A 55,503-nucleotide genomic window follows, 5' to 3' on the forward strand; every position below is an offset into this window, starting at 1 on the left:
ACGGCCTGCAGTGCGGTTACTGCACGCCGGGCATGATCATGCGCTCGCATCGCTTGCTGCAGGAAAATCCCAATCCGACTGAAGAGGAAATCCGGTTTGGTATCGCAGGGAATCTCTGCCGCTGCACCGGCTACCAGAACATCGTGAAGGCAATTCAATACGCGGCAGCCAAGATCAATGGCGTGCCTTTCCAGGAGGCCGCAGAATGAACGTCCAGGCTCCAATCGAACTCACCAGCGCCGAGCGCGCCGAAAAACTCCAGGGCATGGGGTGCAAGCGCAAGCGCGTCGAAGACATCCGCTTCACGCAAGGCAAGGGCAACTATGTCGACGACGTGAAACTGCCGGGCATGCTGTTCGGGGATTTCGTGCGCTCGTCCCACGCCCATGCCCGCATCAAGAGCATCGACACCTCGAAAGCCAAGGCGCTGCCGGGCGTGCTTGCGGTCCTGACCGCCGCCGACCTCAAGCCGCTCAATCTTCACTACATGCCGACGCTGGCCGGCGATGTGCAAGCCGTGCTCGCCGACGAGAAGGTGCTGTTCCAGAATCAGGAAGTCGCGTTCGTGGTGGCGAAGGACCGTTACATCGCCGCCGACGCGATCGAACTCGTCGAGGTCGAATACGAGCCGCTGCCGGTTCTGGTCGATCCGTTTAAGGCACTAGAGCCTGATGCGCCGCTGCTGCGCGAGGATATCAAGGACAAGATGACCGGCGCGCATGGACCGCGCAAGCATCACAACCACATCTTCTTCTGGGATATCGGCGACAAGGACGGTACCGACGAAGCCTTTGCCAAGGCCGACGTCGTCTCCAAGGATATGTTTACCTATCACCGGGTCCATCCGTCGCCGCTGGAGACCTGCCAGTGCGTCGCCTCGATGGACAAGATCAAGGGCGAATTGACGCTGTGGGGCACCTTCCAGGCGCCGCACGTGATTCGCACAGTGGTGTCGCTGATCTCGGGGTTGCCCGAGCACAAGATCCACGTGATCGCGCCGGATATCGGCGGCGGTTTCGGCAACAAGGTTGGCGCCTATTCCGGCTATGTCTGCGCGGTGGTCGCGTCCATCGTGCTGGGCGTGCCGGTGAAGTGGGTCGAGGACCGGATGGAGAATCTCTCCACCACCTCGTTTGCGCGTGATTACCACATGACGACTGAACTCGCCGCCACCAAGGACGGCAAGATCCTCGCCATGCGCTGCCATGTGCTCGCCGATCACGGCGCATTCGACGCTTGCGCCGATCCGTCGAAATGGCCGGCAGGTTTCATGAACATCTGCACCGGCTCCTATGACATGCCGGTGGCGTATCTCTCGGTAGACGGCGTTTACACCAACAAGGCATCGGGTGGCGTCGCCTATCGTTGCTCATTCCGGGTGACGGAAGCGGTCTATGCCATCGAACGCGCCATCGAGACGCTGGCGCAGCGGCTCGGCATGGATTCGGCGGACCTGCGCATCAAGAACTTCATCCAGCCGGAGCAGTTTCCGTATCATGCTCCGCTCGGATGGGAATACGACAGCGGCAACTATCCGCTCGCCATGAAAAAGGCGATGGATGCTGTCGGCTATCGTGCGCTGCGCGCCGAGCAGAAGCAAAAGCAGGAAGCCTTCAAGCGTGGCGAAACCCGCGAGTTGATGGGCATCGGCATCTCCTTCTTCACTGAGATCGTCGGCGCCGGTCCATCCAAGAATTGCGACATTCTCGGCGTCGCCATGTTCGACTCCGCCGAAATCCGCATCCATCCGACCGGCTCGATCATCGCCCGCATGGGCACCAAGAGCCAGGGGCAGGGCCACGAGACGACCTACGCCCAGATCATTGCCACCGAACTCGGCATTCCCGCCGACGATATCATGATCGAGGAAGGCAACACTGACACTGCGCCTTACGGTCTTGGTACATATGGCTCGCGTTCAACGCCGACCGCCGGCGCGGCCACGGCCGTGGCCGCGCGCAAGATCAAGGCCAAGGCGCAGATGATCGCGGCTCACCTTCTCGAAGTGCATGAAGGCGATCTTGAATGGGACGTTGATCGCTTCCGGGTGAAGGGTCTGCCTGAAAAATTCAAGACCATGAAGGAAATCGCCTGGGCGTCGTACAACAGTCCGCCGCCCAATCTGGAACCGGGTCTTGAGGCGGTGAATTATTACGATCCGCCGAACATGACCTATCCGTTCGGCGCGTATTTCTGCGTCATGGACATCGATGTCGATACCGGCGTCGCCAAGACCCGGCGCTTCTATGCACTCGACGATTGCGGCACGCGCATCAATCCCATGATTATCGAAGGACAGGTCCACGGTGGTCTCACTGAGGCCTTCGCCGTCGCGATGGGTCAGGAGATCCGTTACGACGAACAGGGCAACGTGATGGGCGCGTCATTCATGGATTTCTTCCTGCCGACTGCGGTGGAGACGCCGAAGTGGGAAACGGACTACACCGTCACGCCGTCGCCGCATCACCCGATCGGCGCCAAGGGCGTGGGCGAAAGCCCCCATGTCGGCGGCGTGCCATGTTTCTCTAACGCAGTGAACGATGCCTTTGCGTTTCTGAATGCAGGCCACATCCAGATGCCGCACGATGCCTGGCGGCTCTGGAAGGTCGGCGAAAGACTGGGCCTGCATGTTTAAGACAGGTCCGGGCGAAGCAAACTCTGCTCCGCCCGGCATGTCCGGAACGTGTGGTGAGATTTCGGGTGCCGGCTGCTCGTCGGCTCTCTGATCGCACCGGACTTGAAGCAGGGACTGCACCGGCAATGGGCCGGGCGAGTTGGAAATGCTTATGCGTCATCATATTCCACGCGATCGAATCGCAGATCGGCTGGCCGCCGCAGGCTATATTCCGGATCGTGATCTTGCGACGGCCGTCTGGCTGATGGAGCACCTGTCGCGCCCGCTATTGCTGGAAGGCGAGGCGGGCGTCGGGAAGACCGAGGTTGCGCTGGCTTTGGCTCGGGCGAATGACGCGCGCCTCATTCGCCTGCAATGCTATGAAGGACTTGATCAGAACGCGGCGCTCTACGAGTGGAACTATCAGCGCCAGTTGCTGGCGATCAAGGCGCGCGAAACCCATGCTGACGCTGCCGATGTCGTCGAAGATCATATCTTCTCGGAAAAATTCCTGCTTGAACGTCCGCTGCTGTCGTCCATCCGTCAGCCGAAATCGCCTGTGCTGCTGATCGATGAGGTCGATCGCGCTGACGAGGAATTCGAGGCGTTCCTGCTGGAATTGCTGTCGGATTTCCAGGTGTCCATCCCCGAGCTTGGAACCATCCGCGCCACCACGATCCCGCATGTCGTGCTGACGTCCAACGGAACGCGCGAACTCTCCGACGCGCTGCGCCGCCGCTGTCTCTATCATTACGTCGATTTTCCCGACGTCGAACGCGAGGCGCGTATCATCACCGCGCGCATGCCCGACATCGACGTGGATCTGGCGTTGCAGATCGCGCGCATGGTCGAGGCCATCCGCAAGGAGGATTTGCGAAAGAGCCCCGGCGTTGCCGAAACACTCGACTGGGCAGCCGCTCTGGCCGGGCTTGGCATCGACGATCTGCGCGCGGAACCGGAAGTCGTGTTCGAAACCATGATGTGCCTGATCAAGACGGCAGAGGACAAGTCGCGCATGACGCGTGAGGTGTCCGACCGGCTGCTGGGCAAGGTGGCCTGATATGGCAGGAAGTGCGGCCATTCGCGAGACGATTGCTGCTCCGGCGGGCGCAGGCGCGCGCCGCAAGCTCGGCGATTTCGTCCGCGTGCTGCGCGACAACGCTTTTATTGTCGGGCTCGCCGAGACAAGTGACGCGCTCACGGTGCTTGCCGGTCCGGATTCGTCATCGCCATCGCGGTTGCGTCCAGCGCTGCGCGCGCTGTTGTGCAGCAACAAGGCGGACTGGGAGAAATTCGACGAGATATTTGATGCGTTCTGGCTGGGGCGCGGCATGAAATCCGCCACGCGCATGTCCGGCGTGCTGCAGAAGACCCCGCCGGGTTTCGACAGCACGAAGAGCGGCGATCGGCCGGGCAATCCGGACGGCGCACCGGATAGCGTGCAAAGGCGTCCCGGTGGTGATGACGAGACCAACGAGAACAGCCCCGGTCTACGCGAAGGAGCCTCGCGGTCTGATTCGCTTGCCAAAGCCGATTTCCGTCATCTCGCCAATCCATCCGATCTTGCGGAGGCTCATGCCGTTGCGGCCAGGTTGGCAAAGGCGATGCGCGTGCGGCTGACCCGGCGCGAGCAGGCACGCCGCGCGGGCCGGCGCATCGACCTGCGGCGCACGATCCACAAGAGCATCGCGCATGGCGGCACGCCGATGGAACTGGTCTGGCGCCAGCGCAAGAACAAGCCGCTGCGCCTCGTCGTGCTCCTCGACGCCTCGGGTTCCATGAGCATGTATTCGGCGGTGTTCCTGCGCTTCATGCACGGCATTCTTGACACGTTCCGCGAAGCGGAAGCCTTCGTATTTCATACGCGGCTGATTCACATCTCACCGGCGCTGCGCGAGCGCGATGCGACGCGGGCGGTGGAGCGCATGTCGATCCTGGCCCAGGGCGTCGGCGGCGGGACACGGATCGGCGAGTCGCTTGGCACATTCAACCGCTGGCACGCGAAGCGTGCGATTCATGCGCGCACCTGCGTCATGATCGTGTCCGACGGTTATGACACCGGACCGGCCGAGCAACTGGGCCGTGAGATGGCGGCGCTGCGCCGACGCTGCCGCCGCATCGCCTGGCTCAATCCGATGATCGGCTGGCGCGATTATGCGCCGGAGGCGGCCGGCATGAAGGCGGCGCTGCCCCATGTCGATCTGTTCGCTCCGGCGCACAATCTCGAAAGTCTGCAGGCGCTCGAACCTTATCTGGCAAGGATATGAGATCATGACGCTCGCACCCGATGTCCTCGACATCGTCAACGACATGAAAGCCCGCGGCGAGCCGTTCGCGCTGGCCACTGTGGTGCGCACGGTATCGCTGACCGCAGCGAAGGCGGGCGCGAAGGCCGTCATCCTCAGAGACGGCACCATGACCGCCGGATGGATCGGTGGGGGTTGCGCACGTGCCAATGTGCTGAAGGCGGCGCGGCAGTCGCTCTCGGACGGCCAGCCGCGCCTCATCAGCGTGCAGCCGAAGGATGTGCTGGAAGAACACGGACTGAAAGCCGGTGAATCACACGACGGCGTCCTCTACGCCAACAACATGTGTCCGAGCCACGGCACCATGGATATTTTTGTCGAACCGATCCTGCCGCGTCCGCAGCTTTATGTCTGCGGCGCATCGCCTGTGGCGGTGGCGATCGCGGCCATCGCCCAGCGCATGGGATTCTTCGTATCAGTGTGCGCCCCAGCCGCGGATCATGCGCTGTTCGGCGATACCGATCGGCTTGTGGATGGTTATGAGATCCCTGCGGACAGCGGCGGCAACCGATATGTCGTTGTGTCGACTCAGGGGCGTGGTGATACGGCAGCGTTGAAATCGGCTTTGGCCGCTCAGTCAACCTATGTCGCCTTCGTCGGATCGCGCAAGAAGGCGGCCGTGCTGAAGGACGAACTGGCTGCCGCGGGCGTGCCGCCCTTGCAACTGGAGACTCTGCGGGCCCCGGCCGGACTCGATCTCGGCGCGATCACGCCGGATGAAATTGCATTGTCGATCGTTGCGGAGATGGTCGAGGTGCGCCGCCGTGGACAACGGCGGGCGGAACAACAGGAAGAAGGACATGTCTGATGGATATGAACGGTTCGCAACGCATCGAAGCTTCACGCGAGTTAGTCTATGCCGCGCTCAACGACGTCGATGTGCTCAAGCAGTGCATCCCCGGATGCGAGTCCATCGAGAAGACATCCGACAATGAAATGAACGCCAAGGTCACGCTGCGCGTCGGTCCCGTGAAGGCTTCGTTCACCGGCAAGGTGACCTTGTCCGACTTCGATCCGCCGAACGGTTACACTATCACCGGTGAAGGCTCCGGAGGCATGGCCGGCTTTGCCAAAGGCAGCGCCGCGGTCAAGCTGGAGGCCGATGGTGACGCAACCATCCTTCATTACACCGTGAAGGCCGAGATCGGCGGCAAGCTCGCGCAACTCGGCGGGCGATTGATCGATGCGACGGCCACGAAGCTTGCAGGGGAGTTCTTCGAGAAGTTCAGCGGCATCGTCGGCGGTCCGGTCGAAACCGCGGATGAGGCTTCCGCGGAAAAGAAGAAAGTCGGCTGGCTGAAGAAGATGGTGGGTGCGACAGGCGCCGTGATGCTGGGCGTGATCATTGCAACGCATTGGTGTTGTATCAACGGTCATGCCCATGCCCAGAACGAGCCGCTGATGATGTTCATCTGTTCATCCACATCGGGAGTATGAGCGAGGGTAGGGGAGGGGCTTGTTTAAGTAGACATTCCACCGAACCCGAAACAAAACCCAGCATCAACGTTCTCGCCTGCTGTCGCCTGAAGGGCGCGACGATTCGCATGAGTCTTCCAGTCAACCCCGGCCCTTGCGTTTGAGATGTGGACTTTAAGCGACGTAAAACAACCCGCAAAGAGGTTGCCGGAATAGGACACTTACCGAGGAGTCGCCAGCGTGATGACTGATTCACAAAGCCATGACTGCAACCGAGCGAATCCAACGGCGAACGGTATCGCTGCGCCGATTGGTCTAGATAAGTCTGAGCGGCAGGCGACGGCCGTGAGAGGCGCGTTTGCTGTCGGCGCAATGACCACTCAGCATCAGTTTATCGCTTTGACGCTGCTCGCCGAAGCACTTTCGCATGCAGTCTCGCGAGGCCGAAAAGCGCGTGCAAGCGGCCAATTGAATTCTCCTTAAGGGTCCATCGGAGTTGTGCCGCGGGAGCGCTTGTGCCCGTGCAGTCCCGCGCCTGAGAGATGTCGGCGCATGATTCGTCATGGATATGCAACGGCTCCTCCTGGCGGTTTTCGCCTCAAGCGAATCTCCGCTTCTGAAACGGCTTCCAAGGGGGCGGAAAAATGCTCGTGATCACGCAGCAGATAAAGGCAGCAAGGTCGCTGCTGGGATGGGAGCAATTCGAACTTGCCCTGCAAAGCCGGATTCGCAAAATCCCGGCGTTCGGGCTGAAAACAGACGTTGCGTAAAGCGGCGAGCCTTACTCGGCAATCATTCACAAAGCATATCTGCGATGAGAGGCTGACTGAAAAAGGGTTGAGTGATTTCAGTGGCTTATGATTCCTTCGGATTTGCGAAGATTCGAGGGAGAGCACGATGGCCTGGACTGAAATCACCCGGCGACAATATCGCCGTGAGGGACTGCATTATGCAAGCGATCTGACGGATGCGGAGTGGGGATTGCTGAAGCCTTTGATACCTTCCCCATCCCGCATTGGGAGGCCGCGTGAGACGGACTTGCGAGCCGTGGTGAATGCGATCCTGTACATGGTCTCGACAGGGTGCCAATGGCGTCAGTTGCCCAAGGACTTCCCACCGTACTCGACCGTTCAGGGCTATTTCTATGGATGGTCGCGCGAGGGCAGGTTCAGCTCGATCAACTACACGCTAGTGATGGCGGCACGCGAGCATGCTGGACGTGAGGCGAGCCCGACGGCGGGCGTCATCGACAGCCAATCGGTGAAAACCACGGAAAGCGGCGGCCCGCGCGGCTACGACGCCGGCAAAAAGATCAAGGGGCGCAAACGCCACATTGTAACCGACACGCAAGGCAATCTGGTTGGTCTCCTCGTGCATCCAGCCGATGTCCAGGACCGTGATGGTGGCCCCCGCGTACTGGCTTCGATCCGCCGGCTCTATCCGTGGCTGCGGCACGTCTTCGCCGATGGTGGTTATGCGGGGGACAAGATGCGGAATGCTCTCGCAAAGATCGGAAAATTGACGCTCGCGATCATCAAGCGATCCGACCATGCTGAGGGCTTCGAGGTTCTACCGCGCAGGTGGGTCGTCGAGCGTACATTCGCGTGGCTTGGTCGATGCCGCAGGCTCGCCAAGGATTTTGAGGCGACCATCGCAAGCGCAACCGCGTGGGTGCTCGTCGCCCACATCCGAACCATCACACGGCGGCTGGCAAGACCTTGATCTCGTTCACGTCGTTTCGAGTCCGACTCTAAGGTCGTCAACGGTGTAACATTCCGCGACGGAATCGAAGTCGCGTCCGAAAAGAAATCCGCCGCTTGATTCACCCCGTCACCGAAAATCCCGCATAGCTCTCAAACATGAGACGAAACCACAGCGAAAACTACGCAGGCAGGGCCTCTACGCCCCATCGATTGGCTCACCTCGCCGCGCGCATCAGGAAAATCGCCCTTCAAGACCCATTTTTCAGCAGCCAGAACGCACAGCGCGAGGGGCGCAAGGCGTTCGTCCGCAAGTGGAGGTTCCGGCACAGGGCCGTCGCCGATAGCCTTGAGGCCGGCGACCGCCTCTTCAGCTTCACCCGTCTGCCGCTGAGCCAGTGGAAAAGCGCCCGGACAACGCGATCGAGCGTCTGCACGAAGAGTTCAAAAGGCGGATCAAGACGCAGAACCGTGCTGCCTTCGGCCGAAATCGCCGCCATGCTGTTCTGGCCCCTGATGGCGTCCGGCCAAATCTCAATGCGGAAGATCGACGGGTGGCGGACGCTTGCTACCAAGCAACTCGCTAAGAAGATTTACCTCGCCGCATGAAACGATAATCTCATTCCGCCGGGGGCCGCTCCGCCAAATTCCAACACGATCCGCGGAGGCACCACAGCCTCCGGTGTGCAGCCGGTCATTTCAGAATACGAAGATTCTGATGAGATGGCCCCATGGCTGCCGCACTGTCTCGTCACCGGCCTTACCAGCTTTTACGCCACGCTCGGCGCAGGTTAGGATGCGACGGTTGAGGCAGATCTTGCGAGCGTGCTCCATGCATCGAGGACCGTTCGCACGATTGCGGTTGCATCCGGCACGAGCTCGAAATCGGTTTGTCCGCGAGCCCATTCGTTGATCAGCCCGTTCAACATCGCGCTGAACGCTATGGCAGCAGATTTCGGCGTCCAGGGAGCGGGCAGAGCTTCATTTCTCTCCGCGGCTTCGAATATCTTGATGAGCGAACCCCGAAACTGATGCTGAAAAGTCTTTCCGCTATCGGGATCATCCTCTGAAGAGGCCCAATCGACCTGCAAAAGCACCTTGAGAATCCGCCTTTGTCGCGGGTCCGCCTGCAAGTAAGAAAATGTACTCGATATCACATCGCCAAGCGCTGTCAGCGGCGCGAGGGTGGTGTCCGCCGCTAACCGCTCCGCTAGATCCTGCATGGGGAGGCGCATCTCGTCGCGGATCGCAAACAACAATCCCTGCTTGTTTCGGAAGTGCCAGTGGACGGCGCCGCGCGTGACGGCCGCCGCGCCGGCGATCTCGTCGAGCGACACGTTCTCGTAGCCTTTTTCCAGAAAAAGCTCCTCCGCCACTTTCAGGATCGTCTGCCGGGTTTCGGCCGCTTGCTCCTTGGTTCGACGCATCTATTCGGTCTCCTTATCATTTTAATTTACAAACATACGGTTCGTATGTATATAGGTCTGCCTAGAATCTCGTAATTCATGCTGGATCATGCCTGATGTCGCCCATCCTTCGTCTAATCGCCATCGCCAGCACATTTCTGGCCGTGCCAGTGTCGGCGCAAACAGGTGCGGGAGGACCGCCCATGGTTGGCGTTGTGACGGTGGAATCAAAAGCGATTACTGAAGCGACAGAGATCAATGGCCGGATCCAGGCCATAGGCCGAGTCGATCTTTCGGCCCGTGTGACCGCCTTCCTCGACGAGAAGCTTTTTGTCGAGGGTGCTGAAGTCAGCAAGGGCGATCTTCTCTTTCGTCTTGAACGCGCGCCCTTTGAAGCGGATGTCGAAGGAAAGCGCGCCGCAGTAGCTCAGGCGCAAGCCCAGTTGGAAAACGCGAATCTCGCGCTCGATCGAGCAGAGCAGTTGCTCAAGAGTTCGTCTGGAAGTCAGAGTTCGGCAGACAATGCGCGGGCGGCTCAAAAAACAGCCGCCGCACAGTTAAGATCGGCGCAAGCGCAGTTGCGTCAGTCCGAGATCAGTCTTGGTTATACTGAAATTCGTTCCCCGATCGATGGTCGCGTCGGACGTACCGCCTTCACCATTGGTAACGTCGTGGGGCCCGCGTCGGGTGCCCTCGCGACCATCGTAAGCCAGGATCCGATCTACGTCAGTTTTCCGATCTCGGTAGCGCGGTTTCTCGAACTGCGTGAGCGATTTGCCACGGACGGCGGTTCCAACGCTGTTCGTATCCGCTTGCGGCTTCCTGACGGACGTCTTTACGGTCAGGTCGGCAAGCTCAACTTCATCGATATCAACGTGGCCCGCGACACCGACACGATCGTCCTGCGCGCCATTGTACCGAACCCCGCCTTGCCCGGTAGGGGGGGACGCGAACTGGTGAACGACGAACTGGTGCGTGTCGTACTGGAGTCGGTAAAGCCCCGCGACGTAGTCGCTATCCCGCGCGCCGCCGTGCTGACCGATCAGCAGGGCGATTTTGTTTATGTCGTCGGCGAAAAAGACATCGCACAACAGCGCCGGATCAAACTGGGTCAATCAACGGCAACGACGGCTGCGATCATCGAAGGGCTACAGGTTGGCGAGCGGGTTATTGCTGAAGGAATTCAGCGCGTGAGACCGAATACACCGGTTGCGCCCGCTCCGGTAGAGGCTTTGTCCCCGCCATCGAAACCAGCCCAGCGGGGATAAGGCATGATCTCCAATCTTTTCATCGACAGGCCGCGTCTTGCCATTGTGATCGCCATCGTGATGACGCTGGCAGGCGGGCTCGCGATGATGCGCATCCCAGTCGCCCAACTTCCCGATATTGTGCCGCCTCAGGTCCGGGTGACCGGCATCTATCCCGGCGCGTCTGCCGAGGTTGTGGAAGCGACTGTGGGACAGCCGATCGAGTCGAAGGTGATCGGTGTCGATAAGATGCTCTACATGAAGAGCACCAGCGGCAATGATGGCTCCTACACCCTAACCGTCAGCTTTGCCCTCGGAACGAACGCCGACATCAATACAGTCAATGTCAATAATAGGGTTCAGACCGCCCTTGCCCAGCTTCCGCCCGAGGTGCGGGCGCTCGGCCTCACGGTTCAAAAGCAATCTTCGTCCATTCTGCAGTTCATCTCCGTCTATAGTCCTGCGCAGAAGCACGACACATTGTTCATGACGAACTACGCTACGATCAACGTGCTGGACGAGTTGTCCCGAACCCCAGGCGTCGGCTCGGCGCAATTGTTCAGTCGCATGAACTATTCGATGCGCATCTGGTTCGATGTGGAAAGGTTGTCGAGTCTTGGGTTGGCACCATCGGATGTGATCCGTGCGATCCAATCCCAGAGCGTGCAGGCGCCGGTAGGTCGGATCGGCGCGCGTCCCGTCCCCGACGACCAGCGCTTTCAGCTCAACGTGCAGACGCAAGGGCGGCTGACCACAGCGAAAGAATTTGGCGAGATCCTATTGCGCGCCAATGCCGATGGATCGGTGCTACGCATCAGCGATGTCGCCCGCGTTGAATTGGGGGCGCAAAACGAAGATGCCGAAGCCCGGGTCAATGGCAACCCGGCGATAGGAATCGCTATTTTCCTGTCACCGGGGGCCAACGCGCTGGCGACGTCCACTGCGATCAACAAGAAACTCGAAGTGCTGCAGCGCCGATTCCCGGACGGCTTGAAGATTCGCGTTATGTACGACTCCACGGAGTTCGTGAACGACACGATCAGGGCAGTCGTTCACACGCTCGTCGAAGCGTTCGTCCTTGTCGCGATCGTCGTTTTCATTTTTCTTGGCAATCTTCGGGCAACCATCGTTCCCATCATCGCGGTCCCGGTCAGTCTCGTCGGCACTTTTGCCGTGATGCTGGCGCTGGGATACTCCGCTAACACCGTTTCGCTTCTCGCGCTGGTTCTTGCCATCGGCATCGTCGTCGACGACGCTATTGTCGTAGTCGAGAATGTCGAGCGCGTCATGGAAGAGGAGCCGGAGCTTTCACCCGTCGCGGCGACCAAGAAGGCCATGGCGCAGGTGACCGCGCCCATCATCGCGATCACGCTGGTGCTTCTTTCCGTTTTCGTGCCGATCGGCTTTATCCCCGGCATTTCCGGTGAATTGTTCAGGCAATTCGCTGTTACCATCAGCGTTTCGATGTTGATCTCCGCGATCAATGCGTTGACGCTTTCTCCCGCGCTTTGCGCCGTGTTTGTGCGGCATGGTGGCCCCAAGCGCGGTGTGATGGGCTGGATCGGTCGTCGGATCGACGGTTTGCGTGACGGCTATGCACGCATTGTCAGAAAGTCGTTGAGGCTCTCAGCTTTCTCCATCGTTGTCGTGCTGGTAAGCGGCGCAGGCATTGTCAGCCTCGGTTCGATAACGCCGACTGGACTTTTGCCGGAAGAGGATCAGGGCGCATTTTTCGTCAACATACAATTGCCGGATGGCGCATCGGTCGCGCGCACGAGCGAATCCGTTCGCGACGTCGAAAAGATTCTGGCGGGTATACCGCAGGTCCAGGATGTTGTCGCTGTCATTGGCTATTCGTTGCTGGACAGCTTTGCCGCCAGCAACAACGCTTTCGTCATCGCCAAACTCAAGCCGTTCGAACAGCGCACTGCCGCGGCGGATAAGGCACAAGTCCTGATTGGACAGATGTTCGTCGCAGGCCAGCAGGTTCGAACGGCGACCGTGCTTCCTTTCAATCTGCCGCCGGTCGTGGGGCTTTCGACCAGCGGCGGCTTCGAGTTTATGCTCGAATCGCTGGAAGGCGCAGAGCCAGCGACGCTCGGCAACCTGGCAAACGGAGTGGTCGCTGCAGCCAACCAGGATCCGAAACTGAGGCGGGTGTTCACGACCTACGGGGCGAACGCGCCCTCGCTCTTCCTCGATATCGATCGCGAAAAAGCGCAGGCGCTTGGTGTCGCGATCGGAGACATTTTCGCTGCGCTGCAGACCACGCTGGGAGGTTCCTATGTCAATGACTTCAATCTCTTCGGCCGCACCTGGCAGGTCAATCTTCAGGGTGACGTAACGAACCGCAGGGACATTCCGGCACTATGGGACATCTATGTCCGCAGTGCCGGCGGCGCCATGGTACCGCTCCAGTCGATTGCGGAGCTTCGGACAGTCACCGGACCGGCTGTCATCACACGTTACAACAACTATCGGTCCGTGACCGTGAACGGCTCGCCGGCCCCCGGTGTCTCCTCCGGTGAAGCCATGAAAGCGATGGCGATGGTCTCGGCAAAGGCATTGCCGCCAGCCTATGCCTTCGAATGGACGGGGACCGCCTATCAGGAACAGCAGGCCGAGGGACAGACGACAATTATTCTTGGGCTTGCGTTGCTCTTCGCTTATCTCTTCCTTGTCGCGCTCTACGAAAGCTGGACCATTCCGGTACCCGTACTCTTGTCGGTGGCGATAGGTGTTCTCGGCGCTTTCCTAGGATTCCTGTTTGCGAGACTGACCCTCGATCTTTATGCGCAGATCGGCTTGGTCGTGCTGATCGCCTTGGCCGCCAAAAACGGCATCCTGATCGTCGAGTTCGCCAAGGAACAGCGCGAGCTCGGTCTCAGCATCAAGGAAGCTGCCGAGCTCGGAGCAAAACTTCGCTTCCGCGCGGTGATGATGACGTCGATCGCATTCATCCTCGGCTTGGTCCCGCTCGTCTGGGCGGATGGAGCCTCGATGATCGCTCGCCGTAACGTCAGTACGCCCGTCTTCGTCGGTATGACGGTTGCCAGCACGCTCGGGATTTTCCTGATCCCCATGCTGTACGTCACATTCCAGACTCTGCGCGAAAAGCTCAAAGCGAAGTTCAGAAAGTCCAAGACTGCGCATAGCGCCGATGTCGTCGTCGGTTCGTGAAGCGAGGATGTTCATCATGGCCCCGAATGGTCTGATCAAGCTCAGGCGATTTGTTCGGTCTTGGACGATATCGCACGAACGCGACGTATCAGATACATTTGAGCACTATCGTCGGATGTTTCGAGCCAGATTCCGTCGCGAGATGGATTGGCTGAGGCTGATGGTTCTCGGCGGCATCCTTACTACATTCAGCGCTCTTGCCCTTGCCGACGCCCTCGCGGTTCAACCGGGCCAAGAGCATTTTAGCGGCGGTTCAGCCATATTCAGTGGCATAATCATGATTTTAGTTGTTCTAAAGATCGCAAGAGGCGACATCTACATCGACTGGCTGATGAATGGGATACCTTGCATCCTTGCAGGAGTGGCGCTTTCGTCGGACGAGAACCTCACAAGTATTTCGACGTTGATTTTTTTAAGCACTTTCTTGGTGGCATCCGGAATAGCTCGAATCTGGATAGGCCTGACAGCTTCGCCGGAGGACGGCGCAACATGGATTCTGTCTTCCGGGTGCGTCGCCATACTCAGCGCGTTCTGGATCTTCTGTGCATGGTTTCTTGCCATGCCGACGACGGCCGCACTCATTCTAGCTTTCGATACGCTGTTTCAGGGCATCTCAATGACCGGATACGGCCTCTCCCTGAAGGAAGAGCGATGAGCATCACCGCATCGGTCTGTCTTGAAATAGTATTCTTAGCCGTGTCCGCGAATTAGAGGTGCACTAGCCAATGGCTCTCAAGAACATCGTTGTCTTCCTGGATCCGTCGCGGACTGGCGCAACTCGCGCTCGCTACGCCGTGGAGCTGGCTCTTCGTCACGGTTCGCATCTCATCGGTATCTTCGCTGTCCCGTCGGGCTGGCAGATAGATCCTGCAGATTCTTATGTCAGGGGGAGGGAAGCTATACGGCGGCTTATCGAACGTCACAAAGCGAAAGAGATCGCCATGTCCGAGGCCGCAAGCAAAAACTTTAGTATAGCCACGAAGCGGGCGGATATCAGCTTTGAGTTCCGTATCGTCCGTGAAATTGATGCCGATGATGCCAAACTACACTCTCTGCATGCTGATCTGGTGATCACGGGTCATCCGCCGCCGGGTGGGTTGCCTAGTGGCTGGTCGGCTGAGACGCTGTTGCTTGCTACCGGTGTTCCAATTCTCATCCTGCCTGATGGATGGAAGGCCGGGACCATCGCAGAGCGCGTGCTTCTGGCTTGGAACGCCAGCCGTCAAGCCCGGCGCGCGATTTCGGATTCGTTGCCGCTGCTGACGGCAGCCCAATTAATCTCCGTCGTTGTGGTCGATTCAGCGAAAAATCCGTTGCACGGTGAAGAGCCTGGTGCAGATGTTGCGGTCTATCTTAGCAGACATGGAGCCAATGTTACGGTCGAGCAGATTGATTCTAACGGATCGTCCATTGCTGATGTTATCTCGAATTATGCCGATCGCAATAATATGGACCTCATTGTGCTTGGCGCATACAGCCACGCGCGATCGCGCGAGATTGTCTTCGGGGGCGTGACGCGATCTCTGCTCAAGTCGGTGACCATCCCAATATTAATCTCTCACTGAATATGCTGATTGCGTTGCCCGCCAATCCTATCCTCAGTATTAAAAACAACGGTGTTAGATGCCGTAATGGGCCGGCCTTCGCGAGCCTAGCCAGCATGGGTGGCTGTCCCTCAGAATGATGGTGTTGGAACGGAGTCCGAGCGATCGGCTCCAAGCATCAAGAGAGGAACAGCCATGGAGCATTATGTGGGAATCGATGTCTCACTGAAAGAGAGCAGCGTGTGCGTTGTGGATACGAGCGGAACGATCGTCCGCGAGGTCAAGATCGCCAGCGAGCCAGAGGCGCTTGTCCGCTATTTTGACGAGCTGGGATTGGCTGTCAGCCGCATTGGGCTCGAAGCCGGGCCGTTATCGCAATGGCTGCATGCGGGGCTTGTCGCCGTCGGACGCGATGCCGTGTTGCTGGAGACGCGGCACGTGAAGGCGGCGCTGTCGGCCATGACGGTGAAGACCGACCGGAAAGATGCGCGCGGGATCGCCCAGTTGCTGCGGATGGGGTGGTACCGCCCGGTTCACGCGAAATCGGTGCCTTGCAAGGATACCCGGGCTATTCTTATTGGACGCAAGCTTTTGCAGGGCAAGCTTCTCGACGTCGAACTCAGCATCCGCGGCATTCTGCGTGGCTACGGGCTGAAGGTCGGCGAAGTGAGCCGTGGAAGGTTTGAGGCCCGTATCCGGGAATTGATAGTGATCTGCCCCCTTTGAAGTGGTCCTCCCTGAAGTATGGTTTTGCGGTGGAGGATAGGATCGATGGCAAGGAAGAGGCATACAGCTGAAGAGATCGTTGCGAAGCTTCGACAGGTTGATGTGCTGATGGCACAGGGTCGGCAGGTGGCAGACGCAGTCCGAGCGATAGGCGTGACGGAAGTCACCTATTATCGATGGCGCAATGAGTATGGCGGCCTGAAGGGCGATCAGGTGAAGCGGCTGAAGGAACTGGAGACCGAGAACAATCGTCTCCGGCGAGCGGTGTCGGATCTGACGCTGGACAAGCTGATCCTGGCTGAGGCCGCAAAGGGAAACTTCTAAGCCCCTCCCGACGCCGAGCGTGCGTCGATCATGTAACAGCTGAGCTTGACATCTCCGAGAGACGGGCGTGCCAGGTTCTGGGTCAACATCGATCGACGCAGCGCAAGATCCCAACGACACCCGATGATGAGGCGACTTTGACTGCCGACATCATCGAGCTTGCTCGTCAATATGGTCGCTACGGATATCGCCGGATTACGGCGTTGCTTCGCAGGGCCGGCTGGACGGTGAACAAGAAGCGTGTCGAGCGGATCTGGCGACGTGAGGGGCTGAAGGTCCCTGCCAAACAGCCTAAACGTGGGCGTCTGTGGCTAAATGACGGATCGTGCATCCGTCTGCGGCCGGAGCGGCCCAACCATGTCTGGTCTTATGACTTCGTCGCCGACCGCACCCACGATGGCAAGGCGTTCCGGATGCTGTGCGTCATCGACGAGTTCAGCCGTGAGAGCCTGGCCATCCGTGTCGCACGCAGGCTGAGAGCGACTGACGTGATTGAGGCCCTTTGCGAGCTGTTCGTCTCGCGGGGCATTCCAACACACATCAGATCGGACAACGGACCTGAGTTTGTCGCCGAAGCACTTCGGGACTGGATCGCGGCTGTCGGAGCAAAGACTGCATATATCGAACCGGGCAGCCCCTGGGAGAACGGCTATTGCGAGAGCTTCAACGGTAAGCTGCGAGACGAACTGCTGAACGGCGAGATCTTCTACACATTGAAGGAAGCGCAGATCGTCATTGAAAACTGGCGACACCACTACAACACGGTGCGTCCGCACTCATCGCTGGGATATCGACCACCGGCACCCGAGGCTCTCGTTTGGCCAGCACCAAAGGAGGTAGTCAAAATGCAATCTCTAAACTAACATTCCAATCGGACCACTCAGTGGGGGCCGGTCACCCTTGGACGCGCTCGAAGGAGCCACGTGGAGCGAATCATGAGAATGGTGGCCAACAAACCTGACTCGATTGAACTCAATATCCGACAGGCCGCGGACTTGATGCGAAGTCTGAGCAATCCCAATCGGTTAATGATTGCCTGCGCGCTGGTCGAGGGCGAACAATCTGTCTCGGAGCTCGAAGACAAGCTAGGCATCAAACAGCCGATTCTGTCGCAACAACTTGCTGACCTCAGAGAAGCGGGAGTCGTTCAGGCGCGGCGGGTCCTCCAAGTCCGTATTTATAGCGTCGCAGATGCCAAAGCTGGGCATTTGATTGCGGCTTTGCATCAGATTTTTTGCGAGGACTCGCATTTGTCAGTGCCCTTCAAGATTCCCGTCCGGACGAAAGCTTCGGTACAGGCCGCCGTTTTCGCGCAGGTCGCACGGCGTTCCGGAAAATGACTAGGAATTAAGATGCAGCAGACTTATTTGCAGTCGTTGATCGGGGGAGAGCTGATCGGCTTATCCGCCGCGATCCTCTTGGTTCTTAACGGTCGCATCGCCGGCGTCAGCGGCATGGTCTCCGGTGCTATCCAGCATGTCAGTGCTGAAAGCATATCTCGCATCCTGTTTCTGGCGGGCCTGCTGTTTGGACCGCTGGTCTACCGGCAGTGGTTCGGCGTCTGGCCACAGATCGAAGTGACAACAACATTGGGTTTAATGGTCGTCGGCGGCTTGCTTGTCGGCTTTGGAACCCGCCTCGGATCGGGCTGCACCAGCGGACACGGCGTATGCGGCCTTGCACGCCTTTCGCCGCGGTCTTTCACGGCAGTCGTCGTGTTTCTGTGCACCGGGATCGCGACGGTATTCGTCATGAGAAAGTTCGGAATCACATGAACCTTCTTGCGCGAAATTTGGTTTCTTTGGCGTCCGGTGTGATCTTCGGGTTCGGCTTGGCATTATCCGGTATGCTCGACCCCGCGCGCGTTCGCGGATTTCTCGATATCTTTGGCGCATGGGATCCCAGCCTTGCTTTTGTGCTTGGCGGTGCGGTCGCCGTTTCATCCATCGGCTATATCATTTCACGAACTATGACGGCGCCTGCATTGGATGTCGCGTTTCATTTGCCGACCACGACTTCAATCGATTCACCTCTCCTCATTGGTGCCGGATTGTTTGGGATTGGCTGGGGAATTTCCGGTCTATGTCCCGGCCCTGCGATCGCATCGCTGAGCTTGGGCATCCCGGCGACCATTGTCTTCACGATTGCAATGATCGCCGGTGTGGCCGCGCATGACCACCTGTTCAAGGCGCGTCAGAACCGGCAAGCAGCACAGTGACGATGTGGTCAGGCGGTCTTGCGATTGGCTCCGGTAGCCTCGTTGGATTTTCATTGGGCCTCCGGCGGCGGTGGCTCTATCCTTGCTACGCCCCTGCTGCTTTATGTGGTCGGCTTGTCTCCGCCTCATCTGGCCATTGGCACCGGTGCCCTTGCTGTGGCGGCGAACGCGTTTCTGAATTTCACCAACTATGCGCGTAAAGGCACCGTTCGCTGGCGCAATGCGCTGATATTCGCCGTCGTCGGCAGCATCGGCGCATTCGCGGGGTCGAGTGTAGGCAAGGCTATCAACGGTGACCGGCTGCTGTTTCTCTTCGGTCTGTTGATGCTCGTGGTCGGTGGCCTCATGTTACGGACGAAGCGATCCAATACGGTGTCAAATGCCAACGACAATGGCCGGCCGTGGTTGGCAGGCGCCACCGCCCTCGTCGTCGGCCTCGCCGCCGGGTTTTTCGGAATCGGCGGGGGATTTCTGATCGTGCCCGGGCTAATCTTCGCTACCGGTATGCCGATGATCAACGCGATAGGGACGTCGTTGCTGGCGGTTGGTGCTTTCGGGCTGACAACAGCGATCAACTATGCTTGGTCCGGCCTCATTGATTGGACAGTCGCGGCTGAGTTCACATGTGGCGGGTTTGTCGGAGGGTTGATCGGAATGCGACTTGCCGGCCATCTCTCGCAATTCAAGAGCGCCCTGAATATCGTATTTGCGTCTCTGATTTTTGTTGTGGCGGTCTACGTACTCTACAAAAGCGGGCAGTCGCTATTTTCATAGCGAAGTCCGTTCCGAATGGCGACGACATCTTGCTTTCTATAAAGTTGACAATGAAAGAGTGACGCGAAGGCCGTTTTCATCACTCCGATTTTTCAGCGCGAGCTTCGCCCCAAGTTTGTCAGCCGCGAGTTGAACGATCGAAAGCCCCAAGCCGCTGCCATAAGGACTTTTGTGACGACCGCGAAAAAATCGCGATGTCACAAGTGGCAGTTCGGAATCTGGGATACCGGGGCCATCATCATCGACGGAAATCGTGATGGAGGATCCGACGCGGACAGCGTCCCACTTCACGGTGCCGTTGTGCTTGATATGCTGAATTGCATTTTCATGAAGGTTTCGCAACGCCAACGACAGAAGATCTCGATTTGTCGCGAAACCGAGATCGTAGAGCGCGAGACTTAAGACGACGTTGGCTGACCCTGAGGGCGGGTCGGTCGATATAATTTCGTCAAGAATTTGACCGAGGTTGACGTCGTCGGTCCGTCGGACGCCATCCTGTGCGTCGATTCGCGCAATTGCCAGCAATTGGCGCACCAGCCTGGAAGTTCGATCAACTGAAATCACAATGAGGCGCAACGCTCTTGTTCGCACCTCAGCATCTTGCGATGCAATGGCGACTTGCGCTTGCGTCTTCAGTCCGGCAAGCGGCGTGCGCAATTCATGAGCGGCGAATGCCGTAATCTCGCGTTCGTGGCGTCGAGCGGTTTCCAGCTTTGAAAACAAAAAGTTCAGGGAGTTTACGAGCGGAGCCAGCTCCGGAGGCGTTCGGGTTACATCAAGGGGGTCATGTCATCGACGCTTCGATTTTTCAAATCCGCAGCCATGAGTTGAAGCGGTCGCAATCCCCGTCCCAAAACCATCCAGATCAGAAGCCCGAGCAACGGAACGATCAACATCGCAGGCCAGAGCAAGCCTTTGATGAGGTCGGTGACAAGCCGTTCACGTAGCCCGAGGCGATCTCCGACGAGCACGCGAATGCCTTTGGCCGAATCGGAAATGGCATAGACGCGCCACGTTTCGCGACCGACTTGCTGGTCGGAGAAGCCATCAGCCTCATTACCCAAACTTTCGTTCGGTGCGCCGCTTGACCGTGCAACTAGCCGACCATCCAGCGACCAGATCTGGCACGATAATTGACGTTCATAGCTTGCGGTCTCAGGTAACGTTTGCACGTCGGATCGCGAGGTACGCGACGGAACCGCGTCACCGTTGATGGCCAGCGAGCTAACCATGCGGGCCGCTTCCTGGAGCCGAGTGTCAAGCACATGTTCAACCTCGCTGCGGGTCTGGAAAAATATCCATGCGCTTGCGAATAGCCAGATTATACCCGTTGCGACCGCGAGCACGATGAAAAGGCGACCTTTCATGGAACGGGTAATCATGATTTGGCGTCTCGCATTCGATACCCTATGCCACGCACCGTCTCGATGATGTCGCGCCCGAGTTTGCTGCGAAGGTTGTGAATATGTACCTCGACGGCATTGCTTCCGATCTCGTCCTGCCAGCCGTATAGACGATCCTCAAGGTCGCTCTTGGAGCGGATCGCTCCGGGTCGCTCCATCAACGCGGAGAGAAGCGCAAATTCGCGACGTGACAGGCTTACGGTGCTTCCGGCCGCGGTCGCGGCAAGTGTCGCCGGATCAAGCGTGATCCCGTTGTATGCGAGATGCGGCGCGGCACGGCCTGCTTTTCTCCGCACGATGGCGCGTACTCTGGCGGCGAGTTCGTCCAGATCGAACGGTTTCCCCAAATAATCGTCTGCGCCTGCGTCCAGCCCTCTGATCCGGTCAACGACTTCGTCAAGGGCGGTCAGGAGAAGAACGGGCGTTGCGTTTCCTGCCGCGCGAATGCCAGACAGAAAATCAAGTCCGGAACCGTCCGGCAGCATCAGGTCCAATACCACGGCATCAAATGATGCCGTCGCCAAGGCCTCCAAGCCGTCAGCACAAGAGGTCACCGCATCAACGGTGGCGCCCGCCAGGCTCAGGCCAGCTTTCAAGCCGTCCAGTAGGACGGGATCATCCTCGACAACCAGAATTCGCATCACGTCCTCGCTTCACCAAATCGGTACGTCACAGGCGAGCCTTAAGGCTGCCTTAAGGTAGGGCGGCGAAGCCAGACTCCACCTTTTTATGTGGAATGTCATGCCAAACGCCTGCCTGAAAACGTTCTTCGGCTTTCTTCTGTTTACGGTCATGGCTGCCTCCGCGCAGGCGCAAAGCCCGCCGGCTGTTAACAAGGCTTTCCAGCTAAACGTTGCGCGCGGAGTGCAAGATACCTTGGTTCTTAATTGGGTGATCGCGCCAGGCAATTACCTCTATCGTGACAGAATCACTGTCACGAGCCAGCAAGGTGTTCCGATTAAGGTGAGTACTCCTGCCGGCGACATGAAAGACGACCCGTCTTTTGGTAGGACGGAAATATATCACCGGCAGGCGCGCGCTACCGTATCTGCGGAATCGGCAAGCGGTCTGAACACGCTTGTGGTCTCCTTTCAGGGGTGTGCAGAGCAAGGAATTTGCTATCCGCCGGTCACCAAGACTGTCGATTTGAAAACGCTGTCGGTTGCCGAACCGGCCGCTCGGACGTCGGCGCCAGCACAGTTGAACAGCAATTGGATTTCCGATCCGGCTTTGGAACGTCCAAGCGTATCTCATGCGAATGCCATCGATGCGGAGCCGGAACAGCCAGAGCTCGGCGGAAGTTTTATCTCCATGCTCGCCGCCTTTGTGGGGTTTGGTTTGCTGTTGGCCTTCACGCCGTGTGTGTTTCCGATGATACCGATCCTGTCGGGGATGCTGGCGCAGTCTGGCGAGAAGCTGACGGCCCGACGCGGCTTTATGCTGTCAGCCGCCTATGTCATGGCGATGGCGCTTGCCTACGCATCTCTGGGAGTGGTGGTCGCTTGGTCCGGACAGAACCTGCAGGCTGCGCTTCAAACGCCGCTCGCGCTTGGTGTAATGAGCGCAATTTTCGTCGTGCTCGCGCTGTCGATGTTCGGCCTCTTTGACCTGCAGCTTCCGCAGGCCTGGCAGAGCCGCATCGTCGGCGCCGGTAGCCGCCGCGCCGGATCACTTGGCGGGGCTGCGATCATGGGCTTCGGCTCTGCATTGATTGTCGGCCCGTGCGTAACGCCGCCCCTGGCCGCGGCCCTCGTCTATGTCGCTCAGACCGGAAACGCGTGGCGTGGAGCGTCAGCACTGTTCGCCCTGGGCATCGGGATGGGTTTGCCGTTGATGGCATTCGGGACGTTTGGCGCAAGCATTTTGCCCAGATCTGGCCCGTGGCTGGCACGTGTGAAGCACGTGTTTGGCTTCGTTTTCCTCGGAGTGGCGATCTGGGTGATCTCGCGCGTTCTTCCAACGTGGCTCATGCTAGCCCTGTGGGGCGTGGGCCTCGCCGGAACTGGCATCTACCTGGCGGCGCCACAGCTACGGGCCCGAACCCGAGGACAAGCATGGCGCAAATGGACTGCCTTTGCGGGCGCGGCTTCAGTCGGCGTTGGTGCGTTTCTGATGGTTTCCCCCGGTCTAGGCTCGTTCGGTTTGCTGGGACAGCTCACCAGAATTCCCGCCTTCGCAACAATCACCGCCGCGCACGCGGCTAAATTCGAGACCGTCGCGACGTCGCAGGCGCTCGATGCGGCGATTGCAAGCGCGGGTCAGAGTGGCAAGCCCGTTGTGCTCGATTTCTCAGCCGAGTGGTGCGTCGAGTGCAAGGTCATGGATCGCACCGTCTTCTCAGACGCAGCCGTATTGGCGCGTTTGAACGACTTCACGCTGATCCGTGCGGACGCCACCAACTACAACGAAGATACACGATCATTGATGAAAAGGTTCGGCGTTGTCGGACCACCCACGGTTGTTTTCCTTGGCGCGCGAGACAGCAAGGAAATTGCCGGGGCGAGAATCGTCGGCCCCGTCGATTCAGCCACGTTCCTGAAGCGGCTCAATCAGCTTCAACCGTCCTGAAACAGTCCATTTTATCCGAGGAGAGACATCATGTCCGCCACACGCCCGAACAATTTTGCAGCTCGTTTGATCCTCTCATTGGCTCTCTTGATGCCGATGGCCGTTTCTCACGCATTCGCGCAGGATGCCGACACGTCCGCCGAGGCCATCCAAAACGATCCGGCCACTCCCACCGCGGGAAATCCGAAAGGCGATCTGACGATCGTGACCTTCTTCGATTACAACTGCCCGTTCTGCAAGAAAGCCGAGCCGGCGTTGGAGCAGGTTGTGGAGGAAGATGGCCATATTCGCCTTGTTTATAAGGACTGGCCGATCCTTACCAAAGCATCCGTTTATGGCGCGCAGCTCGCGCTGGCCGCCAAATATCAAGGCAAATACGCCGCCGTCCACGCCGCGCTGATGTCGATTCCCGGTCCGAAGATTCCCGAAGATCAGATGCTTGCGGCGATTCGCAAATCCGGCGTCGACATGGACAAGCTTGACGCTGATCTCAAAGCGCATGGCGATGAGATCACCGCGTTGCTTCGGCGTAACCTCGCCCAGGCCGATTCGTTGGGATTGCAGGGAACGCCAGCTTATCTTGTCGGTCACTACAGGGTGACGTCTGCCCTGACCTATGACGGTTTCAAGCGTGCGGTGGCGGACGCTCGTGCCCAGGCAAAAAAATAAATGTCACGACTTGTGACGAACTCGCTCGCCCGCATCCGATGGGCCGGCAACGCCGCAATGGTTTTTGCCGGAATAGCATTATTGGCTGGATGTACCACAACGTCGTCTACGCCGGCGCCGGTGGCGTTTTCACCGCGGGCAAATCCGGCTGCTGCCCAGGCTTACGCCGCAACCACCAATGAACCGTACAAAGTGGATGCCATCGACGTCGCTGACATCGATCCCAAATACCTTCGGCAGGTGGTCGATTTTCCGACCCGTGAGCAGGTCGGAACAATCGTCGTCGATCCGCACGAGCGCTTTGTTTACCTGGTGCGAGAACATGGAAAAGCGTTGCGCTACGGTGTCGGCGTCGGGAAAGCGGGTCTCGAATTCACGGGGACTGCGACGATCGAATACAAGAAGAAGTGGCCGCACTGGACACCGACCAGCGACATGATCAAACGCGAACCTGCCCGCTACAAACCCTGGCAGAAAGGCATGGATGGGGGTGCCCGAAATCCGTTAGGCGCGCGCGCATTGTATCTTTTCAAGAATGGCAAGGATACGCTGTTTCGCATTCACGGCACGACCGAGCCTTGGAGCATCGGAAAAGCAGTTTCTTCCGGCTGCATTCGAATGGTCAATCAGGATATTATTGATCTTTACAGCCGGGTGCCTGACGGTTCGAAGGTCGTGGTTCGGTGATGCGCCTCGGCCTTGGCGCCGGTTCGTTAGCAGGCATGGAAGCCCAGATGATCGTGGATGAAAGTCAAAGTCCAAATTCTGTGCCGTGGCCGCCTCTCATTTTGGCGATAGCCATGGTTGCGAGTCTCGGACTTGGTCTATTGTCCCTTTACCTGTCCGGAGCGATCTCTGGATACGGATTACAGGGTTCGTCGTTGCGTCCGTTGGCATCGCACTCGATCTATGCGCCATTTTGACAATGAGACGGCGTCAAACCAACATTCTTCCTCATCGCGCCGCAGGCCGGCTTGTGACCACGGGGCCGTTCAGTTTCACCCGCAATCCTATTTACGTCGGTAACGCGACTTTGATGGCGGGTGTCGGGGTCGCTTTCGGGAATCTCTGGTTTGTTCTTTTGGGCGTTGTTTCTGCGCTCGCCGTGGATCGACTGGCCATTCGCCGTGAAGAGCGTCATCTCGCGGCGCGTTTTGGTCAGGAGTGGATCGACTATGCATCTCGGGTCCCGAGATGGCTCATCTGAACGCCGTGTGGGGCTACTGGAGAATTAGAATGACCATGATTGGACGACGAACCGCGATGCAAGCGTTGGGGCTGGGAACTATTGCCGGTGCCATGAGCCTCTCTGCAATAGATCAAGCGTCGGCGAAGGAGGCTGACGGGTCCGTTCTCGTTCCATCGGACGGGCATCATCTAAAAAAGTTATCGGATCAACTCGACAAGCTGACGAGGCGAAGGGATTTCAAGACCGTTCCCATGATTCTGACGGAGACCGATCAGTGGGATGCCGAGGCCCTTAACGCCGTTATTTCGTACAAGGCGCCGTACAAGCAGGTCTGGGACAACACGGAGATTGGCAGCCCCTGGCTCAACCTGATGCGCAATTCGATCAATGCGCAGGTGTGGTCCTTCAAGCATCCCGACTTCCTGGCGGTGTCGGCGACCCATGGAACGGCGCATTTAGCATTGTTTGACGACGCGACCTGGGAAAAATATCAACTGACGAAGCTTGCGGGACAGAAGTTCAAATCAAACACCCTGATCAAGGAATCGTCTGCTGCCAAAGCGGATGCGAAGAATTTTGAGGACGCCAACGGCGTATTCTCACCGGCTGACAATTCAATTCCGATATTGATGAGACGGGGCGTCGTGTTTCTGTCCTGCCACAATGCAATATGGGAGGAGGCAGCCGCACTCCTCAAGGCCGAGAGTAACCCCGACAAGCTGAATCACGAGCAACTCGCGGCGGAGCTAACGAATCATCTTCTACCCGGGGTGGTGCTCACGCCGGGCGCCGTTGGGACGCTACCCGAGTTGCAACGAGCCGGCTTCCACTACGCCAAATAAGGAGCGACCATGATTTTAAAAGCAATCGTTGCAAGCTTGGTTGCACTGGGCGCAGCAACACCAGTCATTTCGTTGGCCAGCGAGGGTTGGAGAGGGCAGGCCGAAACTCCGCACTACAAGGGAGATGTTTTCCCTCCGTGGCAAAAGGGCGAGAATAACGATGCCGTTAACCGGGGTTTCGAGTTCACCATTCCGGAGGTTAACAGTCTGGCGGATTTTCACGGCGACATAACGGATCCCAAGCTGGTTCTGTATGTTGGCGGCAATTACTTTTTCGCGATGGCGCCACTTGTGAAGGCGTTTGAGGAGAAGCATCAGGAATACAAAGGCAAGATCTACTGGGAGACGATTCCACCGGGCTTACTCGTCAAGCAAATGAAGGCCGGCGGAACGATCACTTCGGGTAATATGACGTGGACCGCCAAGCCGGATGCCTATTTTGCCGGCCTTGTGAAGGTCAAGCAGTTAATCGATGACGGATTATTGGTCCCGCCTGCGGTGCCTTACGTGACCAACACGTTGACGATCATGGTGCCGAAAGACAACCCCGCTCAGGTGAAGAGTCTGGCTGATCTCGGGCAGCCCAAGGTCCGGCTGGCAATGCCCAATCCGGAGTTCGAGGGGATTGCCCGCCAGATCAAAGCGTCGTTGCAAAAGGCGGGTGGAGAAAAGCTGGTCAAATCCGTGTACGAGGACAAGGTGAAGGACGGCAGTACCGTGCTGACCCATATCCATCACCGGCAGACGCCGCTATTTCTGATCCAAGGCGTAGCTGACGCGGGCGTGACCTGGCAATCCGAGGCCGTTTTTCAGGAGCAAGTCGGCCACCCGATCTCACACGTCGAAATTCCGGCGGAGCAGAACACAACGGCCATTTATGCTGGGGCGGAAGTTCACGGCGCGGCGCATCCTGACGCTGCCAAAGCATGGCTAGAGTTTATCAAATCGCCTGCAGCTCTCACCATTTTCGAGCGGTACGGATTCAAACGCTATGAAGCAGCGGGCAAATGAGATCAACCAGGAGCGCGACTGTGAAGCAGCATAAAATATAGGAAGATCATCATCGCCGCCGCGGCGATCGTGCCCCACAGAAACACATAGCGAACATTGTGACCGACGACAGCCCCTCTCGCCTCAACATCCGTTCGCTCAATGGGAGTCGTTTCGCGATCTGCCATACCATCTCCGACCTCCCGCTATTCTCACCCTCTCATATCGGAACTAGTTCCGACTGATCTCGTTTGAAATAACGTCTGACAAGAGCTCCCAGCCCAATCGTTTAACGTTTTTCAAAATGAAAGCTTTCCATGGACGCCCGGAATCTGACGATCATCCAGGTCAACGACACCCATGGCTACCTGGAGGCTCACCCCGAACTGATGTGGCATGGCGATACCGCCGCATATCCCATCATGGGAGGTTACGCGCGTATCGCGTCTATCTTAAAGGGCGCTCGGGCAGAGGGCCATGGATCGGTTCTTGCCTTGGACAACGGCGATACGTTCCACGGGACGTATCCTGTAGTGAGCAGCAAAGGTGCTGCACTCGTCCCGCTGGTCAATGCGTTGGGGTTCGATGCCATGACTGCGCATTGGGAGTTTGCATGGGGACCGCGCCATTGGCGCGCATTGTCTGCCCAGCTGAATCACCCGATGCTTGCGATCAATTGCTACGATGTAGAAACCGGCGAATTGTACTTTCCGGCATCGATTGTAATCGAACGAGGTGGCCTTCGCGTCGGCATAATCGGCATCGCCGCGACCATCATTGACAAGAGTATGCCGCCCTACTTCAGCGAGGGAGTGCGCTTTACGTCAGGGTGCGAAGAATTGCCCGCCGAAATCAGTCGCTTGCGCAACGACGAGGGCGCAGAACTGATTGTTGTCCTTTCCCACCTTGGCCTCCCGCAGGATATCCGCGTTGCTCATGTGGTGAAAGACATTGACGTGATCGTGAGCGGTCATACCCACAACCGTCTCGAACAGCCGGCCCGCATCGGAAATACGCTTATCATCCAGTCTGGGTGCCATGGATCATTCGTTGGTCGACTTGATCTGACTGTCGCGGATGGAAAAATTGCTGGTTGGCGACATCGCCTGATCCCTGTCGATCAGTCGATCGCAGACGATGCTGAGATGAGCGCGCGTATCGAAGGTGTGATGAAGCCGCATCGAGAGATGTTGAATGAGGTCGTCGGGCAGACGGCCGTTGGCTTGCATCGGGACACTAATCTATATGCGCCGATGGACGATCTTCTACTCGCCGCGATAGCAACCGCTGGCGATACGGATATCGCCTTTTCGAACGGGTGGCGATACGGCGCACCGATACCGCCTGGCCTCATTACGATGAATGATTTGTGGAACATCATCCCCACCAATCCACCGGTGTCGACGGTCGATCTGACGGGTACCGAGATTCAGGAAATGATGGAGAAAAACCTTGAGCGAACGTTTTCAGCGGATCCCTTCGGACAGATGGGAGGATACCTCAAGCGATTTCGGGGGCTGACCATTTACGGCAAGCTGGAAAATCCGCCAGGTCAGCGGATCGAGCATATCTTCAGGCGAGGCGCGCCTGTCCTCGCTGGCGAGACCTATAGAGCGGCGTTCGTAACGGCGCAGGGCGTACCAAAGCAGTTCGGGCGCAATCGCAGGGACCTTCCCGTTCGGGCAATCCAGGCTCTCGTCGCTTACCTAAAAGAAAGCAAGGCCGGCACAAAAGAGGGAATCGGGCGTTTTATAGCTGCGTAAGGATGCCGTCTGCAAAGTTGATTCCAGATTATTTCAGTGCATGATCGCCTGCATGAGCAGGGCAAAACAACAACGGCCCGATACTACGGAGGAAGTAGCTTGCTTGGCACACCCTGGGTTGAGATGCATTTCCCGCATGCGTTGGACGGGCGCCAGGTTGCCGAAAAAGCGATCGTGCTGCCGGTGGTGATTGTCTGCATCACACTGCTCTTCCTGGCGCTACTGTACTCTGGTCCGGCGCGGGCATTCGACGGCAAGAATATCGCCGCGAATGGCAATGGCCGCGATGCGCCTGCGTGCTCCGCTTGCCATGGCGAGCAAGGAGAAGGCCGGCCCGACGCCGCATATCCGAGGTTAGCGGGTCTGGACAGCCAGTATCTTGTTCAACAACTCAATGCATTTGCGGAAGGGAAGCGCGACAATGAAACGATGCATCCGATCGCAAAGGCGCTTACGCCGGACGAACGTCAGGCCGTCGCGAATTTTTATGCCGGACTCACAACGGCGGTGGTAGCGGAGCCGAAAAAGGCTGACGACAAGGCAATTGCGATTGGCGCTGCTTTAGCGAGCCGCGGCGACTGGTCGAAGGGACTGCCGGGGTGCGGCCAATGTCACGGCGCTATGGGACAGGGTGTCGGCAAGACATTCCCGAAACTGGCGGGTCAATCGTCCGAATATATAACGAGCCAATTGAAGGCGTGGAAAGACGGAACGCGAACGAGCGATCCTTTGCATCTTATGACAGGGATCGCCAGCAAGTTGGATGATAAGCAGGTTGCCGCCGTCGCAGCCTACTATGCAACTTTGCCGGCTGCTAAACCGTCAACAACGCCGCAAGGATCGAAGCTATGAGCGGGCATAAGCCAGATAAAGCCGCGTGGGCCGCAGGCATACTGTTCGTGGGGCTGGCGGGGTTCATCGGCTATACGCTGCCCAGAAACAGCGATACGCCCAAGAAAACTGAACCTGCGGTGGTGCAGGCAGCCAAGCCCGTCGCAAGCAGCGTCGCACAAAAACACGAAAGTCAAAAAGTGGTGTTCAAGCCGCCAGGCGAAGATGAAATTCCAAAAAATGAATTCGGCGACATGGTTCGGCTGGGCGAAAAGATTTTTCACGATACGCAAAGCAACGCAAAAGAATTCGTCGGCAACTCATTGCAGTGCTCAAACTGTCATCTTGATGCGGGGCGCCTAGCCAATGCCGCCCCACTCTGGGCGGCCTACGTGGCGTTTCCGACCTATCGTGCGAAGAATGGACATGTGAACACGTTCCAGGAGCGCATGCAGGGCTGCTTCATGTACAGCATGAACGGAAAGGCTCCCGCCTTGAATGACAAGGTCTTGGTCGCATTGGAAAGCTACGCGTATTATCTTGCCAAGGGGGCACCAATCGGTGCGGAATTGCCTGGAAGAGGTTATCCTAAATTGGCTAAACCCGCGAAGCTCGATTACGCACACGGGCAGCAGGTCTATGCGGAAAAATGTGCGCTCTGCCACGGCGCCGATGGTCAAGGGCAGAACGCGACGGACGGTTCGGTTGTTTTTCCGCCGCTGTGGGGCGCCAAGTCTTTCAACTGGGGCGCCGGCATGAGTTCAATCACCAACGCCGCTGGATTCGTCAAAGCGAATATGCCGTTCAGTCAGGGTAATACCCTCACCGATGAAGAGGCATGGGACGTCGCGTCTTACATCGATAGTCAGGAACGTCCTCAAGACCCCCGCTTCAAAGGTTCGGTCGCTGAGACTCGGAAGCAACATCACGATTCGCCGATGGATATGTACGGACAAACCGTCAACGGCATTGTTCTCGGGCAGAATTCGGTGCCTTCCGGACCCGCTAAGAATTGATCTGTATGGCGGCTATTATGCGCGAGGCTGCCAATTCGGTATCCAAGCCCGTTTCCGCGCCTCCTAGGCACGTAAGGAGGCAATGAATGCCTTCTCCGCCTGACTCGCATATCGCTCTTTATGCCGTAACCAGAAAAACGACCGCCGCGGTAAATCAATCTCAACGCGGTGAAGCGTCCCGGCGGTAACCGAAGCTCTCACAACCAGGTCTGAAATTGCGGTGGCGCAGTCGCCGGCTTCAACCGCGGCGCGTACGGCTTCATTGGACGGAAGTTCTAGCGCGAGTCGAAGATCGGATAGCTTGATTTTGAATTTCCGAAGCGCTGTTTCGAACATCGATCTCGTGCCGGAGCCGGACTCTCGCAATACCCAATCGGCTGCCAAAAGGTCTTTCGGTGCAATTTTTGTTCGACCAACCCATGGATGTTTCGTTCCAACGACCACGATGAGCGAATCTCCATCCATTTTGCTGATAGTAAGGGAGGCATCGTCGACTTCACCTTCCACAAACCCAAGATCTGCGTAACCCTGATGGACGGCACGTGCGACCTGCTCTGTATTTGCAATCGTCATGTTGAGATTAATACCAGGATAAGACATGTGAAAAGTCTGGATGCGCGGCGGTAGCCAATAGTTTGCAACAGTCTGGCTGGCTGCGATGGCCAACGCGCCACGTTTGAGCCCGGCTAGGTCATTCAGTACCTGCGCTGCTGTTTTGGCTCGCGCCACGACAGCGCGGGCTTCGTCGAGGAAGTCGCGCCCGGTCTGCGTTAACACGATGCCTCGGCCGATACGGTCGAACAACTTGATACCATAACGCGATTCGAGCGCCGCGATCGCGGCGCTCGTTGCTGATTGGGTCAGGTTCAATTCGCTCGCTGCCTGTGTGACATGTTGCTTTTCCGCAACCGCGATGAAGATACGAAGCTGTTCCAGCGTCATGAACCGTTACCCAATCATTTTGATCAGCGCCAGACTGAAGCCTGCGATGAAAAGGAAGGCGAGGGCGCCCAGTATGGCAGGCCGAAAGCCCTTGGCCGTCAGCTTGCGAATGTCAGTCTCCAGCCCCATCGCCGCCAGCGCAACGGAGAGCAGGAACGTCGTCACTGCTACAACCCAGACTTTTGCTTCGGCCGGAACGGTGATCAGGCTATTGACGCCGACCAGCGCCACGAAGCCGAGCACGAACCACGGCATCGGCGGCCGGGCCGATGACGCGCTCGCGGCCGGATCGTTCTTCTTGGCGGCGCGAGCCGCCATCAATCCCAGCGCGATCACCATGGGAGCGAGCAGCATGACACGCGACAGTTTTGCGATTGTTGCGAACTCGCCGGCCTTTTGTCCATCCTGGAAAGCTGCCGCGACGACTTGCGCAATTTCGTGAATCGATGCGCCGGTCCATAATCCGAACGCGTGCGGATCGAGATGTAACAGCCCCGGCAATAGCGGATAGGCAAACATCGCCACCGACCCGAAGACTGTCACACAGGCGACCGCGTAGGCAACGTCTTCATCATGAGCGTTGGTCACCGTGTTGGTCGCGATGACAGCCGAAGCGCCGCAGATGGATGTTCCGGCTGCGATCAATTGCGCGAGTTTGCGGTCGACGCCCAGCAGTTTGCCTGTCCATACGGTAAAAGCAAAAGTGGCCAGCAACGTCGCCGCGATGATGCCGATGCCGCGTCCACCGACCTCGATCACCTGTGTGATCGTTAATTGGAGCCCGAGCAAAATGATCGCGATGCGCAGCAGCCGTCGCAGGCTGAACGTTACTCCCGGCTTGGCGATCGCCGGCGTGCCGGCGAGGTTATGGAAGGCGATGCCGATCAGGATGGCGAGGATCATTGGGCTGAACGTCGCCATTCCCGGCAGCTGCCGGAGCGCATAAGCCGATGCCGCCACCGCCGACGTCAGGAGCAAGCCCGGCAGGACAGCCAAGGTTGCAGCGCCCAGCCCACGTTCCGGTCCTGAAGGCACGGGTCCGGCGGTATCGTTGTCGAGCGAGACGGTGACGTCGGCGCGTGAAACGATTGGCGAAGCTAGGGTGTTCATGAGTTGGCTCCATTGGCTTACCAACCCAATATCGGCATCTTTAATCAATCAATCCAACAGATTATAAGTGTCAAATCAATCGATTTTTACGATTTATTGTTTAGCGGTTTTGACTTTTCGATCTGATGATGGACCGCGTCCACGATCGGCAACAATCTCTCGCGGCTGGCCGCAGCCGAGAGCGCAAATCCAAGCCCACGATCGATCCAGTAGAACGCCGAAATGTTACCCTCGCGAACGAAGCGATAGGCGGTCTCGCCACTTTCGCCATTTCGGAGGTAGAGCGTCAGGCGAGTTCCGTGATCATCGTCATACATCAACATAGCGGCGACGCCGTTGGTTGCTGCAGGCAGCACACGACCGCCCATCAAGCGGAAACCAAATCCGGTCAGGTCTGGCGTCTTGATGGGCTGACCCAGCCGGTTGGACAGCCATTGAACCAGATGATCCTGTTCGGTCGCCTTCACCTCGACCGGATGGGCAGCATCAACAACGAAGGTTCGATAGGCAGAGATGGCGTCACTGACCATCACGCCTTGAACACCGCTGCTGGCCGGCCATTCGGTCTTTGCGATCCAGCCGGTGGCGCCCCCTGCGACAAGCAAGAGCACGGATGCAGCCATCAAGTTGAGTTGGCGAAGACGACCCTGCCGTCTGATGGCGCGAATGTTCGAGATGCGATGACGGGCCGGAATAGGTTCGGCGGCTTTCGACGCCAATTGATCGCGCAAGGTCTCGCGCTGCGTCCGCCATGCGGATATCTGGGCGGCAACGTCCGGGTTTGACTTCAGATACGCTTCGACCTTCTCAAGGCGATCCTGCGGCAGACGCCGGTCGACGTAGGCGTGCAGATCGTCCTCGCCGATTGGGCTCTCGTGGTTGGTCATTTTACCCTCCGCAACACGGCGGTGCGGCCGGTTTCCATATATTCCCGCAGCTTCTCACGGCCACGGCTGAGGCGTGACATGACCGTGCCCACGGGCAGGCCGAGTACACGCGCGGCCTCATCGTAAGATAAATCCTCCACACCCACGAGCAGGATCACCGACTTTTGGTCCTCCGGCAACGTTTCCAGACCGGCGAGAATGTCGCGAACCGCCGTACTGCTATCGGGCGCGCCGTCCGACGTTGGCGGCTCGGTCACATCCTCCCAGGCAAAATGAATCCCGCGGCGGCGCTTTTGACGATAGGTGTTGATGAACTGGTTACGCAGGATGGTGAGAAGCCATGCCTTCAGGTCGCCATCGTGATGCCGCAGATGCCATCGGCCAATCGCACGTTCGAGACAGTCCTGAACGAGATCGTCAGCGGCATCGTGCTGCCGCACCAGCGCGAACGCATACCGGCGCAGTGCGGGAATGTGCTGTTCCAGAAAAACCGCGGTTTCGTCCAAGACAAAGCCTCTCGCCCGTCTTCTCCAGCCGGGATGAGGCGTTCATCCCAGCCAGAGTTATGAAGCTTAAAAAGTTGCGTTCGGATCGACCTGCCAGATTTCGTCGCCCAGCTTGCCGTCACGATAGACCATCACATAGCGAACCTTGACGGTATTCTTGCCGGCGAACGCCACATTCGCAGTAACCGTGGACCCCTTCGGGTTTGCAGATTCGGCAATCGCCGCGACCGTGGCTTTTTGATCGCCCTGGGCCTTGGTGAATTTGCCCCAGACTTCCTTGAGCTTGTCGGCGCCGGTGTATTGGCCGTCCAGCGGACCGCCAACCCAATGCAAGGTTGCCCCATCGGCATAGGATGACGTAACGGCGGCAACGTCGCCCTTGGCAATGGCGTCGATACGGGCCTTGGCCATATCCTCGGCCGGGCCAGCAAAAGCAGCACCCGTCAGCAGCGTAAGTGCGACGGTCGAAAGCAGGAAAGTCTTCACGGCGATCTCCTTGTGAATGGTGTCAGCCTGCAGAAGACGCTGGTTCGACGACTTTATTCCGATGCCCACCTTGTTTTCTGTCACGCTATCGTGACGCGCATTCTCGGATACCACGGAATTTTCTCGTCTGCAGGGCGTCCCCGCATGACCTGTAAGCGAGGAGCACATGTCAAAATACATCATGACCACGGCACTTGGTGCCGCTCTCATCGTCGGCACCGCTGTCTTTGCTCATGATGGGCAGATGCATCATTTGCCGACGAGTTCCACCACCGACAATTCGTTCGACGCCCAGATGGGTCGCGCCATGGAGCTCATGAATCGCGACATGATGGTTGCGCCTTCGGGCGATCCTGATCGTGACTTCGCGGCGATGATGATTCCGCATCATCAGGGTGCTGTCGATATGGCGCGCATCCAGTTGCAATTCGGGAAGGATCCGGTGCTGCGGCGTCTGGCACAGGGCATCATCGTCGAGCAATTGCAGGAGATAGACGTCATGAAACGCGCGTTGACGCAGCTCCCGGCCCACTTATCGCAGCCAACCGAACCGGCAACATTCAATCTCAACCACAAGGATTTTTGACATGAAAGCCCAACTATCGATTTGTGTGCTGCTTGCGACGACACTGTCGGCGACGGCTGGCCAAGCGCCCGGCGCAGCGGAAAAGCCTGACATTGCCATTAATTCGCGTGATCGCTTTTACACATCGGACCAATTCTCGAACACCGTCTCGGTGATTGATCCCATGAGCAATAAGCTGCTCGGTGTCATCAAGCTCGGCGATCCAGCGCCCGGCAATCTCAGTCCGCTTTATAAAGGCCAGTTGCTGGTTCACGGCATGGGGTTTTCGCCCGACCACAAAACCCTCGCAGTAATTTCGATTGGCTCCAATTCCGTCAGTTTCATCGACACCGCGACCAATACTGTGAAACACGTCACCTATGTTGGACGCTCGCCGCACGAGGCGTTCTTCACGCCCGATGCCAAGGAAATCTGGGTCGCGGTGCGCGGCGAAAACTACATCGCTGTACTCGATGGCAAAACCTACAAGGAAACGCGCCGGATTGAAGTTCCGAACGGTCCCGGCATGACGATTTTCTCGCCCGACGGCAAATACGGCTACATCTGTTCGAGCTTCAGTCCGGAGACGGTCGTTGTCGCCACCGACAGCCACAAAATTGTTGGCCGCGTCAAACAGGAAAGCCCATTCTGTCCGGATATCGCAGCAACCCCGGATGGCAAGCAGGTCTGGCTCACGTTGAAGGACGTCGGCAAAACCATGGTTTTCAATGCAAAGCCGCCATTCGATGTCATCAAAACGATCGATACCGGTCCGATCACCAACCATGTCAATATTGTCCGTAACCGCAACGGCCAATTCGCCTATGTGACTGTCGGCGGACTCAATTCGGTCAAGGTATTTCGGACCGATACGTTCGAGCAAGTAGCCATGATAGAAACCGGCGCGCTTCCGCACGGCATCTGGCCGTCCGGTGACGGCACGCGGGTCTATGTCGGACTCGAAAACGCCGACGCGGCGGCAGCGATCGACACGATCGAGAACAAGCTGATCGCGACTATCCCGCTCGGACAAGCGCCACAGGGCGTTGCCTATGTACCCAACGCGGTGCCATCAGGCGACGGCATTGCCAATTTACAGCCCCTCGCGGCAGCATCCGAATCCGCGCAGCTTAAGCTCGCTGCACCCGGCGGAAAAACTGCGACGCAAGTAACGTTGTTCAATCAGGGGCTGGTGCAAGTCGTACAAGCTGCGGTGACCGGGCTTGAACCGAAGAAGGCATACACGTTGGCGTTATCAAGCAGCGCTAATGGCGAAGGCCCGCTTCAGCCTTTGGCCGCATTCATGACCAATCCAGCCGGCGCCGCCATCGTCAACACAGTGGGACCCATTCGCCAATTGATCGAGGCAAAGCAGGATGACGCTCGGCGTTACCTGGTAATTGCGGCAGGATCGGCGAGCGACCTCAGCGCTGCTGTACAAGTTCAAATGCCTTGAAATCTTCGGCGCTCTTTCATTCCATGGTCGTGCTGCTAGAAACGCGGCACGACCATGACAGGTCGGACTCATTGATCGTAGCTGTCGATTGGAAGCACACGAACAATGAATTGGATCAATGGATTGGCTCTGCTTACGTTCATTATAACGAACGGTGGAAGGCGACATGCCCCATCGAAGCTGTGAACGATAAGGAGCCAGATGATGGCACAAGTAGCGTTACAAGCACCCAAAGGTGCGTTTCAAGCGAATTCCCTTCCAGTCGCGCGGCGATCAACGTCGGTTGCCAGGATCCCGCTAACCCAGCCGCTTCTGAAGCAATCGACCGCTGTTCATCCAGCTGCAATCTGGATTTCAATCGGAGCTTTTGCCTGGTTCGTGATAGCAGCCTGGATTGGCTTTGCTGGAGACCGCGAAGCCGCTGTCTCGATCGTCATGGTTGGATTCATCAATGTGATGCTCATCGGCCTGCTGGCAGGAGGCGGATGGTATTCTCGCAACATGACGCCGGAACGATCTATGACGCGGTCGTTTGGCGCCTTTGTCAGAGGTCCGGTTGATACGGCAACCGGCAGGATCACCGGCCGTGAAGCTCTGCTGCAGATCGCTGCGTTGCCCGTGATTCTTTCGATGGGTGGAACCATTATCGTGATGCTCGCTGTGTGGTGCGGAGTCGGCGGATAGAGAAGCGTCTGTCGAGCGATCGTAGTTACGCCCACAGGCATGCAATGTCAGCCAAGCGAAGTCCGTGGATTCCTTATCATGCTGGAATGAAACGAAGGCCGCCTGTAAAGGCGGCCTCCTTCTTGAGTTACGGACACAATGGGCAAGCAGCGGCCACTGTACCGCCAAAGACAGCGAGAGCGAAAACTGCTGTCATCAACCGAACGATCATTTTTTTCTCCTTGTCGAGCCACTAGGTTTTGACTCGATGTTATCCTAGAACCTGTAGCAACTACAGATACAAGGGGATTTTGAGGAATGAGCAAAAAGTCTGCTGGACCGATGTTGATCGGTGGTCTCGCCGGAGAAACTGGCACCAACATTGAAACGATCCGCTACTACGAGCGCGAAGGGCTTATCGCTGTCCCACCCCGCACAAGAGGGGGCATCGAGCTTATGAACAGCAGCACGTACAGCGGCTTTCATTCGTCCGGCGCAGCCGCGAGCTTGGCTTTTCTCTGAACGATATACGGAAATTGCTGCAGTTGGCGGACAGCGGCACGATGTGTACGACCGCTGCAAAAGAATTGACCGCGCGTCATCTGGACGATGTACGCGGGAAAATTGGGAGTCTCAAAAAGCTGGAAAAAGCGCTGGCGGCGTTGGCGAAAGCCTGCGCGCCGGGCGAGTCCGTTCCTTGTCCAATTTTGGAAGCGCTGTCGTCGCCCGCATCGTAAGCTTGTGGGCCGGCGATTCAAAGCAATGTCCGGAAAGAAGCGGAATCAATTTGTTATTGCGTGCTCTGGTCGCTGGCCTCGGCAAGGAATTTCTCGAGTCTCTTGGCGGCTTCCTCCGGAACGGCGAGACCATGGCGAGGAGAGATCACCTTTGCGCCGTACTCGCTGGAATTATACGTCAGCCAGACCTTGTCCTGATCGTCTTGCCAGACCAACGCCTTCATCGGCAGGTCAATGGCGAGCGTGGCGCTCTTGGTCATCGGAGGCGTTCCAGCTTTTGGATTGCCGAAAACGATGACGGTTCGCGGACGCATTTCCAATCCGGCTTCCTTTGCCGCGGCGGCGTGGTCGATGCGACTGAAGATAACCCATCCTCCCGCAGCCTTCGCCTTGATGGCGGCTTCAAACTTCTCGATAGTGTCTTTGACGGAGTATTTGCTTGGCTTTGTGATCAAACCATCGTCTGCGAAGGCGAACGTAGACGATATTGCTATCAGGCCTGCTGCGATAACCATGCTTTTCGATATCACGTCGAACCCTCCTTGCGTTGGCACTCTCGGATCCACTGATCCGCTTGCCGGAGTGCAATGTATCAGCCTCCGCACAACACCGCTCTGGCGAATGACGGATAGCGTTTAGGCCAGGATGAAAACATCGTGATTAAACGTCAGGTAACATTGGAGATTTCTGCTTGGCAGAAGGATGAAGGCGACACGCCGGCCATTTGGCAAGGTGGCGAAAGTTCATTAGGCTGGCCGGCATGCGCAAGTCGAGACGCACCGTGGAAGCCGCTCTTGAGCTGAATTGGAGCCGTTTGTTCGGCTATGCATTGAGTTTGACCGGCGATACCGACAACGCACGCGATTTGATTCAGCAGAGCGCGCTTAATGCTCTCGCAAGCAAAAATGCTCCGGATGACCCTGAAGCCGCTCGCGCCTGGCTTTTCAAAATTGTCAGAAATGCCTCGATAGACCAATACCGGCGTAAGAAGGTCCGCGCCGATGACGCGTTCGCTGACGAATTCCAAAACGGAGGATGGGGATATGACGATCGGGTGATTGCGGAGATCACCATTAGGCAAGGGCTGGGTAAGATCGATCCGGCCTACCGTGAAATTATTGAACTGGTCGATATCTGGGGTTTCCAGTATGCCGATGTTTCTACGGTGCTCGATATCCCTGTCGGGACTGTCATGAGCCGTTTGAGTCGCGCGCGGTTAGCATTACTGGAAATCGTTGCAGAAGATAACTTGAGGCCGATGCGGTCGTTGCGAAGCCAGCAGAAATGACGACAGATGATATCGAGATGAGCTGGGACTTGCTGAACGCTTATGTGGACGGCGAACTCGACCGTTTCATGTCGGCAAAGGTGGCTGCGGCCGTTGCACAAGACGCAACGCTAGCGGCGCGGGTCGCAACGTTGTCGAAATTGAAAGCGGGCGTGCACCAGCTTGAATTTTCCGCAGGTCAACTGCCTCCGCTTCCAATCGGATTGCAGGGCCGCCGGTTTGCGGCGTGGCGCATCTACGCCGCCGCTGCGAGCCTTGTCGCGGTCTTGGCTGCCGGTCTGTTGATCCATTCTCACCCTGCTCCGAAAGCGGCTCAAGCCTGGCTGGACGGCGCGTTGGCCGCGCAACAGCAATGGCTTGCATCCGCTTCGCGGAATAATCCCGACGATCGAACCATCGTGACAATTGACGCTGCCGCAGCGGCCCGTCCGCTGGACCTTTCCGATGCCCAACTCAAGCTGGTTTACGTCGCACAGATGCCCTCATCAATCGGCGGCGAGACAGCGTTCCTGGGCTATCGCGGCCCGCATGGCTGCATGGTCGGCTTCTGGATCGGTACTCCGCCAGCAGGCCTTGAGTCGGCGCCGAAGTCGCTCGATGCGGGAGATTTTCGCGTGCGTGCGTGGCGCGATCGGGTGGCGGGCTACGCTTTGATAGCCAAGGGAATGGACCCCACCCGTATTGATCGTCTTGCCGAAGCTGTCGCACGGCTTGTCGACCCCGGCCAGATCGTCGATGACGGCATTCGTACCGCATTGCGGAATGTAACACGGACCGGAACCGCCTGTCGGGTCTAGGCAAAAAACTTTGGAATAAATTGGGCCAGTGATGCGTTTCATCTCCTTGGCGGGAATATGTCCCCTGGGAGAGACTAATGATGAACCGAAGGACCGCCCTCAAGGGCGGAGCGGCTTTGCTGGCCGGAAGCGGCATGATCGGTGGATCGTCGCTCGCAAGCTTCGCAGCCGAAACTGTGACGCTGCCGTTCGAGAATGGCGAGCGGCCGCTCGTCAAATATCCTCAGAAGCGCACGATGATCGGCCTCACCAGCCGGCCGCCCCAGCTTGAAACACCGTTTTCCGTGTTCAATGAAAATATCATCACGCCGAACGACGCGTTCTTCGTGCGGTACCACCTGGCCGATGTGCCGCTGGATATCGATCCCGACAAATTTTCCGTCGATATCAAGGGCAAGATCGACAAGCCAATGAAGCTGTCGCTTGCCGACATCAAAAAAATGCCGGCGATGGAATTGATTGCGGTCAATCAATGCTCCGGCAACAGCCGCGGGTTTTTCAACCCGCGCGTCGCCGGTGGTCAGCTTGGTAATGGGGCCATGGGCAATGCGCGCTGGAAAGGCGTACCGCTCAAGACGGTGCTCGACAAGGCCGGTGTCCAGTCAGGCGCCAAGCAAGTCGTGTTCGGCGGCATGGATGGGCCTGTGAGCGACAAGACCCCGGACTTTGCCAAGGCGCTCGAGATTGACCATGCCCGCGACGGCGAGGTGATGCTGGCCTATGCCATGAACGGCCAGGATTTGCCTGTACTAAATGGATTTCCGCTGCGGCTGATCGTGCCGGGATACTACGGCACCTATTGGGTCAAGCACCTCAACGAAATTAACGTCGTCGATAACGTGTTCGACGGCTTCTGGATGAAGACCGCTTATCGCATCCCCGATACCGACTGCGGTTGTGTCGAGCCTGGCACGGCGCCGAAGGCGACGATCCCCATCAACAAGTTCACGGTGCGATCGTTCATCACGAATGTCGCCGATGGAGCCAAGGTAAAAGCTGGCGCGGAAACGCCGCTGAAGGGTATCGCGTTCGACGGCGGCACGGGCATCAAGATGGTGGAAGTCTCGATCGACGGAGGCAAGACATGGACAACGGGAACGCTGGACAAGGACCTTGGCAAATACTCATTCCGCGAATGGCGGTTGCCGGTGAAATTGGCCGCAGGAGCGCATGAGTTAAAGGTTCGTGCAACCAGCAACGACGGCAAGACGCAACCGATGGAAGCGCTCTGGAATCCAGCGGGCTATCTGCGCAACGTGGTCGAGACCGTCCGCGTCACGGCGGCTTGAGGATGATGACCATGAAGCGATTAGCACTCACGTTCGCAGGCGTCGTTGCACTCGCCGTTGCCGGTTCCGGTCTTGCTGTGGTCAGCGCCAAGCCCGTATCTTACAAGCTTCCCGATGAGACTGCGGCGTTTAAGCCTGGTCCCAACCTAGAAGTTGTCCAGAACAACTGCACGGCCTGCCACTCCGCTGACTACGTTAAGACCCAACCGCAGGGTCCAAAGTTCAAGAAGGATTTTTGGCAGGCGGAGGTGACAAAAATGATAAAGGTCTACGGCGCGCCGATTGAAGATGCCGACGTTGGCAAAATCGTGGACTATCTCGCCGCGACTTATTGATGAGCGGCGCAGTTGCCGCGGCGTGCCGATCGGCAACGGAACGCAGGAGGCGGCGTCAGTCGGGCTCGCGATGGCGGCGGCGCCTGGCGGCCGTCGCCACAATTCTAGCGCTGGCAGTTCCGCTCAAAGCCTTCGCCGCGTGTTCCGCACCTGTCGCTGTTCAGGTTCTCGGCTCGGGCGGCCCGGACTCAAACGACGCCCGGGCGAGTTCAGGGTATCTGTTGTGGGTGGATGGCGAAGCGCGGCTTCTGGTCGATGCTGGGGGAGGCGTTTTCCTGCGTTTCGGCGAGGCCAAAGCAAAGTTCGAGTCGCTCGATGCCATCGCCATCACGCATCTGCATGCCGATCACGTCTCCGACCTTCCGGCACTGCTCAAGAGCGGCTTTTTCGGTGAGCGGCAGCGCCCGTTACCGATCGTCGGCCCCAGCGGCGGCAGTGCATTTCCCGGCATGAAGGAATTTATGCGCGCGCTGTTCGATCCAAAACGAGGGGCGTTCCGATATCTGTCGGGTTATCTCGACGGGAGCGGAGGGATGGTTCGCGCTGATATCATCGAAATGAATGCCGCCGCGGCGACGCCAAAAGCTGCCTTTGGAAACGACCGGTTCAAATTGACGGCCATCGGCGTCAAACATGGCCCGGTCCCCGCACTTGGTTATTTGGTCGAGGTCCGCGGTCGCCGCATTGCCTTCGCCGGTGACCAGAATGGCGACAATTCCGCTTTCGCCGCCATGATCAAGGGTGCAGACATCCTCGTAATGGATCACGCTGTGCCAGAAATGGCGGACCCGGTTTCGCGTCAGTTGCATGCGAGGCCGAGTGAAATCGGATTACTCGCCGCCAAGAGCGGCGTGGCTCAACTCGTATTGTCGCACAACATGGCGCGCAGCCTTGGCCCGCTACAGGAAAATCTTGCCATCATACGACAACATTACGATGGACCTACCAAAGTCGCCGAAGATTTGATGTGCTTCGATTGAGCTAAGCGACATTGACAGTAGACGCACGAAGCGATGCAGAACGGCGATATTCCTGACACCAGGAACGGGTCGATTAAAGAATCTAAAGATCACTTCGAGAAATTTTGAAACTCAATACGCGAGCAAGGCGCCTACAACCGCGCCCAGCATATTGAGCGCGTCACGCGTGCCATCAGCCTCTCCCTTTTCGAAGTCATCGTCAGTCTGTCCCATAGTATTAGTGACATGGGCCAAACATAGCAGCCGAACACCCGCAATCCGGGCGAAAGTGTAAAGCGCTGCGGCCTCCATCTCGACGGCAAGGATCCCCTTCTCGCGTGCAGCTTCAATAGCTTCAGCGGTTTCGCGAAACGGGGCGTCCGTCGTCCAGCTTGAGCCAACGACCGCCTGCAGCGTTGTTTCGAGTATCGCATCGGCCGCCACTTTCACCATCTGCGGATCGGCCTCTGCAAATTCAGAAGGGGTCGCATAGTGATAGCTCGTTCCCTCATCGCGGAGCGCTCGATCAATAATGACAAAATACGGCGGAGTTTTTGATGGCAGGATCTGGCCCGCCGACGTTAGGCTCACTAGCAAACGGCAACCACTTGCGAACAATTCTTCTGCCACGAGCACCGCGAATGGGGCTCCCACAACGCGGCCAATAATTCCTACCTGCTGCCCCGCAAGCAGGAATGTGTCGAGCTCGGTATGGTAACAGGGCCAACCTGCAAATGGCTTGGCTCGCCCCGTCTCGCGTAGGACACGCACGAGGTCTCCATCGGGGTCCAGTAGACATACCGAGGGCACCTGAACCGCTGCTATATTCTTTTGGCGTCTTGCCTCGCGCAGCAGCGTCGAAGGTACGAATACTGACGGCGACGAGGCGTGCTTATTGTCGAGTATCGGGGGCGTAACCATTTTGGGTCAACCTTACATCACCGGTGATGAATGGGAGTTTTCATGAGCGACGAGAATCGTCAAGCGCATTGGGATGAAGTCTATACCAGCAAGGGTGAGAATGCGGGTAGCTGGTTTCAGGAGAACCCGGCTCTATCGCTCGAACTGATTAAGCTCGCTGGAGTAACTTCGGCCTCAGCCATCGTGGATATCGGAGGAGGTGCGTCACGTGTTGTTGATGGTCTGATTGCCAACGGGTTCGAGCGTGTAACAGTGCTCGAATGGGTGACGGTGGATGTGACAAAATGGGAGCCGTCAGAAAATTACGATATTTGGCACGATCGCGCAGCGTTTCATTTTCTCACGGAGGCTGCCGATCGCATCGCCTACACGCGCCGACTCAAAACGGCACTCAGATCAGGCGGCCACATTATCATTGGAACGTTTGCTCTAGACGGCCCGGAGCGATGCAGTGGTTTACCAGTCATTCGTTATGATGCGGCAGGTCTGTCAGAAGAGATTGGACCGGAATTTGAATTAATCGCCACCCAGCCGCATGAACATATCACGCCGCGCGGTGCAACGCAGCGATTCCAATTCAGCACTTTCCGAAGAACATAACCGTACTCAATGACATTGCAATTGATCCGAGCGTGATGTTTGTGCGCCTGCACTGAATATCGAAGCAAGCGAAAACCTCTATGTCGTCTCGTCTCGCGGCTCTGCGCTGATGCAGGCCATATACAATGACTATCCGTCAGAGACGTGTCTCCCATAAACGCCGCGCGTTGGCGACGACACAAATTGATCGCCAGCTCTAGGGCACACTCAAGAGCTGGCGGAAATCCGCAGAGCTGCGCTGCCATCGGTTCGACAGTGCTGTACCGTAAGCGTCGGGAATGCGCTGAGCGCAAAAAGTTTTAAGATGTTGATAAGAGCAAGAAATGCTACGCAAAGATTAAAGCTGTGAAAGGTCCGATGGACGTTCTAAATGGGCTCGATTCAATCGACCTCATGGTTTGTAAGATGAGACTGTCAAGGGCGTCAGGATAAAGCGACGTCCGAGCGAATGAACCACGTCCTGTTCGCGCACAAGTCTTGGACCGAAGATTGGCACCATTCTATTGTAATGGAAAAGCCATCGAGTGGGCGCGGCGGTTTCCCTAAGTAGCGTGGCCTTTTGCCCCGGGATGTGAGTGAATTGGCGATGCGCGTTCTGCTCTTGGAAGACGACGCGATGATCGGCGAGGGCCTTTCCCGGACGCTTGCGGAGGAAGGCATGTCGGTAGATTGGGTGCGCGCCGGCGGAGAGGCGGAAGCCGCGCTCGCCGATGGCGGACATGCGATTGTGCTGCTCGACCTCGGGCTGCCTGGCGTTGAAGGTCTCGATCTTTTGAAGGCGGCGCGGAGCCGGGGGTTCGATACACCTGTGCTGATCATCACGGCGCGCGAAGGGCTTGATTCTCGGGTGGCCGGGCTCGATCTCGGCGCGGACGACTATCTCGTCAAACCGTTCGAGACACGGGAGTTGCTCGCCAGAATGCGCGCGGTCCTTCGCCGTCGGGCGGGCAGCGCGACATCCTATCTGGTGACGGGCACGATTGAGCTCAACACCGAGACCCATGAGTTGTCGCATGCCGACATCGTGCAGGTATTGCCTGCCCGCGAGTACGCTTTGATGCACGCCTTGATGGAGCGCCCGGGTCGTATTCTTTCCCGCGCGCAGGTGGAGGAGCGTATTTACGGCTGGGGAGAAGAGGTGGAAAGCAACGCGGTCGATGCCCTGATCTACTCGATACGGCGCAAGTTTGGGAAGGACATCATCTTCAATGTGAGGGGGGCGGGCTGGATGGTACAAAAATCATGACGACGGTATCGCTCCGGCGAGCAACCCTTGTCTCGATGACCGTTCTTCTGACCTTGGTCGGCGCCGCCGCGATGTTGCTCGCCTACAAGCTTGCGCGTGACGAAGCCGCTGATTTTCTTGACGGGCAGCTACGCCAGGTTGCACTCAACGCCGGTTTGGGTCTTCCCGATGCTGACGCGCCGCCGGCCAGCGATCAGGATCCGGAAGATCAGATTGCGGTAACGATCTGGAAGGGTGGCGTCGTTGTCCATACCACGCTTCGCGGTCTCAATATCGCGCGGCCGAGGAAACCTGGCTTTGAAAATGTCGTCATCGCCGGCGAACCTTGGCGGGTTTATTCAACGGACAACGACACCTGGACCGTGCTGGTCGCGCAGCGCGACAAGGTTCGTCAGGAGTTTGCCCGAAGCGCCGCCGTGGGGGCCGCGGCGCCGATCCTGATCGTCATACCGCTGTCCTGGCTCGTCGTCGGCTGGGCGCTGAACCGGATGCTTGGACGGTTGGACACCTTGGCGCGAGATATCGCCAATCGAAGTGCGGTAGCGGCCGCAGCCATTCCCCTCACCGGAATTCCGGTCGAAGTGGCGCCTCTGGTCGAAAGCATGAACGGCCTGATCGAGCGCCTGCGCGCCGCCGTCGAAGCGCAGAAGCGGTTTCTCTCCGACGCGGCGCATGAACTCCGCACCCCGCTCGCCGCGATGCAAATCCAGGTAGATAACCTCAAGATCAACAGTTCCGGTTCGGTCGGAGCGGAATTCGAGGCTGGCAAGGCGGCACTTGCGCAGGGCGTAAGGCGCGCGAGCGCCCTCGTCGGTCAACTGCTGCGACTGGCTCGCCTCGATGAACCCGTAGCACCCCTCAGCGAAACGGTTGAGGTGGGTCCGCTGCTGCTCGACTGCGTCGGCGATCATGTGGTGCTGGCCGAACACAAGGGCATCGATCTCGGGGCCCGGATGGAGACGTCCGCGACGCTGCATGGTTCGGTCGAGGAATTGCGCGTTCTATTCGCAAACCTGATCGATAACGCCGTGCGGTACACGCCCTCCGGCGGGCAGGTGGACGTTTCCCTGACTCTGCGCGACGGGCGAAGCGTTGTCGAGGTTCTGGATACGGGTACCGGTTTGCCGCCCGGCGCCGTTTCCCGCATCTTCGATCGGTTCTATCGCGCGTCGCCGCCGGACGTCGAGGGAACCGGTCTGGGGCTGGCGATCGCGCGGCGAATTGCCGAGCGCAACGGTCTTGTCCTGACCGTCGAGAATCGCCCCGACGGGGCCGCCGGCGTTCTCGCGCGCGTCACATTACCGGCATAGCGCTCTTTTTTCTTCTCGCCCCACCCAGGCTCATTTTGTCCTCAGTCTCCGGGGCCATGGTCATCTCATCGGAGCGGGCCGTCGCCGACGCGTCGCGCATCCGTTCGCAAGCGGGGGCGAATTGGAGAGACACATGATCAGGACTACCCCGTATCGCCTGGGCGCCTTGGGCGCCGCAGGTATCTTGCTGGCGCTCGCGGCGCCAGCGCTGGCCTACACCGGTCAAAAGCTTGCCGGTCAAGCGAAGGTCACCATTACGCAGGCCCGGGAAACCGCCCTCAAGGCCCATCCCGGGAAAGTCACCGACGAAGAGCTTGAGCGCGAATCCGGAGGCAGCGGCCTGCGTTATTCGTTCGACATCAAGAACGGCTCGCGGACGCAGGAAGTCGGCGTCGATGCCGCGAGCGGCAAGGTGCTCGAAAACAAGACAGAAGGTCCTCATCCGGACTGACCCGCAGCATGGTCCCACGAACAAACCCGGTGCGTCCTCGCACGCGCCGGGTGGCCGGCTACATAACGGAAATGCAATCATGACCCCAGCCCAGAAATTCGCATTGAGCAAAGTCCCTGAAGTCACGCTCGGCTTCTGGATCATCAAAATTCTTGCCACAACGCTCGGCGAGACCGGCGGTGACACCGTCACCATGACGCTGAACTGGGGTTATTTGGCGGGAACAGCCTTGTTCGCGGTGCTGCTCATCGCGTTCGTGATCGCACAGATCGTCGCGAAGCGCTTTCACCCGTTTCTCTACTGGGCGACCATCGTGGCCTCGACCACCTTTGGCACCACGATGGCCGACTTCGCCGACCGATCGCTCGGGATCGGTTATACCGGCGGCTCATCGCTGCTGTTTCTCTGCCTCGTGAGCGTCCTCGGGCTTTGGTATTGGTCGGAGGGAACGGTATCGGTCAACACTGTCTCTACGCCGAAGGTCGAGGCGTTTTACTGGGGAGCGATCACGTTCTCGCAAACCCTCGGCACTGCGCTCGGCGACTGGCTGGCCGACACCGGCGGCCTTGGTTATGAAGGGGGCGCTCTCGTCTTTGCGGCCGGGCTGGCCGTCGTTGTCGCACTCTATTATCGCACAAACGTGTCGCGGGTGCTGCTGTTCTGGGCGGCCTTCATTCTGACCCGTCCGCTCGGCGCGACGGTCGGCGACTTCCTCGATAAACCGGTCGCTGCCGGGGGTCTCAGTCTCAGCAGACCGCTCGCATCGGCGGTGATCGCAGCCTTCATCCTTGCGTGCCTGATCCTGTTGCCGCAGCGCGCGGGCAAGCATCCGGCATGACGCTACTGCGTCGGCAAGCGATGGCGATCCTCATGAGCGTTCGCAAATTTTCAAGCGTGGCGCGTCGAGCGATGCAGGATCCGTAGCCGTCGGAGAGCGGCTCCCATGTTCAATTTGTCAATTTGTCGTTCAATCAGCAATCGTTGTTCGGAGAAAGCCGCATGTACAGAATCGTCAGCACAGAAGCCAGCAAGGTGCCGGCAATCACGCTCGGATTCTGGGTCATCAAGATATTCGCGACCACCCTGGGCGAGGTGGGCGGCAACGCGGTAACATTGACGTTGGGTCTCGGTTATCTGATCGGCACTGCAATCTTTGCCACCGTATTGATTGCGGCCGTGAGTGCTCAGATTAGGGCGAAGCGATTTCAGCCCTTCCTGTACTGGGCCGCCATCACGGCGACCACGCTCGCCGGAACGACGCTTGCCGACTTGGTCGATCGTTCGCTCGGCATTGGCTATCTCGGCGGCTCCCTGTCGCTCTTCACGATGGTCATGGCGACACTGGGCTTGTGGTACTGGTCGCTCGGCTCCGTCTCCGTCGAAACCGTTACGTCGCCCAAAGTCGAAGCGTTCTACTGGGCGACCATCATGTTCTCGCAGACCCTCGGCACGGCGCTCGGCGACTGGATGGCAGATGACACCGGGCTCGGTTACAACGGCAGTGCGCTTGTGATCGCCGTCGTCTTGGCAATCGTCGCTGTTCTTTACTTCTTTACGACGATGTCTCGCACCACGTTGTTCTGGGCCGCTTTCATCCTGACGCGCCCGCTGGGCGCCACGATCGCCAACTCACTTGACAAGCCGATCGCCGCCGGGGGGCTTGCCATTGGAGATTTTTCCGTCTCGGCGGCCCTCATCGTTGTCATTACCGTTTGTATCCTCGTTATTCCGCAGCGGCCGGGACCGCATCCCGCGGCATTTTCGCCGCGTCCCTGAGATTAGGCGTTGGTTGAAGACTACATCATGGAGTTCTCAAATGGAGGAACATCGTTCAACACCGCGTCGCGGGGTCTCCTTTGGTGGAGGTGCGATCAGTTGCTCAATTCGAAATCTTTCCGAGTACGGCGCCTAGCTTGACGTGACATCACCCATCGGAATTCCTGACGTCTTTTCCCTGGTAATGGAGAACGGCGCGCATCAGTGCCGGGTTATCTGGCGCAAGGAGAAGCGTATCGGTGTTCGCTTCACCGCATCGCATTCCGATGACCAAAAACGGGAAACATAGCCTTGATCGTATTCCGAAGGTGGTCGTCAGACGGTCGATAGGATCGGTCGTGTCGGAGGAGATCCACCTACGTCCGATGCCGCCAGACACTCTCGGTGAGAATCACGGCAAGACCGGCGAACAGGATTGCGCCGCCCCAGGCCGAGCCCGGAATCAGCCATGGCAGCACAAGCCACGCGACGCCAAGCCATACAACGATTGTGATTGCAAAGCTGCCGTCATCCACGAACAGGCCGTAAAGCTCCAGAATGATCGTCTTGAACCAGCGCATGCATGAGCTCCTATCGTTTCGCGGCATCGCGCGCGGCAAACCGGGCCCGGCAAAGCGAGGTTGCGATCAATGCGATGATCAGAAAGCCAGCGACGAGACCAAGGATCGACCAGTCCTGCCCCGGCCATCGAAGTCCCATGCCTTCGCCAACCCAGAAAGCCCCAAAGGCGGAGAGCAATACACCGACCATGAACTTCAAGGTATTCTCCGGAATGGATGCCAAAGGTTTGTGAACGACAAAGCCAAGCAGGACGACGACAAGCAGCGCGGCCAGCGCCCCCACGCTCGCCGGAACAAGCAAGCCCACGCCGCCGGAACCGACAGCGATAACAATGAAGACTACCTCTGTGCCCTCGAGCATCGTGATTTTGAAAGCTGTTGCGATGGCGACCTTGTCCCATCCTCGCCCACGCTGCGCGAGCTTGCGCAGCGATTCCGTTTGCCTGGAATAGATCGCGTTCTCGTCATGCAAAGGAATAACTCCGGCCGAACGCAGGATTGCCTTGCGCAGCCATCGCATTCCGAAGAGGAGCAGAAGCAGTCCGACGGCGAGCTGGACGACATCCAGCGGGATACGCGTGAGCGCCGGACCGATAGCCACGACGATGGCCAGCAGCACGCCAAGCGCGGCCCCACTTCCGATCAGTGCACCGCTCCAGCCGCGGACCGCGCCCACGGCCAGAACCACGGTCAGAGCTTCGACGAACTCGACGAGTGAGGCCAGAAATGCGGCAATCGCCGGCGGCCAAGCATGCGCCCAATTAACGATCATGTTACTTCTTCCGATGAGAATTTGAGACAGCGCACCGACGCGAACCGGTGATGCAAGATGAATTTAGGTACACCGAGTATTGTATCATTGTCGGCGAGCGAATCCTCCGTGAAGGAAACCGACACTTGCCGAATACGGAAAATGGGACGACCTATCTTTCCGCAGAATGGTGGGTCTGCGTTGAAAGCGCCAACATTGAGTGTCGATTTTGTTTCCGCCCCGACCGCGCCCAATTCAGACGCGATGGTCCTAACCTTCCTCCCGCGCCGATGCGGACGTATTGCTGAGAGAACGATGGAAACCTGGAATACCGCACTTTTTCTGGCCCTCAATGCCCCGGCTTCAGCGAATGTCGTAACGATAGCGTTCGCCAAGGTAGCCGCGGAATATCTCGTTTATGTGGCCGCCGTTCTGGCGGTATGCTTGTGGATTCGAGGCGTGCGCGACCAACGGGATGCGTTGATTTCGATCGGGACCGGGCTCCTGACCGCGTTTGTACTGAGCTGGACCATTGGCCTTCTCTGGTATCATCCACGCCCCTTCGCGATAGGCTTGGGCCACACCCTTCTCGCCCACTCGCCCGACAGCTCTTTTCCGAGCGATCACACCACATTCCTTTGGACCTTCGGCTTCGGTCTCCTCGTCACGCGAGTACAGCGCGGGTGGGGATGGGTATTGGTTCTCGCCGGTCTTGCGACGGCCTTGGCTCGAATCTACGTGGGCGTTCACTTTCCTCTCGATATGGTCGGATCCGCCGTTGTCGCGGCCACAGGTGCTGCTGTGGCATGGGCTGTTCATCTTCACGTTGCAGACCGTATTCTGCCGCTGATAGAGCGGTCTTACGAATTTTTGCTACATGCCCTCCGTTTGCCCAAGGGGATTTTCCCCCGCCGCGTCGCTGATCGATGAAGCGTTTTGAGATAACGCTCGTCACGGGCAGGTGCCAGCCGTTCAAAAACTTCGATCTCAGCAATCATCTTTCCTGTCGTTTGCTCGTTTCTTTCGGGTCGCTTTCGATACATTACTCAGTCTTCGGCAAGCCACCGGTCGAAAGCTTCCAATATGTTCGGTCCATGGCAATTGACCGGCTTCCGAGCCACGGAAAATGCCCGTACCGGAAGGAAATTTGATGAGCTGCAATATCGGTAGGGCGCCTTTCGACAAAACGCTCAAACAAAGCTGCGGCCAATCCGGTCCGATCGGCCCCGCTTTGACAGTGGATCAGCATCGGCCGAGGGGCGGTGCGCATCGTCTCAATCAGTTGGGCGATCGTCGCGTCCTCCGGGTCCCGTAAGGCCGACATTCGAACGTCCAGATGAGAGGCTCCATGCGCGGTCGTCACCTCCACTTCGTTGTCGTACCACCAAGACCCGCTATTTTTTCCGCGCAGGTTGATCACCGACTTGATGCCGTAGGCAGCCATCACATCGGCCAACTTCTGCCCGTTCAACTGGGCGGAGCGGTAAAGCACCCCGGGTTCGACGACGTGAATATTCCCAACCAGTTGCAGGCCGATGGCCCACCCGCCGGCAAGACCAACGCAGATGAGAAGCGCATTTGTCGTATATGTCACGGCGCGGCCAATCGGGTGAGACTTCAAAAACCGGTTCGTTGTCGCAAAGAAAGCGAGACAGGACCTCCCGACATTTGATTGGCGACCTCGGTCGTTCGCCGTTCCTTCGGTCATTGCGAGTTTCCAATATGTGCTATCGGAGGCGCCGCGCGATCGAGCTCGACCTCCTGATTACGAAACCATGCGATGGCATCGAGCCGCCTGCCGCTGATCGGGCGCGCCCACCGGATGGTTTTTATCGCTTTGGCGGCTTCGCCCATCCACCAGTATTCCTTCACGACCATGAGCATCCATCCCCGACGACCGGACCGCTAAGAGTAAAAGCTTCGACAACGAAGCCATTCGTCGGGCCGCTATAACTGTGCCTCTCTCTCGCGCACTCGACGCCGTCCAACGTCCAATGCGATCGCTTCGAACCCGGATTGTGGGTGCTCATCAAAAGATCGAACAGCCGAAAGAAAGATGGACTGACAAAATTCTTCATGCGGCTGCTCTCCGACGAGCAATTCCGAACGGATGATGACGCCGATGGATGCCATTTCGCCCGCAGTTCACTTTGGTGCACCCGAAGCCGTTCTCTGGAATGATGAGCGGCGCGAATCCGGATACGCCGGGTGGATCGGGATCGCGCAGCGCACGAAACCCGTGAACCAGGGTATCGCTGTTGTTGACGCCTGGGGTTGGGCGGCCCTTGCCGTTCTTCAGCGGCTCGATGGAAAAGTAATGATTGTCGCCGTGAATCAGCAAAACGGGCTTGCCGAAAGCGGTCGCGCTCTTCTCGATGGCATCGAGGGCGAAGCATTGGATCGGTATTGCCGGTACGAATGTGGGAAATGTCATGTTTCACCTGATGCCAGTGAGACTTGCCTTTGCGCGACGGTCGTATCGGCAGCGAGGCGATAAAGATGAATATCGCCGGTCGCAAACTCGACCGAGGTGACTGTTTCGGGCGACAATCTGTCCAGAACCATGACCAGGGAGCGCAGACTATTCCCGTGGGCAACCACTAACGTCCTGTCGCCGCGCATGACTGCGGGCAAGATCGTTTGGATGAAGAATGGCAATACCCGTGCGGACGTATCCTTCAGGCTCTCTCCGCCCGGCGGCGAAACATCATACGAGCGGCGCCACAGATGAACTTGATCGTCGCCCCAACGCGTTCGAGCCTCATCCTTGTTCAGACCAGTGAGATCGCCGTAGTCTCGCTCGTTGAGTGCGGCATTGCGACACTGCCGGACATTGGCTTGTCCCATGTTCTCCAGGACGATCGAACACGATTGCCATGCCCGTCGAAGCCTTGAGGTGAAGGCGATATCGAACCGAACATCCAACGCTTGCAACCGTTGCGCAACACTGCCGGCTTCGGCAATTCCCTGTTCCGTCAGACCGAGATCGCGCGAGCCAGTGAAGATGTTCTTCAGATTTCCCTCGCTTTGGCCGTGCCGGACGAGGACGAGACGCCGGTCGATCGATGGCTGCGTAGCAGGATTGTCAAAGGACATGCGCGCTCCTTTGCGTCGGCCAAACGGCGTCCCTCGCGACATGCCTTTGCCGATGTAACCCTTTCAAGAAATTAAACTCCGCGTCGCCCAGAGTCCGATGAACAACGCCGTAGCAGACGCCAACACCGAAGCCAGAACGTAAAAGGCGAGGACCACCAACTCGCCGCGCTCATAAAGCAGGGCGACGTCGAGCGAGAACGACGAAAAGGTAGTGAAGCCGCCAAGAATGCCGGTCGCGAGAAACAACCGCCAGTGCTGGGAGGCGCTTCCGCTCGCCATGAAATAGCCGGCGATCAAACCCATCGCCAGCGACCCCACGATGTTGACGATCAATGTGCCGTAGGGAAAATTCAGACCGAAGACGCGAGCGGACCAGACGTTGACTCCATGTCGGAAAGCACCGCCGATGCCAGCGCCAAGGAACACGATCAGATACGCTTGCATCGCGCTATCTTCGATTCTTCGCGCGCGACCGCGCTTCGAAGATAGCGGTGACTAGTCCGAGGACAAGCAGGCCGCCGACGAGGTCGTAGGCCACGCCCAATCCGAACGCGAGAAAACAGACCGCGGCGACGGCAGCAAGAATTGACGCGGCAAAGCCATCGCCCGCGATCAATTTAAGCCATTCGCGCAATTGCCTGGTAAGAATGTCCATGCGGCTGCCCTTGCAATCATCGAAGGGCAACAAAAAACCCGCCTATGGCGGGTTAAACAAAGCTCCCGCCATGACGGAGCTTTGCAGCCCCATCCCAGCAGGAGTCATCAGCCCACGACGGGCGGGTATCGGGGGACTCCATCCCCATCTGTACTCCAACACTAGTCGCTCCGACCAAATCGGTCAACGATCGATCCGAGTTCGATGCTCGACGCGCCGTCCGGCCATCGTCCCAGTGAAAGCATAAAGTTCCTAGAAGAGCGGTCGACGCTCCACGCCGCCGTCGCACGGGTTTGCGAACGGTCGGAGGATGGGTGTGATGACCGAAACGTGACCTCGTTCGGATCGCGTCGATATTGTCGTTATATTCAGAGGACGGGTAGCCGCCGGAATGTTTGGCCTTTTCATCCGGCTCGACGTGGCTCGACAATGCATCGATCGCGCTCATTGCGGGGGTCGAGAGCACCAGATGGCCGATGAGTTCGCTCGTTCCGGAAACATTCGGCTGCGGGTACTGGTAAGATATTAGCTCGAGTTTTGTTTCGCCAATTCAGGCGAACCGCCGCCGAGTTCATCGACGGCCGACTCGAACCGCCCGAAGCGCAGGGCTAGGGTGGGTAAGACAAGCAAATTCAGGGCCATCGAGGTCAGCAGGCCTCCCAGGATCACGAGCGCCATGGGGCCTTCTATCTCACGGCCTGGATCTCCCATTCCGATCACGAGAGGCAGGAGACCGAGCGCAGTAACGAGCGAGGTCATCAGGATCGGCGTCAGCCGGTCGCCGGCGCCTTTGATTGCAGCTTCGAGACCCCAAAGCATGCCGTCAGTTTCGACCAGATGCTCATAGTGGGAGATCATCATGATCGAGTTGCGCAGCGTGATTCCGAACAGTGTCACGAAACCAACCATCGAACCGAGTGAGAGTACGCCTCCGGTCGCAAATACCGCCAGCACGCCACCAACGAGCGCGAAGGGCAGATTGACGAGAACGAGCAGCAGGTTTCGCCAGTTGCGCGTTACGATCGACAGCAGCAGCACCACGCCGATTGCGGCGATCGACGAATGAATCAGCAGGTCGCGCCGGGATTGCGCCTGCGCCTGCGCCGAACCGGCGAATTCCACGTAGCCCCCGCTCGGGAGTTCTACGTTGGCAGAGACCGCGGCCTGAGCATCCCGCACGAACGAGGCGACGTCACGGCCGGCAACGTTCGCCGTCACCGTTTGGAGACGTCGGCCGCCGAGATGAGATACCTGATAGCGCCCGGCGGTTTCGTATATGTCCGCGATTTGCTTGAGAAGCACATAGCTGCCGCTCGGGGCGCGTAGCGCGAGGTCACCGACCTTGGTGATACTATTGCGGCTCTCGGCGTCAAGCACCGTGATGACGTTGA

At 58.2% G+C, this 55,503-nt stretch carries 60 protein-coding genes, 5 pseudogenes and 1 riboswitch (2 of these 66 only partly in view); of the genes and pseudogenes, 45 read left to right on the top strand and 20 right to left on the bottom strand.

The genetic code is table 11. The features are described 5' to 3' along the window. From F8237_RS35300 to F8237_RS35335, 9 genes and pseudogenes are all read left to right on the top strand, one after another. Positions 1-209 carry the end of a (2Fe-2S)-binding protein gene (locus F8237_RS35300; protein ID WP_019200217.1) on the top strand. It extends 292 nt beyond the left edge of the window, so 209 of the gene's 501 nt are visible here — the last part of the coding sequence; its start codon lies off the left edge, out of view; its stop codon occupies positions 207-209. Beyond that, the gene (locus F8237_RS35305; protein WP_024585215.1) at positions 206-2,635 is read left to right on the top strand and encodes an aerobic carbon-monoxide dehydrogenase large subunit; all 2,430 of its coding nucleotides are present in this window, start codon (positions 206-208) and stop codon (positions 2,633-2,635) included. Before F8237_RS35300 ends, F8237_RS35305 begins: the two co-directional genes overlap by 4 nt. Positions 2,636-2,786: 151 nt before the next feature. Next, on the top strand, positions 2,787-3,674 hold the full coding sequence (locus tag F8237_RS35310) for an AAA family ATPase (RefSeq protein ID WP_019200215.1): 888 nt from the start codon (positions 2,787-2,789) through the stop codon (positions 3,672-3,674). 1 nt (position 3,675) lies between these two features. Continuing rightward, positions 3,676-4,881 carry a vWA domain-containing protein gene (locus tag F8237_RS35315; RefSeq protein ID WP_019200214.1) on the top strand — a complete coding sequence of 402 codons (1,206 nt, stop codon included), beginning with the start codon at positions 3,676-3,678 and terminating at the stop codon, positions 4,879-4,881. Positions 4,882-4,885: 4 nt separating this feature from the next. Beyond that, on the top strand, positions 4,886-5,728 hold the full coding sequence (locus F8237_RS35320) for an XdhC family protein (RefSeq protein ID WP_019200213.1): 843 nt from the start codon (positions 4,886-4,888) through the stop codon (positions 5,726-5,728). Then, a complete protein-coding gene (locus F8237_RS35325) occupies positions 5,728-6,357 on the top strand; it encodes an SRPBCC family protein (RefSeq protein WP_019200212.1) in 630 nt (209 codons plus the stop codon). Before F8237_RS35320 ends, F8237_RS35325 begins: the two co-directional genes overlap by 1 nt. Before the next feature lie 623 nt (positions 6,358-6,980). Further along, entirely contained in the window at positions 6,981-7,106 is a 126-nt protein-coding gene (locus F8237_RS37315) for a hypothetical protein (RefSeq protein ID WP_019200211.1), read from the top strand. A 127-nt stretch (positions 7,107-7,233) separates the two neighbouring features. Continuing rightward, complete coding sequence (locus tag F8237_RS35330) at positions 7,234-8,058, top strand: IS5 family transposase (protein ID WP_024585216.1); 825 nt, start codon at positions 7,234-7,236, stop codon at positions 8,056-8,058. A gap of 272 nt (positions 8,059-8,330) precedes the next feature. Further along, positions 8,331-8,645, top strand: a pseudogene (locus F8237_RS35335) (transposase); the annotation flags it as partial. Positions 8,646-8,827: 182 nt separating this feature from the next. Here the strand turns inward: F8237_RS35335 and F8237_RS35340 are convergent. After that, positions 8,828-9,463: a TetR family transcriptional regulator gene (locus tag F8237_RS35340; RefSeq protein ID WP_043854939.1), complete on the bottom strand. Its 636-nt coding sequence runs from the start codon at positions 9,461-9,463 to the stop codon at positions 8,828-8,830. 95 nt (positions 9,464-9,558) lie between these two features. Here F8237_RS35340 and F8237_RS35345 point away from each other — a divergent pair, with 95 nt between their 5' ends. The 10 genes and pseudogenes from F8237_RS35345 (at position 9,559) to F8237_RS35395 (ending at position 19,455) form a co-directional block, all read left to right on the top strand. After that, positions 9,559-10,710 carry an efflux RND transporter periplasmic adaptor subunit gene (locus tag F8237_RS35345; protein ID WP_080890809.1) on the top strand — a complete coding sequence of 384 codons (1,152 nt, stop codon included), beginning with the start codon at positions 9,559-9,561 and terminating at the stop codon, positions 10,708-10,710. A 3-nt stretch (positions 10,711-10,713) separates the two neighbouring features. Further along, the gene (locus tag F8237_RS35350; RefSeq protein WP_100957189.1) at positions 10,714-13,869 is read left to right on the top strand and encodes an efflux RND transporter permease subunit; all 3,156 of its coding nucleotides are present in this window, start codon (positions 10,714-10,716) and stop codon (positions 13,867-13,869) included. A 7-nt stretch (positions 13,870-13,876) separates the two neighbouring features. Beyond that, positions 13,877-14,524 (top strand): hypothetical protein, encoded by a 648-nt coding sequence (locus F8237_RS35355; protein ID WP_100957187.1) that lies wholly within the window; start codon positions 13,877-13,879, stop codon positions 14,522-14,524. A gap of 70 nt (positions 14,525-14,594) precedes the next feature. Beyond that, a complete protein-coding gene (locus tag F8237_RS35360) occupies positions 14,595-15,434 on the top strand; it encodes a universal stress protein (RefSeq protein WP_100554963.1) in 840 nt (279 codons plus the stop codon). A gap of 174 nt (positions 15,435-15,608) precedes the next feature. Further along, a pseudogene (locus tag F8237_RS35365) lies at positions 15,609-16,121 on the top strand (IS110 family transposase); the annotation flags it as partial. Between the two features lie 63 nt (positions 16,122-16,184). Next, positions 16,185-17,326 (top strand): IS3 family transposase gene (locus F8237_RS35375; RefSeq protein ID WP_100554962.1). Its coding sequence is split into 2 segments (ribosomal slippage): positions 16,185-16,449 and positions 16,449-17,326, totalling 1,143 coding nucleotides; the frame shifts between segments, so codons are not numbered across the junction. Positions 17,327-17,398: 72 nt separating this feature from the next. Further along, positions 17,399-17,803, top strand: coding sequence for an ArsR/SmtB family transcription factor (locus F8237_RS35380; RefSeq protein ID WP_100554961.1), 405 nt, complete (start codon positions 17,399-17,401; stop codon positions 17,801-17,803). A gap of 12 nt (positions 17,804-17,815) precedes the next feature. Next, a complete protein-coding gene (locus F8237_RS35385; RefSeq protein ID WP_100554960.1) occupies positions 17,816-18,238 on the top strand; it encodes a YeeE/YedE family protein in 423 nt (140 codons plus the stop codon). Continuing rightward, positions 18,235-18,681 carry a YeeE/YedE family protein gene (locus F8237_RS35390; RefSeq protein WP_100554959.1) on the top strand — a complete coding sequence of 149 codons (447 nt, stop codon included), beginning with the start codon at positions 18,235-18,237 and terminating at the stop codon, positions 18,679-18,681. The genes F8237_RS35385 and F8237_RS35390 overlap by 4 nt, the downstream gene beginning before the upstream one ends. A 2-nt stretch (positions 18,682-18,683) precedes the next feature. After that, positions 18,684-19,455, top strand: a pseudogene (locus F8237_RS35395) (sulfite exporter TauE/SafE family protein). 36 nt (positions 19,456-19,491) lie between these two features. On the opposite strand, the gene F8237_RS37415 reads toward F8237_RS35395, so the two are convergent. The 3 genes from F8237_RS37415 to F8237_RS35405 are packed head-to-tail and all read right to left on the bottom strand — an operon-like array spanning position 19,492 to position 21,499. After that, positions 19,492-20,178: a sensor histidine kinase gene (locus F8237_RS37415; RefSeq protein ID WP_338025208.1), complete on the bottom strand. Its 687-nt coding sequence runs from the start codon at positions 20,176-20,178 to the stop codon at positions 19,492-19,494. A gap of 47 nt (positions 20,179-20,225) precedes the next feature. After that, positions 20,226-20,837 carry a sensor histidine kinase N-terminal domain-containing protein gene (locus F8237_RS37420; RefSeq protein ID WP_338025209.1) on the bottom strand — a complete coding sequence of 204 codons (612 nt, stop codon included), beginning with the start codon at positions 20,835-20,837 and terminating at the stop codon, positions 20,226-20,228. After that, positions 20,834-21,499, bottom strand: a complete 666-nt coding sequence (locus F8237_RS35405; RefSeq protein WP_100554957.1) for a response regulator — start codon at positions 21,497-21,499, stop codon at positions 20,834-20,836. Before F8237_RS35405 ends, F8237_RS37420 begins: the two co-directional genes overlap by 4 nt. A 100-nt stretch (positions 21,500-21,599) precedes the next feature. Between F8237_RS35405 and dsbD the strand changes: the two genes are divergently transcribed. From dsbD to F8237_RS35450, 9 genes are all read left to right on the top strand, one after another. After that, the gene (dsbD, locus tag F8237_RS35410) at positions 21,600-23,426 is read left to right on the top strand and encodes a protein-disulfide reductase DsbD (protein WP_244626178.1); all 1,827 of its coding nucleotides are present in this window, start codon (positions 21,600-21,602) and stop codon (positions 23,424-23,426) included. Positions 23,427-23,456: 30 nt separating this feature from the next. Next, on the top strand, positions 23,457-24,095 hold the full coding sequence (locus F8237_RS35415; protein ID WP_100554956.1) for a DsbA family protein: 639 nt from the start codon (positions 23,457-23,459) through the stop codon (positions 24,093-24,095). Further along, positions 24,096-24,782 (top strand): L,D-transpeptidase, encoded by a 687-nt coding sequence (locus F8237_RS35420; protein ID WP_371412395.1) that lies wholly within the window; start codon positions 24,096-24,098, stop codon positions 24,780-24,782. A gap of 85 nt (positions 24,783-24,867) precedes the next feature. Beyond that, complete coding sequence (locus tag F8237_RS35425) at positions 24,868-25,302, top strand: methyltransferase family protein (RefSeq protein WP_244626179.1); 435 nt, start codon at positions 24,868-24,870, stop codon at positions 25,300-25,302. A 29-nt stretch (positions 25,303-25,331) separates the two neighbouring features. Next, positions 25,332-26,126, top strand: a complete 795-nt coding sequence (tetH, locus tag F8237_RS35430; RefSeq protein WP_100554977.1) for a thiosulfate dehydrogenase — start codon at positions 25,332-25,334, stop codon at positions 26,124-26,126. 9 nt (positions 26,127-26,135) lie between these two features. Then, positions 26,136-27,137, top strand: coding sequence for a substrate-binding domain-containing protein (locus F8237_RS35435; protein WP_100554954.1), 1,002 nt, complete (start codon positions 26,136-26,138; stop codon positions 27,135-27,137). Positions 27,138-27,433: 296 nt separating this feature from the next. Beyond that, complete coding sequence (locus F8237_RS35440; RefSeq protein WP_100554953.1) at positions 27,434-28,879, top strand: bifunctional metallophosphatase/5'-nucleotidase; 1,446 nt, start codon at positions 27,434-27,436, stop codon at positions 28,877-28,879. 99 nt (positions 28,880-28,978) lie between these two features. Then, the gene (locus F8237_RS35445; RefSeq protein WP_244626180.1) at positions 28,979-29,731 is read left to right on the top strand and encodes a c-type cytochrome; all 753 of its coding nucleotides are present in this window, start codon (positions 28,979-28,981) and stop codon (positions 29,729-29,731) included. After that, entirely contained in the window at positions 29,728-30,726 is a 999-nt protein-coding gene (locus F8237_RS35450) for a c-type cytochrome (protein WP_100554951.1), read from the top strand. Before F8237_RS35445 ends, F8237_RS35450 begins: the two co-directional genes overlap by 4 nt. 63 nt (positions 30,727-30,789) lie before the next feature. On the opposite strand, the gene F8237_RS35455 is transcribed toward F8237_RS35450, so the two are convergent. The 5 genes from F8237_RS35455 to F8237_RS35475 all read right to left on the bottom strand — a co-directional run bounded on the left by F8237_RS35455 (position 30,790) and on the right by F8237_RS35475 (position 34,657). Further along, positions 30,790-31,668, bottom strand: a complete 879-nt coding sequence (locus tag F8237_RS35455; RefSeq protein WP_100554950.1) for a LysR family transcriptional regulator — start codon at positions 31,666-31,668, stop codon at positions 30,790-30,792. Between the two features lie 6 nt (positions 31,669-31,674). Then, positions 31,675-32,778, bottom strand: coding sequence for a YeiH family protein (locus tag F8237_RS35460; protein WP_100554949.1), 1,104 nt, complete (start codon positions 32,776-32,778; stop codon positions 31,675-31,677). A gap of 86 nt (positions 32,779-32,864) precedes the next feature. Further along, a complete protein-coding gene (locus F8237_RS35465) occupies positions 32,865-33,665 on the bottom strand; it encodes an anti-sigma factor family protein (RefSeq protein ID WP_100554948.1) in 801 nt (266 codons plus the stop codon). Further along, positions 33,662-34,171, bottom strand: a complete 510-nt coding sequence (locus tag F8237_RS35470) for an RNA polymerase sigma factor (RefSeq protein WP_100554947.1) — start codon at positions 34,169-34,171, stop codon at positions 33,662-33,664. Before F8237_RS35470 ends, F8237_RS35465 begins: the two co-directional genes overlap by 4 nt. A gap of 66 nt (positions 34,172-34,237) precedes the next feature. Further along, the gene (locus tag F8237_RS35475) at positions 34,238-34,657 is read right to left on the bottom strand and encodes a nuclear transport factor 2 family protein (protein ID WP_244626195.1); all 420 of its coding nucleotides are present in this window, start codon (positions 34,655-34,657) and stop codon (positions 34,238-34,240) included. Between the two features lie 166 nt (positions 34,658-34,823). Between F8237_RS35475 and copM the strand changes: the two genes are divergently transcribed. The 4 genes and pseudogenes from copM to F8237_RS37525 all read left to right on the top strand — a co-directional run bounded on the left by copM (position 34,824) and on the right by F8237_RS37525 (position 38,078). Then, positions 34,824-35,243 (top strand): CopM family metallochaperone, encoded by a 420-nt coding sequence (gene copM / locus F8237_RS35480; RefSeq protein ID WP_371412394.1) that lies wholly within the window; start codon positions 34,824-34,826, stop codon positions 35,241-35,243. Between the two features lies 1 nt (position 35,244). Then, entirely contained in the window at positions 35,245-36,678 is a 1,434-nt protein-coding gene (locus F8237_RS35485; RefSeq protein ID WP_100554946.1) for a YncE family protein, read from the top strand. 201 nt (positions 36,679-36,879) lie between these two features. After that, a complete protein-coding gene (locus tag F8237_RS35490) occupies positions 36,880-37,362 on the top strand; it encodes a hypothetical protein (protein ID WP_151650825.1) in 483 nt (160 codons plus the stop codon). A gap of 369 nt (positions 37,363-37,731) precedes the next feature. Beyond that, positions 37,732-38,078 (top strand): annotated as a pseudogene (locus F8237_RS37525) (MerR family DNA-binding protein). Between the two features lie 53 nt (positions 38,079-38,131). Here the strand turns inward: F8237_RS37525 and F8237_RS35500 are convergent. Next, positions 38,132-38,608 (bottom strand): DUF302 domain-containing protein, encoded by a 477-nt coding sequence (locus tag F8237_RS35500; protein ID WP_244626181.1) that lies wholly within the window; start codon positions 38,606-38,608, stop codon positions 38,132-38,134. Positions 38,609-38,838: 230 nt separating this feature from the next. On the opposite strand from F8237_RS35500, the gene F8237_RS35505 reads away from it, so the two are divergent. The 5 genes from F8237_RS35505 to F8237_RS35525 all read left to right on the top strand — a co-directional run bounded on the left by F8237_RS35505 (position 38,839) and on the right by F8237_RS35525 (position 42,767). Beyond that, entirely contained in the window at positions 38,839-39,366 is a 528-nt protein-coding gene (locus F8237_RS35505; protein ID WP_100554942.1) for an RNA polymerase sigma factor, read from the top strand. Then, positions 39,363-40,163 carry an anti-sigma factor family protein gene (locus F8237_RS35510; RefSeq protein ID WP_151650826.1) on the top strand — a complete coding sequence of 267 codons (801 nt, stop codon included), beginning with the start codon at positions 39,363-39,365 and terminating at the stop codon, positions 40,161-40,163. The genes F8237_RS35505 and F8237_RS35510 overlap by 4 nt, the downstream gene beginning before the upstream one ends. Positions 40,164-40,240: 77 nt before the next feature. After that, positions 40,241-41,452, top strand: a complete 1,212-nt coding sequence (gene sorA / locus F8237_RS35515; RefSeq protein WP_100554940.1) for a SorA family sulfite dehydrogenase catalytic subunit — start codon at positions 40,241-40,243, stop codon at positions 41,450-41,452. A gap of 11 nt (positions 41,453-41,463) precedes the next feature. Continuing rightward, positions 41,464-41,787, top strand: a complete 324-nt coding sequence (gene sorB, locus F8237_RS35520) for a SorB family sulfite dehydrogenase c-type cytochrome subunit (RefSeq protein ID WP_100554974.1) — start codon at positions 41,464-41,466, stop codon at positions 41,785-41,787. Continuing rightward, complete coding sequence (locus tag F8237_RS35525) at positions 41,787-42,767, top strand: MBL fold metallo-hydrolase (RefSeq protein WP_100554939.1); 981 nt, start codon at positions 41,787-41,789, stop codon at positions 42,765-42,767. The genes sorB and F8237_RS35525 overlap by 1 nt, the downstream gene beginning before the upstream one ends. A 111-nt stretch (positions 42,768-42,878) precedes the next feature. Here F8237_RS35525 and F8237_RS35530 read toward each other — a convergent pair whose 3' ends face one another. After that, positions 42,879-43,517, bottom strand: coding sequence for a nucleoside phosphorylase (locus tag F8237_RS35530; RefSeq protein ID WP_310473110.1), 639 nt, complete (start codon positions 43,515-43,517; stop codon positions 42,879-42,881). A 192-nt stretch (positions 43,518-43,709) separates the two neighbouring features. Between F8237_RS35530 and F8237_RS35535 the strand changes: the two genes are divergently transcribed. The 7 genes and pseudogenes from F8237_RS35535 to F8237_RS37140 all read left to right on the top strand — a co-directional run bounded on the left by F8237_RS35535 (position 43,710) and on the right by F8237_RS37140 (position 49,339). Next, entirely contained in the window at positions 43,710-44,267 is a 558-nt protein-coding gene (locus F8237_RS35535; RefSeq protein ID WP_100554973.1) for a class I SAM-dependent methyltransferase, read from the top strand. 586 nt (positions 44,268-44,853) lie between these two features. Then, positions 44,854-45,513 (top strand): response regulator, encoded by a 660-nt coding sequence (locus F8237_RS35540; RefSeq protein ID WP_100554937.1) that lies wholly within the window; start codon positions 44,854-44,856, stop codon positions 45,511-45,513. Beyond that, the gene (locus tag F8237_RS35545) at positions 45,510-46,823 is read left to right on the top strand and encodes an ATP-binding protein (protein WP_100554936.1); all 1,314 of its coding nucleotides are present in this window, start codon (positions 45,510-45,512) and stop codon (positions 46,821-46,823) included. The genes F8237_RS35540 and F8237_RS35545 overlap by 4 nt, the downstream gene beginning before the upstream one ends. Before the next feature lie 133 nt (positions 46,824-46,956). Beyond that, entirely contained in the window at positions 46,957-47,274 is a 318-nt protein-coding gene (locus tag F8237_RS35550; RefSeq protein WP_100554935.1) for a PepSY domain-containing protein, read from the top strand. 79 nt (positions 47,275-47,353) lie between these two features. Beyond that, entirely contained in the window at positions 47,354-48,112 is a 759-nt protein-coding gene (locus F8237_RS35555) for a COG4705 family protein (protein ID WP_042002414.1), read from the top strand. 161 nt (positions 48,113-48,273) lie between these two features. After that, positions 48,274-49,050, top strand: coding sequence for a COG4705 family protein (locus F8237_RS35560; protein ID WP_100554934.1), 777 nt, complete (start codon positions 48,274-48,276; stop codon positions 49,048-49,050). Between the two features lie 40 nt (positions 49,051-49,090). Continuing rightward, positions 49,091-49,339, top strand: a pseudogene (locus tag F8237_RS37140) (PilZ domain-containing protein). Between the two features lie 67 nt (positions 49,340-49,406). On the opposite strand, the gene F8237_RS35570 reads toward F8237_RS37140, so the two are convergent. Together F8237_RS35570 and F8237_RS35575 are read right to left on the bottom strand one after the other, a co-directional pair. Then, positions 49,407-49,610 (bottom strand): hypothetical protein, encoded by a 204-nt coding sequence (locus F8237_RS35570; protein ID WP_100554933.1) that lies wholly within the window; start codon positions 49,608-49,610, stop codon positions 49,407-49,409. Between the two features lie 10 nt (positions 49,611-49,620). Next, entirely contained in the window at positions 49,621-50,382 is a 762-nt protein-coding gene (locus F8237_RS35575; RefSeq protein ID WP_100554932.1) for a COG4280 domain-containing protein, read from the bottom strand. 294 nt (positions 50,383-50,676) lie between these two features. Between F8237_RS35575 and F8237_RS35580 the strand changes: the two genes are divergently transcribed. Further along, complete coding sequence (locus tag F8237_RS35580; protein ID WP_157817364.1) at positions 50,677-51,291, top strand: undecaprenyl-diphosphatase; 615 nt, start codon at positions 50,677-50,679, stop codon at positions 51,289-51,291. 112 nt (positions 51,292-51,403) lie between these two features. Here the strand turns inward: F8237_RS35580 and F8237_RS35585 are convergent, their stop codons facing one another. From F8237_RS35585 to F8237_RS35610, 7 genes are all read right to left on the bottom strand, one after another. Further along, on the bottom strand, positions 51,404-52,069 hold the full coding sequence (locus F8237_RS35585; RefSeq protein ID WP_100554930.1) for a dual specificity protein phosphatase family protein: 666 nt from the start codon (positions 52,067-52,069) through the stop codon (positions 51,404-51,406). Beyond that, positions 52,066-52,239 carry a hypothetical protein gene (locus tag F8237_RS36030; RefSeq protein WP_154696383.1) on the bottom strand — a complete coding sequence of 58 codons (174 nt, stop codon included), beginning with the start codon at positions 52,237-52,239 and terminating at the stop codon, positions 52,066-52,068. Before F8237_RS36030 ends, F8237_RS35585 begins: the two co-directional genes overlap by 4 nt. Before the next feature lie 196 nt (positions 52,240-52,435). Next, entirely contained in the window at positions 52,436-52,795 is a 360-nt protein-coding gene (locus tag F8237_RS35590) for a hypothetical protein (protein WP_100554928.1), read from the bottom strand. Continuing rightward, positions 52,792-53,424, bottom strand: coding sequence for a 2,3-bisphosphoglycerate-dependent phosphoglycerate mutase (locus F8237_RS35595; RefSeq protein WP_100554972.1), 633 nt, complete (start codon positions 53,422-53,424; stop codon positions 52,792-52,794). The genes F8237_RS35590 and F8237_RS35595 overlap by 4 nt, the downstream gene beginning before the upstream one ends. Before the next feature lie 96 nt (positions 53,425-53,520). Then, on the bottom strand, positions 53,521-53,901 hold the full coding sequence (crcB, locus tag F8237_RS35600) for a fluoride efflux transporter CrcB (protein ID WP_100554927.1): 381 nt from the start codon (positions 53,899-53,901) through the stop codon (positions 53,521-53,523). Between the two features lie 4 nt (positions 53,902-53,905). Then, positions 53,906-54,112: a hypothetical protein gene (locus tag F8237_RS35605; RefSeq protein ID WP_042002409.1), complete on the bottom strand. Its 207-nt coding sequence runs from the start codon at positions 54,110-54,112 to the stop codon at positions 53,906-53,908. Between the two features lie 91 nt (positions 54,113-54,203). Next, positions 54,204-54,267, bottom strand: a riboswitch (Fluoride riboswitch). A 370-nt stretch (positions 54,268-54,637) separates the two neighbouring features. Further along, positions 54,638-55,503 carry the final stretch of an efflux RND transporter permease subunit gene (locus tag F8237_RS35610; protein ID WP_100554926.1) on the bottom strand. The gene runs 2,338 nt beyond the window's last position, so 866 of the gene's 3,204 nt are visible here — the last part of the coding sequence; its start codon lies beyond the right edge, outside the window; it ends in the stop codon at positions 54,638-54,640.

The sequence above is a fragment of the Bradyrhizobium betae genome (assembly GCF_008932115.1).
Lineage (GTDB): Bacteria > Pseudomonadota > Alphaproteobacteria > Rhizobiales > Xanthobacteraceae > Bradyrhizobium > Bradyrhizobium betae.

Bases quoted from the DNA above. Each gene is read 5' to 3' on its own strand.
- F8237_RS35305 (WP_024585215.1), top strand. From the start codon at position 206: ATGAACGTCCAGGCTCCAATCGAACTCACCAGCGCCGAGCGCGCCGAA.
- F8237_RS35310 (WP_019200215.1), top strand. From the start codon at position 2,787: ATGCGTCATCATATTCCACGCGATCGAATCGCAGATCGGCTGGCCGCC.
- F8237_RS35315 (WP_019200214.1), top strand. From the start codon at position 3,676: ATGGCAGGAAGTGCGGCCATTCGCGAGACGATTGCTGCTCCGGCGGGC.
- F8237_RS35320 (WP_019200213.1), top strand. From the start codon at position 4,886: ATGACGCTCGCACCCGATGTCCTCGACATCGTCAACGACATGAAAGCC.
- F8237_RS35325 (WP_019200212.1), top strand. From the start codon at position 5,728: ATGGATATGAACGGTTCGCAACGCATCGAAGCTTCACGCGAGTTAGTC.
- F8237_RS37315 (WP_019200211.1), top strand. From the start codon at position 6,981: ATGCTCGTGATCACGCAGCAGATAAAGGCAGCAAGGTCGCTGCTGGGA.
- F8237_RS35330 (WP_024585216.1), top strand. From the start codon at position 7,234: ATGGCCTGGACTGAAATCACCCGGCGACAATATCGCCGTGAGGGACTG.
- F8237_RS35340 (WP_043854939.1), bottom strand. From the start codon at position 9,463: ATGCGTCGAACCAAGGAGCAAGCGGCCGAAACCCGGCAGACGATCCTG.
- F8237_RS35345 (WP_080890809.1), top strand. From the start codon at position 9,559: ATGTCGCCCATCCTTCGTCTAATCGCCATCGCCAGCACATTTCTGGCC.
- F8237_RS35350 (WP_100957189.1), top strand. From the start codon at position 10,714: ATGATCTCCAATCTTTTCATCGACAGGCCGCGTCTTGCCATTGTGATC.
- F8237_RS35355 (WP_100957187.1), top strand. From the start codon at position 13,877: ATGTTCATCATGGCCCCGAATGGTCTGATCAAGCTCAGGCGATTTGTT.
- F8237_RS35360 (WP_100554963.1), top strand. From the start codon at position 14,595: ATGGCTCTCAAGAACATCGTTGTCTTCCTGGATCCGTCGCGGACTGGC.
- F8237_RS35380 (WP_100554961.1), top strand. From the start codon at position 17,399: ATGAGAATGGTGGCCAACAAACCTGACTCGATTGAACTCAATATCCGA.
- F8237_RS35385 (WP_100554960.1), top strand. From the start codon at position 17,816: ATGCAGCAGACTTATTTGCAGTCGTTGATCGGGGGAGAGCTGATCGGC.
- F8237_RS35390 (WP_100554959.1), top strand. From the start codon at position 18,235: ATGAACCTTCTTGCGCGAAATTTGGTTTCTTTGGCGTCCGGTGTGATC.
- F8237_RS37420 (WP_338025209.1), bottom strand. From the start codon at position 20,837: ATGATTACCCGTTCCATGAAAGGTCGCCTTTTCATCGTGCTCGCGGTC.
- F8237_RS35405 (WP_100554957.1), bottom strand. From the start codon at position 21,499: ATGCGAATTCTGGTTGTCGAGGATGATCCCGTCCTACTGGACGGCTTG.
- dsbD (WP_244626178.1), top strand. From the start codon at position 21,600: ATGCCAAACGCCTGCCTGAAAACGTTCTTCGGCTTTCTTCTGTTTACG.
- F8237_RS35415 (WP_100554956.1), top strand. From the start codon at position 23,457: ATGTCCGCCACACGCCCGAACAATTTTGCAGCTCGTTTGATCCTCTCA.
- F8237_RS35420 (WP_371412395.1), top strand. From the start codon at position 24,096: ATGTCACGACTTGTGACGAACTCGCTCGCCCGCATCCGATGGGCCGGC.
- tetH (WP_100554977.1), top strand. From the start codon at position 25,332: ATGACCATGATTGGACGACGAACCGCGATGCAAGCGTTGGGGCTGGGA.
- F8237_RS35435 (WP_100554954.1), top strand. From the start codon at position 26,136: ATGATTTTAAAAGCAATCGTTGCAAGCTTGGTTGCACTGGGCGCAGCA.
- F8237_RS35440 (WP_100554953.1), top strand. From the start codon at position 27,434: ATGGACGCCCGGAATCTGACGATCATCCAGGTCAACGACACCCATGGC.
- F8237_RS35450 (WP_100554951.1), top strand. From the start codon at position 29,728: ATGAGCGGGCATAAGCCAGATAAAGCCGCGTGGGCCGCAGGCATACTG.
- F8237_RS35455 (WP_100554950.1), bottom strand. From the start codon at position 31,668: ATGACGCTGGAACAGCTTCGTATCTTCATCGCGGTTGCGGAAAAGCAA.
- F8237_RS35460 (WP_100554949.1), bottom strand. From the start codon at position 32,778: ATGAACACCCTAGCTTCGCCAATCGTTTCACGCGCCGACGTCACCGTC.
- F8237_RS35465 (WP_100554948.1), bottom strand. From the start codon at position 33,665: ATGACCAACCACGAGAGCCCAATCGGCGAGGACGATCTGCACGCCTAC.
- copM (WP_371412394.1), top strand. From the start codon at position 34,824: ATGTCAAAATACATCATGACCACGGCACTTGGTGCCGCTCTCATCGTC.
- F8237_RS35485 (WP_100554946.1), top strand. From the start codon at position 35,245: ATGAAAGCCCAACTATCGATTTGTGTGCTGCTTGCGACGACACTGTCG.
- F8237_RS35490 (WP_151650825.1), top strand. From the start codon at position 36,880: ATGATGGCACAAGTAGCGTTACAAGCACCCAAAGGTGCGTTTCAAGCG.
- F8237_RS35505 (WP_100554942.1), top strand. From the start codon at position 38,839: ATGCGCAAGTCGAGACGCACCGTGGAAGCCGCTCTTGAGCTGAATTGG.
- F8237_RS35510 (WP_151650826.1), top strand. From the start codon at position 39,363: ATGACGACAGATGATATCGAGATGAGCTGGGACTTGCTGAACGCTTAT.
- sorA (WP_100554940.1), top strand. From the start codon at position 40,241: ATGATGAACCGAAGGACCGCCCTCAAGGGCGGAGCGGCTTTGCTGGCC.
- sorB (WP_100554974.1), top strand. From the start codon at position 41,464: ATGAAGCGATTAGCACTCACGTTCGCAGGCGTCGTTGCACTCGCCGTT.
- F8237_RS35525 (WP_100554939.1), top strand. From the start codon at position 41,787: ATGAGCGGCGCAGTTGCCGCGGCGTGCCGATCGGCAACGGAACGCAGG.
- F8237_RS35535 (WP_100554973.1), top strand. From the start codon at position 43,710: ATGAGCGACGAGAATCGTCAAGCGCATTGGGATGAAGTCTATACCAGC.
- F8237_RS35540 (WP_100554937.1), top strand. From the start codon at position 44,854: ATGCGCGTTCTGCTCTTGGAAGACGACGCGATGATCGGCGAGGGCCTT.
- F8237_RS35545 (WP_100554936.1), top strand. From the start codon at position 45,510: ATGACGACGGTATCGCTCCGGCGAGCAACCCTTGTCTCGATGACCGTT.
- F8237_RS35550 (WP_100554935.1), top strand. From the start codon at position 46,957: ATGATCAGGACTACCCCGTATCGCCTGGGCGCCTTGGGCGCCGCAGGT.
- F8237_RS35555 (WP_042002414.1), top strand. From the start codon at position 47,354: ATGACCCCAGCCCAGAAATTCGCATTGAGCAAAGTCCCTGAAGTCACG.
- F8237_RS35560 (WP_100554934.1), top strand. From the start codon at position 48,274: ATGTACAGAATCGTCAGCACAGAAGCCAGCAAGGTGCCGGCAATCACG.
- F8237_RS35570 (WP_100554933.1), bottom strand. From the start codon at position 49,610: ATGCGCTGGTTCAAGACGATCATTCTGGAGCTTTACGGCCTGTTCGTG.
- F8237_RS35575 (WP_100554932.1), bottom strand. From the start codon at position 50,382: ATGATCGTTAATTGGGCGCATGCTTGGCCGCCGGCGATTGCCGCATTT.
- F8237_RS35580 (WP_157817364.1), top strand. From the start codon at position 50,677: ATGGAAACCTGGAATACCGCACTTTTTCTGGCCCTCAATGCCCCGGCT.
- F8237_RS35585 (WP_100554930.1), bottom strand. From the start codon at position 52,069: ATGACCGAAGGAACGGCGAACGACCGAGGTCGCCAATCAAATGTCGGG.
- F8237_RS36030 (WP_154696383.1), bottom strand. From the start codon at position 52,239: ATGGTCGTGAAGGAATACTGGTGGATGGGCGAAGCCGCCAAAGCGATA.
- F8237_RS35590 (WP_100554928.1), bottom strand. From the start codon at position 52,795: ATGACATTTCCCACATTCGTACCGGCAATACCGATCCAATGCTTCGCC.
- crcB (WP_100554927.1), bottom strand. From the start codon at position 53,901: ATGCAAGCGTATCTGATCGTGTTCCTTGGCGCTGGCATCGGCGGTGCT.
- F8237_RS35605 (WP_042002409.1), bottom strand. From the start codon at position 54,112: ATGGACATTCTTACCAGGCAATTGCGCGAATGGCTTAAATTGATCGCG.